The 42,297-nt window shown below is 69.0% G+C and carries 35 protein-coding genes and 7 pseudogenes; 23 read left to right on the forward strand and 19 right to left on the reverse strand.

Annotation, left to right across the window (positions count from 1 at the left end; all coding sequences use genetic code 11):
* Together ACWD01_RS32760 and ACWD01_RS32765 are read right to left on the reverse strand one after the other, a co-directional pair.
* The coding region (locus tag ACWD01_RS32760) for a DUF2637 domain-containing protein (RefSeq protein WP_451167043.1) at positions 1 to 139 on the reverse strand (139 nt) is incomplete at its 3' end.
* A 62-nt stretch (positions 140 to 201) separates the two neighbouring features.
* Positions 202 to 2,085: a helix-turn-helix domain-containing protein gene (locus tag ACWD01_RS32765; RefSeq protein ID WP_451166986.1), complete on the reverse strand. Its 1,884-nt coding sequence runs from the start codon at positions 2,083 to 2,085 to the stop codon at positions 202 to 204.
* A gap of 524 nt (positions 2,086 to 2,609) precedes the next feature.
* Between ACWD01_RS32765 and ACWD01_RS32770 the strand changes: the two genes are divergently transcribed.
* From ACWD01_RS32770 to ACWD01_RS32780, 3 genes are all read left to right on the forward strand, one after another.
* Entirely contained in the window at positions 2,610 to 3,038 is a 429-nt protein-coding gene (locus ACWD01_RS32770) for a helix-turn-helix transcriptional regulator (RefSeq protein WP_451166988.1), read from the forward strand.
* Positions 3,039 to 3,253: 215 nt separating this feature from the next.
* Positions 3,254 to 3,619, forward strand: coding sequence for a hypothetical protein (locus ACWD01_RS32775; protein ID WP_451166989.1), 366 nt, complete (start codon positions 3,254 to 3,256; stop codon positions 3,617 to 3,619).
* Positions 3,612 to 4,826 carry an MAB_1171c family putative transporter gene (locus ACWD01_RS32780; protein ID WP_451166991.1) on the forward strand — a complete coding sequence of 405 codons (1,215 nt, stop codon included), beginning with the start codon at positions 3,612 to 3,614 and terminating at the stop codon, positions 4,824 to 4,826. The genes ACWD01_RS32775 and ACWD01_RS32780 overlap by 8 nt, the downstream gene beginning before the upstream one ends.
* Positions 4,827 to 4,993: 167 nt before the next feature.
* Here ACWD01_RS32780 and ACWD01_RS32785 read toward each other — a convergent pair whose 3' ends face one another.
* The 9 genes from ACWD01_RS32785 to ACWD01_RS32825 form a co-directional block, all read right to left on the reverse strand.
* A complete protein-coding gene (locus ACWD01_RS32785) occupies positions 4,994 to 5,437 on the reverse strand; it encodes an NUDIX hydrolase (protein ID WP_451166992.1) in 444 nt (147 codons plus the stop codon).
* Positions 5,434 to 6,090, reverse strand: coding sequence for a dTMP kinase (gene tmk, locus ACWD01_RS32790; RefSeq protein ID WP_451166994.1), 657 nt, complete (start codon positions 6,088 to 6,090; stop codon positions 5,434 to 5,436). The genes ACWD01_RS32785 and tmk overlap by 4 nt, the downstream gene beginning before the upstream one ends.
* The gene (locus tag ACWD01_RS32795) at positions 6,087 to 7,628 is read right to left on the reverse strand and encodes a B12-binding domain-containing radical SAM protein (RefSeq protein WP_451166996.1); all 1,542 of its coding nucleotides are present in this window, start codon (positions 7,626 to 7,628) and stop codon (positions 6,087 to 6,089) included. Before ACWD01_RS32795 ends, tmk begins: the two co-directional genes overlap by 4 nt.
* A gap of 12 nt (positions 7,629 to 7,640) precedes the next feature.
* Positions 7,641 to 8,444, reverse strand: a complete 804-nt coding sequence (locus ACWD01_RS32800) for a hypothetical protein (protein WP_451166998.1) — start codon at positions 8,442 to 8,444, stop codon at positions 7,641 to 7,643.
* 34 nt (positions 8,445 to 8,478) lie between these two features.
* Positions 8,479 to 9,756, reverse strand: coding sequence for a hypothetical protein (locus ACWD01_RS32805; protein ID WP_451167000.1), 1,278 nt, complete (start codon positions 9,754 to 9,756; stop codon positions 8,479 to 8,481).
* Positions 9,757 to 9,865: 109 nt separating this feature from the next.
* Positions 9,866 to 10,510 (reverse strand): hypothetical protein, encoded by a 645-nt coding sequence (locus ACWD01_RS32810; RefSeq protein WP_451167001.1) that lies wholly within the window; start codon positions 10,508 to 10,510, stop codon positions 9,866 to 9,868.
* Entirely contained in the window at positions 10,507 to 10,707 is a 201-nt protein-coding gene (locus tag ACWD01_RS32815) for a DUF5999 family protein (RefSeq protein WP_451167003.1), read from the reverse strand. Before ACWD01_RS32815 ends, ACWD01_RS32810 begins: the two co-directional genes overlap by 4 nt.
* A gap of 131 nt (positions 10,708 to 10,838) precedes the next feature.
* Positions 10,839 to 11,252, reverse strand: a complete 414-nt coding sequence (locus tag ACWD01_RS32820; RefSeq protein WP_451167005.1) for a hypothetical protein — start codon at positions 11,250 to 11,252, stop codon at positions 10,839 to 10,841.
* Positions 11,249 to 11,581 carry a hypothetical protein gene (locus ACWD01_RS32825; protein ID WP_451167007.1) on the reverse strand — a complete coding sequence of 111 codons (333 nt, stop codon included), beginning with the start codon at positions 11,579 to 11,581 and terminating at the stop codon, positions 11,249 to 11,251. Before ACWD01_RS32825 ends, ACWD01_RS32820 begins: the two co-directional genes overlap by 4 nt.
* 404 nt (positions 11,582 to 11,985) lie before the next feature.
* Between ACWD01_RS32825 and ACWD01_RS32830 the strand changes: the two genes are divergently transcribed.
* Entirely contained in the window at positions 11,986 to 13,308 is a 1,323-nt protein-coding gene (locus ACWD01_RS32830) for a DNA-binding protein (protein ID WP_451167008.1), read from the forward strand.
* On the opposite strand, the gene ACWD01_RS32835 is transcribed toward ACWD01_RS32830, so the two are convergent.
* Entirely contained in the window at positions 13,309 to 14,322 is a 1,014-nt protein-coding gene (locus ACWD01_RS32835; protein ID WP_451167009.1) for an NAD-dependent epimerase/dehydratase family protein, read from the reverse strand.
* A gap of 562 nt (positions 14,323 to 14,884) precedes the next feature.
* Here ACWD01_RS32835 and ACWD01_RS32840 point away from each other — a divergent pair.
* The gene (locus ACWD01_RS32840) at positions 14,885 to 17,536 is read left to right on the forward strand and encodes a Helicase associated domain protein (protein ID WP_451167010.1); all 2,652 of its coding nucleotides are present in this window, start codon (positions 14,885 to 14,887) and stop codon (positions 17,534 to 17,536) included.
* A 355-nt stretch (positions 17,537 to 17,891) separates the two neighbouring features.
* On the opposite strand, the gene ACWD01_RS32845 is transcribed toward ACWD01_RS32840, so the two are convergent.
* Entirely contained in the window at positions 17,892 to 18,443 is a 552-nt protein-coding gene (locus tag ACWD01_RS32845; protein WP_451167012.1) for a hypothetical protein, read from the reverse strand.
* A gap of 1,837 nt (positions 18,444 to 20,280) precedes the next feature.
* On the opposite strand from ACWD01_RS32845, the gene ACWD01_RS32850 reads away from it, so the two are divergent.
* From ACWD01_RS32850 to ACWD01_RS32865, 4 genes and pseudogenes are all read left to right on the forward strand, one after another.
* Positions 20,281 to 20,568 carry a trypco2 family protein gene (locus tag ACWD01_RS32850; protein WP_451167013.1) on the forward strand — a complete coding sequence of 96 codons (288 nt, stop codon included), beginning with the start codon at positions 20,281 to 20,283 and terminating at the stop codon, positions 20,566 to 20,568.
* 40 nt (positions 20,569 to 20,608) lie between these two features.
* Positions 20,609 to 23,848 (forward strand): AAA family ATPase, encoded by a 3,240-nt coding sequence (locus ACWD01_RS32855; protein WP_451167015.1) that lies wholly within the window; start codon positions 20,609 to 20,611, stop codon positions 23,846 to 23,848.
* Between the two features lie 243 nt (positions 23,849 to 24,091).
* A pseudogene (locus tag ACWD01_RS32860) lies at positions 24,092 to 24,677 on the forward strand (transposase family protein); the annotation flags it as partial.
* Positions 24,678 to 25,715: 1,038 nt separating this feature from the next.
* The gene (locus tag ACWD01_RS32865; protein ID WP_451167017.1) at positions 25,716 to 26,036 is read left to right on the forward strand and encodes a peptidoglycan-binding domain-containing protein; all 321 of its coding nucleotides are present in this window, start codon (positions 25,716 to 25,718) and stop codon (positions 26,034 to 26,036) included.
* Positions 26,037 to 26,264: 228 nt separating this feature from the next.
* Here ACWD01_RS32865 and ACWD01_RS32870 read toward each other — a convergent pair whose 3' ends face one another.
* A complete protein-coding gene (locus tag ACWD01_RS32870) occupies positions 26,265 to 26,603 on the reverse strand; it encodes a hypothetical protein (protein ID WP_451167019.1) in 339 nt (112 codons plus the stop codon).
* A gap of 172 nt (positions 26,604 to 26,775) precedes the next feature.
* Entirely contained in the window at positions 26,776 to 27,468 is a 693-nt protein-coding gene (locus ACWD01_RS32875; protein WP_451167021.1) for an SDR family oxidoreductase, read from the reverse strand.
* Between the two features lie 116 nt (positions 27,469 to 27,584).
* Here ACWD01_RS32875 and ACWD01_RS32880 point away from each other — a divergent pair, with 116 nt between their 5' ends.
* On the forward strand, positions 27,585 to 28,160 hold the full coding sequence (locus tag ACWD01_RS32880; RefSeq protein WP_451167023.1) for a TetR/AcrR family transcriptional regulator: 576 nt from the start codon (positions 27,585 to 27,587) through the stop codon (positions 28,158 to 28,160).
* 126 nt (positions 28,161 to 28,286) lie between these two features.
* Here the strand turns inward: ACWD01_RS32880 and ACWD01_RS32885 are convergent, their stop codons facing one another.
* Positions 28,287 to 28,544, reverse strand: coding sequence for a hypothetical protein (locus ACWD01_RS32885; protein WP_451167025.1), 258 nt, complete (start codon positions 28,542 to 28,544; stop codon positions 28,287 to 28,289).
* 328 nt (positions 28,545 to 28,872) lie between these two features.
* On the opposite strand from ACWD01_RS32885, the pseudogene ACWD01_RS32890 reads away from it, so the two are divergent.
* Positions 28,873 to 29,418 (forward strand): annotated as a pseudogene (locus ACWD01_RS32890) (transposase); the annotation flags it as partial.
* Here ACWD01_RS32890 and ACWD01_RS32895 read toward each other — a convergent pair.
* A pseudogene (locus ACWD01_RS32895) lies at positions 29,397 to 30,008 on the reverse strand (transposase); the annotation flags it as partial. The pseudogenes ACWD01_RS32890 and ACWD01_RS32895 overlap by 22 nt on opposite strands.
* Positions 30,009 to 30,270: 262 nt before the next feature.
* On the opposite strand from ACWD01_RS32895, the gene ACWD01_RS32900 reads away from it, so the two are divergent.
* Complete coding sequence (locus ACWD01_RS32900; RefSeq protein ID WP_451167027.1) at positions 30,271 to 32,775, forward strand: SpoIIE family protein phosphatase; 2,505 nt, start codon at positions 30,271 to 30,273, stop codon at positions 32,773 to 32,775.
* A gap of 2 nt (positions 32,776 to 32,777) precedes the next feature.
* Here ACWD01_RS32900 and ACWD01_RS32905 read toward each other — a convergent pair.
* A pseudogene (locus ACWD01_RS32905) lies at positions 32,778 to 33,056 on the reverse strand (IS481 family transposase); the annotation flags it as partial.
* 387 nt (positions 33,057 to 33,443) lie between these two features.
* On the opposite strand from ACWD01_RS32905, the gene ACWD01_RS32910 reads away from it, so the two are divergent.
* The 8 genes and pseudogenes from ACWD01_RS32910 to ACWD01_RS32945 all read left to right on the forward strand — a co-directional run.
* On the forward strand, positions 33,444 to 33,953 hold the full coding sequence (locus ACWD01_RS32910) for a SigE family RNA polymerase sigma factor (RefSeq protein WP_451167028.1): 510 nt from the start codon (positions 33,444 to 33,446) through the stop codon (positions 33,951 to 33,953).
* Positions 33,946 to 34,596 carry a hypothetical protein gene (locus ACWD01_RS32915; protein WP_451167029.1) on the forward strand — a complete coding sequence of 217 codons (651 nt, stop codon included), beginning with the start codon at positions 33,946 to 33,948 and terminating at the stop codon, positions 34,594 to 34,596. Before ACWD01_RS32910 ends, ACWD01_RS32915 begins: the two co-directional genes overlap by 8 nt.
* A gap of 99 nt (positions 34,597 to 34,695) precedes the next feature.
* Positions 34,696 to 34,986: a transposase gene (locus tag ACWD01_RS32920; RefSeq protein ID WP_451167031.1), complete on the forward strand. Its 291-nt coding sequence runs from the start codon at positions 34,696 to 34,698 to the stop codon at positions 34,984 to 34,986.
* An 18-nt stretch (positions 34,987 to 35,004) separates the two neighbouring features.
* The gene (locus ACWD01_RS32925) at positions 35,005 to 35,247 is read left to right on the forward strand and encodes a hypothetical protein (RefSeq protein WP_451167033.1); all 243 of its coding nucleotides are present in this window, start codon (positions 35,005 to 35,007) and stop codon (positions 35,245 to 35,247) included.
* Positions 35,244 to 35,714 (forward strand): DDE-type integrase/transposase/recombinase, encoded by a 471-nt coding sequence (locus ACWD01_RS32930; RefSeq protein WP_451167035.1) that lies wholly within the window; start codon positions 35,244 to 35,246, stop codon positions 35,712 to 35,714. The genes ACWD01_RS32925 and ACWD01_RS32930 overlap by 4 nt, the downstream gene beginning before the upstream one ends.
* Before the next feature lie 107 nt (positions 35,715 to 35,821).
* On the forward strand, positions 35,822 to 36,241 hold the full coding sequence (locus ACWD01_RS32935) for a hypothetical protein (RefSeq protein ID WP_451167037.1): 420 nt from the start codon (positions 35,822 to 35,824) through the stop codon (positions 36,239 to 36,241).
* Between the two features lie 11 nt (positions 36,242 to 36,252).
* On the forward strand, positions 36,253 to 36,744 hold the full coding sequence (locus ACWD01_RS32940) for a GNAT family N-acetyltransferase (RefSeq protein ID WP_451167039.1): 492 nt from the start codon (positions 36,253 to 36,255) through the stop codon (positions 36,742 to 36,744).
* Positions 36,745 to 36,901: 157 nt separating this feature from the next.
* Positions 36,902 to 37,511, forward strand: a pseudogene (locus ACWD01_RS32945) (transposase); the annotation flags it as partial.
* Positions 37,512 to 37,859: 348 nt separating this feature from the next.
* Here the strand turns inward: ACWD01_RS32945 and ACWD01_RS32950 are convergent.
* Complete coding sequence (locus tag ACWD01_RS32950) at positions 37,860 to 38,321, reverse strand: DUF6415 family natural product biosynthesis protein (RefSeq protein ID WP_451167041.1); 462 nt, start codon at positions 38,319 to 38,321, stop codon at positions 37,860 to 37,862.
* Positions 38,322 to 38,647: 326 nt separating this feature from the next.
* On the opposite strand from ACWD01_RS32950, the pseudogene ACWD01_RS32955 reads away from it, so the two are divergent.
* From ACWD01_RS32955 to ACWD01_RS32965, 3 genes and pseudogenes are all read left to right on the forward strand, one after another.
* Positions 38,648 to 38,713 (forward strand): annotated as a pseudogene (locus ACWD01_RS32955) (hypothetical protein); the annotation flags it as partial.
* 1,324 nt (positions 38,714 to 40,037) lie between these two features.
* Positions 40,038 to 41,233, forward strand: a pseudogene (locus tag ACWD01_RS32960) (dihydrofolate reductase family protein).
* A gap of 370 nt (positions 41,234 to 41,603) precedes the next feature.
* A complete protein-coding gene (locus tag ACWD01_RS32965; RefSeq protein ID WP_451167045.1) occupies positions 41,604 to 42,110 on the forward strand; it encodes a hypothetical protein in 507 nt (168 codons plus the stop codon).
* The last annotated feature ends 187 nt before the right edge of the window (positions 42,111 to 42,297 follow it).

Consider the following 42,297-nt stretch of genomic DNA (forward strand, 5'->3'; position numbering starts at 1 on the left):
CGGAGAAGGCGCCGAAGCCCTTCTGCTCGGCGAGCTCGCGCACGGCGGAGTACGACCCCGCGAAGCCGATCGCGGCGATGACCAGCGCGCCCGCGGTGACTGCGCAGATCAGCACCCTATGCGCTCTGGTGAGCCTCACCGATTCTGCTCCCCGGCCGTCGCCCGCTCTGGTCTGGTCTCGCTGCGCCGCGGTGGTGGCACCTACGCGACAGCCGGACGCAACGGCGAGGGAAAGGGTGTCTTTGAACGGATGGACACCGCGACGAACAGGTCGCGGAGGCCGCTGGGGCTGGACGGGTCCCTGCCAGTGGCTTGGGCCACCCTCTTCAAGTGGCTGCGGACAGTGACTTCGGCGATCCCCAACGCTTGAGCTGCCTTGTCGACATGTCCCTGCCGGTCCAGCCACGTCGTCAACGTGGCTTCCAGGTCGAGTCGGTCGACTCGGAGGGGTGTCAGGAGGTCGTCGGCCCAGGCACGTACGCGCGGGCGTTGGAAGAGATCCTCCGTTGTCGGCGTATCCGGTGTGTCATCGTGCTTGACCTGCGTCGCCGACGGTTGGGCTGCGAGTTCGAGTGCGAGTCCTATGAGCACGCGCTGTTCGATGCGGTCGAAGTCCATCCGCAGAAGTTCCCCTGCCCGATGAAGGCGGTAGGCCACCGTGTTGCGATGGACGTCGAGCAGCCTCGCTGCTGTGGTCCGTGGATGGCTGAGCGCGACTGCGAGGGTGCGCTCCAGTTGTTCTCTTTGGCCTGGTGGCAGCACATGCAGGGGCTGGAGGAGGCTGCATGCCCAGGTTCGGGCCGGTATGGGATCAAGGAGATCCATGACGCTGGAGTGGCTCGGAGTCAGGACGGCGGCGTTCCCGGTGTATTTACTCAACTGGAGTGCCGTCAGAGCCTCCTGGTGTGCTGCCTGCAGGGCTGCAAGAGGACGGCGGCGGCTGCCACCCATGCGGTGGGAGCGGATGCTGTTCACCAAGTGCTGAAGTTCGCGTGTCAGACTCTCGTCGCCTTCGCCGTCCTTCAGCACCGGTTCGACGATGACGATGTGGTGCGGCTGGTCGGGGCACGGGACAACCAGTGAGCCGCGTGTCGCCGTGGGCATGCTGTGGCGCAGGGTCGCCTCACGCTGCTGCTGCGAGCCGCAATCGATTACCAGGACGCGGGCCTCGTCAGCCGCAGCGAGCGCTGGAGCGATGGCCTTCAGTATGTTCTTGGCCTTGTCCGACTCCCCGTGGGTCAGTAACTGATAGGTGATGACCTTCGCCTGGCGGACCGAACGATGCACTGTTCCAAATTCCGTCTGTGCCTGGTCGACCAGTCCCAGCATGTGTGCAGCGTGTTGGATCAGCCGGGAATCGGCAGGGTCGAAGGGACGTTCAGATGTGACCTCGAGGACAGCATCACCGTCCCTGGTGGGGGCAAGGGAAACCCTGCGTCGATGAAGGGGGGATTTGCCTTCCTGGGTGTGCGAGGGAAGTGCCGTTGAATCGCGTGGTTGCACTCTCGTCGCCGACGCGAGTACGCCGCGCTGCGGCTCCCTGACGACGGCCTGGACGTCCAGCGCGGCTGCGAGCCACTCGGTGATTCTCTGCAGGGCGGCCGGATCCGACCACTGCACGGGCAGGCGCCTCATGAGACCGGCCAACCGGTCGACCTGCCGCTCGGCGTCCTCGACACGGCTTCGTGCAAGATGTTCGTTCAGGTGCGTCCAGGCCGCCAGCTGGGCGGTGGTGGTGAGCAGCGGAAGCCTCAGGGCCCCGGCGGCGGCGAGCGTGGTCGAAGGAAACGCCGGCAAGGGTCCGCGATCGGGCACAGCAACGACGACGCCGGATGGACGGTGGTTTGCCAGAGTGGCGATGAGGCGGCCCATGGCCCGGGCGGTACTGCCGATTTCCCTGAAGTCGAGATCACAGACAAGGAATAAAGTGCCCGGGGGGCACGTCAGGCGTGGAGGTCCCGTGAGGTCCTGGGCATCGAGCACGACCAGCCCGCTCACCTTGATGTCTGCGAGCCCGACGCCGTCGGCCACGGGCTTCAGTTGCAGTTCGCGATACTCGTTGATCAGGTTTCCGAGAGTCAGCACGTTGCTCCCCCTCACCCTGCTCGGGGATGCCACCCCGCAGGCTTCAGACGGCGTGTCCCACCACGGGTCTGCGTGGCTTTGCGCTCGCAATGAGTGATCCTGGGCAAGCACCTCGCACACTGTCAACTATTCTTTACCACACCATCGCACTCTGGCGTGAACCCGACACCCTCGGCCTGATCCATGCATGAAGGCGGAAACACGCCATCCGGGATGTACGCCGGGTCAACTTTCCTTGACCACTGGGGGGTTATGCGCAACCATCTGGCGCGAGCGGAGTCGGCGGCCGTCACGAGCCGACGTCACCACGACAACAACCGCCGGGAGAGCGTGCCAGCATGACAGACGGGCCTCGCGCACCCACCCTCCCTGCCAGGGTGGCTGAGCGGCTTAACCTGCTCTTCGAGGTGATTCAGCCTCGAGCCCTTGGGCGCTCCTGGACGAGTCAAGAGGTTGCGGACCGCTGCGGTGTCAGCACCGAGTACGTGGAAGCGCTCCGTACCGGTCGCCTTCCGCCCGACGACGTGGACCCTCAAGTCGACGGCGGCCCGCTCTTCGCCGAGCGTCTGGACCATCTCTTCCGCACACGCATCTCCCCGGTCACGGGCAAGCTGATGACCCAGAGCGAGGTCGCCGCCGCCCTGAGGGGGACGTCGAAGCAGCACGTGGGCAATCTGCGCTCAGGAAGAAATAACCCCTCCATCGTCCTGGCTCAGCAGGTCGCCGAAGTGTTCGGAGTCGAGATCAGCTACTTCAGTGCTCCTCCTCTTGCAGCTGTGGCAGCGTGTTTCGGTCATACCAAGGACTTCCTCACCGGAGCTGACGACGATCCATGCGTCGTTCAGGCACTCTCCAATCTGCGGCTGCTGCGCGCCATGGCGGACAAGCGCCTGCGCCACGTCGTCGGCCGACTCGTGGACGAGTACGAAGCCTCCTCGAGAGACACCTCATGAACCATCGAGCAGCCGACGAGGTCCAGCCCCTGCTGTACCACTGGCTCCTACCCGAAGGGGAACGCATGCCCGCCCCATTAGCCTGGTCGGTGTGGCGGATGAGACGGCAGTGGACTCGTCGTATCCGCAAAGAGCTGGCGCTGTCCTCCTCCCCAACACTGCAGGAAGCCATCGATGCCGTAGCGGCTCGGCGGGGCCGACCGGTGAAGCTGATCGTGGAACCACTCCCCATACGGGTGTCGGGATACTGCGCACAGGGCGAGGAGGCCGACTACATCCACGTCGATGCCTTCGCCGGCCCGCTCCTGCAGTATCAGGTCGTGTGCCACGAACTGATCCATCTCTTCCGAGGCCACACGCCAGAGGCACACGGGGCCCTGGACGACGAGACAGCCGAAGCCCTCTTCGGCACCATCAGTCCGGACGTGGTGCGCCTGGTGCTGGGCAGGGACAGGTACGACGAGGACGCGGAACTCGAAGCTGAGATCATCGGCACCGTCCTGCTGCAGTGTCTCGACCTGTCCCAGTCGGGCAACGAGGCCCTCACGGCATCACTGGAGGCGGGGCGAACCGGTGTCTGAGACGCCTTTCAACATCGTCTATCTCACCGTCAGCATCTCTGCCTACCTCATCTTCGGCATCCGAGCAGCACGCCTGCGCAGCCGCATCTCGCCACCCGCCCTCATCTCCACCGCCAGCCTCTTCCTGGGCGCCACGGCCTTTCTGTTGGGCGCGCCGGCCGTCTACCGGTGGATCGGCGAGGTCAGCGGCATGAACAACCTGGCCACCCTCCTCGTCTACAGCAGCGTCCTCCTTTACGGCGGTACCGCGCAGACCATGGCATTGATGTGGTCTCCCCCGTCGGCTTCACCGGCCGGCTCCCCGGCGCCGCCCGCGGGTCGGCAGTTCCTGATCGCCGGCGGACTTGTCGCCACCCTGGCCCTGCTGTTCGCCTGGGCCGACCCACAGGGAGAGCCGACACCGTTGACCTTCGACGTCGAGCACGCCGATCAGCCTGCGCTGCTGATCTTCCTGATCGTCTACCAGGTCGGTTGGCTCTACGCCTGCCTCTTCGTCTTCCGGATCTGCCGGGCCCGTCTGTTCCAGGTGAGCGCCGAACAGCCGGTACTGAGGCGTGGGCTTCATTGGGTGATGACCGGTCTCCTGACCTGCAGCACATACGGGATCTGCAAACTCGTGGCCATCACCACTGTCGCGGTGGGCTCGCACCGTCTGGACGTGCTGAGCAATGTCATCGGCCCGATGGCCTCCGCGGCCGGTGCCTGCCTCATCGTCTACGGGTTCTTCTATCCCGTGGTGACCCAGTGGCTGGCCGACCGCCGTGACTATCGGCGACTGGCTCCTCTATGGGAGGCGACCGTGCCCCGGCATGTTCCCCATCGCGCGCTGGCCTCATCAAGCCCACTCTCCGGACGCCTCGCCGTCAGCAGCGCCAGCTTCCTCCTTGCCCGCCGCATCATCGAAATCACCGACGCCCAGCGCTCCCTGCAACCCTTCATACCCCAAGAGCCGGCGCAAGCCGTCCGCGCGCAGGCTGCCCAGCACCAGCTCACCGGTGAACGCCTGCGGGCCGCCGAGGAAGCGGCCGGCCTTCTCGCCGCGCTCAAACACCCGGCAGACACACCGCGGCCCCCGCAGACCAGACCCGTCACGGAGCGCCGGCTGGCCAGCGACACCGACGCACAGCGAGAGCGCGCGCACCTGCTGCAAGTCGCCGACAGCCTCAGGCATCCCGCCGTACTCACAGCAATCCAGCCACAGCGCTGAGCCGACCTCGTGCTCTCCAAACTGGGCGGCCGCTGTTCATTCCGCCACCCGGCGGCGCACAGGTAGCGGACTCTGCGCGTGCTCATCCATGGAGCACGACGCCGGCTCCGGCATGGGAGCGGCCCTGCTCCGCCTGTGCGCCACGGGGCGTACGGGCGGAGGAGGTACTACTGCCAGCCGTGCTCAGTAAGAGGGCGGCTCTCTTTCAGGTAGCCGAGTAGGCCGGCCTGGGGGTACTCGATGACGTCGTCGGGCAGCTCGTGCGTGCTGAACCACTCGAGAGCCTGGCACTTCTCTGGTTCCTTGTTGACGGGGTCGCCTTCCCACTCGGTAGCTTCGAAGAAGAACCCGATCCGTTCCACGGCCTTGTCCTGCCGGTGGTGTACGACCTGGACGAGCCGCAGGTGAGCCGGGTCGACCGTGAGGCCGGTCTCCTCTGCCAGTTCGCGGGCGGCGCCGTGGGTCAGGGCTTCGCCCCGGTCGAGTTTGCCGGAGGGCATGTGCCATCGGCCGTACCCGTAGGGGCCGCCGCGCTGGGAGAAGAGGATCTTGTCGCCGTCACGGACGATGACATGGGTGTCGATGACGGGCTGTGCCGGTTGTCCGCTCATGATTCCTGTGGGGTCGCGGGGCTGGGTGAGGCGATCGACGCTATCGGCCGTGGAGGGATGGCGTCGGCGATTCCGCGCACTACGTCCGATGGGGTGGCGTCGCTGGTGTCGAGGTACAGCACTTTGACGTCGCAGCGCTCCAGGTGGGCCGCGGTCTGGGCGTACAGCTCGACTTCCCTGGCCGGGGCGGTGGGGTCGAGGTGAAAGCGGTGCGTGATGCCGCGGGTGTGGAGCCGCTCCGCGATGAGGCCGGGGTGGGCAGTGAGGATCACGGCCAGGTCCGGCATCACGGCGTCCTGGTTGATGTCGAGGAGAAACTGCAGCGGTACCCCGTCGAGTTGCTGGAGAACCAGTGTCGAGGGCAGGTAGCGGTCGCTGATGAGGAGTTCGCCGGCGCGGAGCGCGGGGGCTATCACCTGGTCGATGTGTTCGTAGCGGGCGGCTGCGACGAGGCACGCCAGGGCCCGGCCGTGGATGTGGTTCGCGTGTTCCCGGGTGAACCGGCCGAGCTCGCTCCGGGTCGGTTCGACGGTGAGCCGGACGGGAACACCGCGGTCTTCGAGCTCGCGGTGCAGGGCTTGGACGGTGGTGGACTTTCCGATCCCGCTGGGTCCGTCGACGGAGACGAACCACCCTGTGCGACCGGAGCTCATGCTGCGACCTCCCTTCCCTGGTTCCGCTCGTGCTGCTCGCGGGTGAGGGTGCCCAGCGTGGACCGCACGCGGTCGAGGGGCACCTCGCCGAACTGGATGCCTACGGAGAAGTTGAATTCGTCGCGCTGCCGCATGGACTCGTGGGCGCCGGCCTGCGTGAGATCGACGTCGCCGTAGGCCAGTAGGTCGTCTGGGCTGTACCCGGCTTCTGTGAGGGTCTGCCACACGGGGGTGCCTGGGTAGGGGCGGAACTCGAAGACGCTGGCGCGCACGTCGCCGGGGTGCCGGTCGGCGATGGACCACAGGTTCCGGATGTGGCGCACGGTGGCGTCCAGGTCCTCCTGTGTCTCGCCGGGGAAGCCGAGGATGAAGTAGCCCTTCACGCCGATGCCGTGGGTGACGAGGCGGCGGGCGACGTGCTCGGTCATCTTGGCGTCGATGCGCTTGTCCATGTCCTTGAGGATGCGGTCGCTGCCGGACTCGATCCCGAGGGCGACCTCGCGCAGCCCGTTGGCGACGAGGCCCTCGAGCTCGGTGTCCGTGAGCCGGTTGAGGACGTTGATGCGTCCGGTGGCGTCCCACACGTATCGCTCGCCGATGCGGTGCCGGGTGAAGGCCTCCATCTGTTCCTTGATGACGCGGGAGGCGCCGAGAAAGAGGTCGTCGACGAAGCGGAAGGCGGTCACCCCGTACTCGTCGTGGAGCTCGTCGAGTTCGCCGATGATGTTCTCCGGGTCGCGCACCCGGATTTTGACGTCGGGGTTGGCGCTGACCGCGGCGCCGCAGAAGGTGCAGTTGTAGGGGCAGCCGCGGCTGCCGACGATGTTCGCCTCCGTGTGCCCCGCACGGGCGGCGCCCTGCAGCCGGTCGGTACCGCGGCTCACGGCCAGGCGCCGGTCAGTTTCGGTGGGGACGGCCCGATAGGGGTCCTGGGGCAGGAACGCGCGGTTGACGTACGGCAGTGCGTTGATGTCCGGGCCCAGCATCTCCGCGCTCGTGCGAGGGGCCGGGGTGCCGGCCGCACGGGTGCCGAGCAGCCGGTCGCGCCACAGTACGCCGGGCAGCTCACGCCGGCGCTGCTCATCTTCCAGGAGCGCGGCGACCCGCAGCTCCCCTTCGCCGAGGACGAGGGCCCGCAGGTTGGCCATGCGCGGGTCGGCCAGAATCCGGTCCGGCATGGCCTTGGCGTGGTGCCCGCCGACCATCAGGGCGATGTCCGGGTCGAGCTTGGACGCGATGCGTGCGGACATCTCGTAGGTGGGGGCCAGGAGGTTCATCGCGGCCCAGCGCGGGCGGGCTTCGTTGACGATTTTCGCCGTCTCCTCGATCCCGAGGCCGTGGGCTTCGGCGTCGAGGACGCCGACGTTGAATCCGCCGATGCGCTGTGCGTACGTGGCGATGTAGGCCATGCCCAGTACGGGAAGCGTGTAGTCGTTGGTGCGCTGCCGCTGGTCGTAGTCGCGCAGGGGTGCGTTCACGAACAGTGCGTCGATCGTGCGGGCGGGGTCGGCGCCCGTGATCAGGGGTAACTGCCGCATGGATCCTCCAGGTCATGGGGCATGGGAGCCCCAGGTGAGGGTGGAGAGGGTCAGGGTGTGCAGGGTGGTGCGGTCGGTGCCGGTCCAGCCGGTCCACAGCGGTCCGAAGGTCTTGTCCTTCTTGCCGGGCCAGGGATAGGCCGGGGCGATCTGTGAGGCCCAGGTGCGCACGGCGAGGTCGTCGTGCGGGTAGATGCTGAAGTCGCCGGTGTAGTCGGCCGCGGCTGCGGCCGCGGTCCACGGGCCGATGCGGGGGATGGTGGTGAGCGCGGCGGCCAGGTCGCCGGCGTTCATGGCCTGCCAGTGGATGGAGTGCCGCTCGTAGGCCGTGGCAGCGGCCTGCAGGGCCGTGCGGTGGAAGTTGGCACCGACCGCGGCGAAGGCGTCGTCCGCGAGGTCCAGCACCGTTGTGGGGTCCGGGGCGGCGGCCAGCGTCTGTTCGCCGATGTCGACGCTGGTGCCGTACGTGCGGCACCAGGTGCTGTACAGGCGGCGGGCCTGGTCGGCACGCACCACCTGCCGGAGGATCGCCGTGGTGATGGCGTCCCACAGCCATGGGTTGGCCATACGCCGCGATGCGCCCAGTGCGTGGAGTCCGGTGCGCAGGGCGGCAGGGATGGTCTCCGGGAGCGCGGCCGGGTCGGTGGTCACGATCGTCGGCTTGTGGTCCTCACTGCCTTCGGTGCAGCGGAGCTCGAGTTCGTTCGGCCCCCACGACGCCACCCACAGGCCGGTGCCGCTCCACACCGCGCGTACGGGTCGGCCGTCGGGTGTCTGCTCCCAGGCGGGGTGGTCGGTCGTCAGAACTGCCTTCATGGTGCTCTCTTCCCTCGAGGCGGATGGATGGCCCTTAGCTTGCCGTGCCATGACCGCCGGTTGGGACGAGTCGGGTGGACGGGGACCTTTCGATGAGACCGAGGCATGCGAGCTGGTCGCGCATGGCCCGGTACTCGTCGAGCGACGCGGGCCTTGAGTGCTGTGGAGGTGCTCCAGGGGTGGCGGCCGCCGGCCAGGTGCTGGGGGTGGGCGTCAACTCCTCGGCTGCGTAGGACCGTTCCTTGAGCCGGGGGCCGCGGACGAAGAGGGTGGTGGTGCCGGGCAGCATGAGCGCTTGATGCACGGCTGTGTGCTCGAGGGCGTAGGCGGAGCCGGGCCGCTCGATGGCGACGATGGCCGGCAGGAGGTCGTCGCCGGTGAAGGGGCCGGTTCCGCTGTCGGTTCTGCGGCGCACGACGTGCAGGTAGCCGCCGGTCAGGATGCGGGTGGCGAAGTTGTAGCCGTGATCGTGCGGTACTTCTTGGTTGACACGCCGCGGGTTCATGTTGAGCCGGATCTCGAAGCCCCCGTCGGGTGCCCGGTAGAGACATAGGCGGTCCAGAAGCAGCGTGACGCGGCTGCCGCTGAGGCGAGCGGAGTGGTGCTCGATATCGGTGACCAGGCGGGTCAGAAGGTTCTTGTCGTCGGCCAGATGCTCGAGCAGCGCGGTGCCGCGCTGGAACATCCCGCTGAGGCGGGGGGTGTCCATGGACGGCCACCTGTCCAGCCATCCGGCCGACGCCGGCCGGCTCGAGCGGTTCACTGCGGTGAAGCGGCTGAGCCGGGTTCGGACGGCCGCCACGGCGAACTGGTACCCCTCGCTCGTCAGAGCCCGGCCAATCGGGGCCGGCAGGCCGTCCGTCACGACGAGTTGCACGGCGCTGGTATCGCTTTGCAGGCAGCAGAGCGCGCCGGGATGGACAGCAAGGGCAGACTCCGGCTCGAACCTGCGCACGTACTGGGGGCCCAGTTCGGGGCGTTGTGGAGCAGTCATCTCCAGGCCCAGGGCCCCGGCCAGGGTCAGCACCACCGCGGCGTGCGGCGCTCGCCAGGGCGAAGACTCGGAGACCAAGGGCAGACGGACGTAGGCGGTCCTGTCGCAGACAGTGGGGTGCGGCACCAGCAGGTACATGTGTCCGTCGCTCAAGAAGGAGCCGCCGGCGTTCCCGAGCCCCAGTTCGCCCAGGACAGCCGTGGCCAGTGACGTCGACCAGCCGGTGATGTCGGCACCGGCGATGGCCGGTACGTCGCGCGGGTCCGACCCCTGCTTCAGGAGCGCGGGGACGAACGCGGGAATCTCCAATGCGTTCACGGGGCGGTTTCTCCAAGAGTCGTGGCTTGGACCGGGTTCCGGCCGGAGCGACAGTCCTGCCGGGGATCGCGCGCCGTCTGGGCGCCGGAACCCGGAGTCGAGGAGGCTGTCAGGGCAAGGAGTCGAGATCGTTCAGGTCGACGACGGTGTAGTCGCGGATCTCCCGCACGAGTTGGGAGGCGAGGAACCAGGGCAGCATGGGCGAGGTGAACGGGAGCGGTTCGTCATCGCCGGGGAGGGCTTGAAGGCCGCCGGCGCTCCACTGGTACGGGGTGCCGATGACGCCGTACAGCGGCGCGCGTTGCACCAGCAGGACGGTGTGGCCCCTGCGGAGGTTCGGGCACTGCTCGACCGCTGCTTGCGCGTGCGTGGGACAGACCGGCGGGTGCGCCGTCAGGATCGGCTTGTTCGGCTGGGTGAGCCGGGCGGTGTCCAGGAACAGGTGGGCGTCGCCGACTTTGGTAGGGCCGATGCACACCTGGCACAGGAGTTTCATCATCGTCTCGCGCTGCCGTGTGGGGTGGACCATGCGCCACGACGGGCGGCCCTGCGGCAGACGGTCGGGGCCGAGGTTCTGGGAGCAGCGGCCCCACAGTTCACCACGCGGGCCCCGGTCCTCGACCGTCTCGTTCCAGTAGCCGAGGCGGGAGCGGCCGTCGCCGCCGAAGGACGCGCGGAGCGCGGCCAACAGCTCGCCGTCCTCTCCCTCACGGGCGGTGATGTACGGGACAAGCCTGTTCGCCGTCTCTCTCACGCTGCGGCTCCCTTCACGAGGGCCGCTCGGAAGGGGCGCACTGCTTGGCCGTCGGGAAGGAGTTCACCGGTGTCGTCAAACAGCAGGACTCCGTTGCACAGCAGGCTCCAGCCCTGTTCCGGTCGGGCCGCTACGAGACGGGCCGCGTCTCTGTCGGTGGACTCCGCGGTCGGGCAATGGGGTCGGTGATCACACATGGTCGTTTCCTCGCGAGAGTTGGGGCCCTGCACCCGCGCCGGGTCGCTCACGGGGGGAAGCGGCGGGGGGTGCAGGGCGGCTTGAGGGCCGTGCCGGACGCCGGGGGAGGCACGGCGTCGGGCAGGGCCGGTCAGCGGCCCTGATCGACGGTCAGGGAGAGAGCCGAGCCGGCATGGGGCGCGCCTCCGGGGGCCAGGATGTCGAGCAGGTCCAGCGTGACGAGGGCCAGGACACGCAGGTGCCTACGGGCGTCGTTCGGGTGCCCCGGCTGGTTGCGGTCCCGCAGCTCCACCGCCCGCGCGATCAACGGCTGATGGCCGTAGGCGCGCCGAGCGGCGGGCAGGACATCGGCGAGAGCAAGGCGCAGCCGGACGGCGAGCTCCGCGGTCCGGGTGGCGTCGAGTTCCGCGTGCGGGCCGAGCACGTCCTCGAGGTCCTCGTACACAGACTCGTCGACGAGCGATCCCCGCAGCGCCGCCAGGACCCGCTCCAGGGTCGCGGTCCCCGTGTCGCAGCCCGGCAGGGCAAAGGCGGGGGCGCTCACGTCGACTCCGGAGCCGGAGTCATCAGGGCGCGGACCGTCTTGCCGTCGGTGCCTGCGGGGAGGAACCACGCCAGCGAGGCTCCGAGTCGAGCCGCTTGCCACAGGCCATGGCCCGGCGTCTGACCGGCGACCGCCGCGGCGAAGTCCGGGAACTCGGGCAGCGGGTCGGACACGTCGATGAGGAGTTCGCTGGCGTCGGTGATCGTGAGCCGCAGGGCGATGGCTGGGCCGTTGTGGCACGGCCCGGGGTTCGCGTGGGCGACGGCGTTGGCGGTGAGCTCACTCGCCGCCGCGACCGCGACCTCGATGTTGCCCGGCCAGTGGTGCATGGTCAGTTGGGTGCGCGTATGTAACCGGGCGAGGCGAGGGGCTGTGGGCACGGCATCGAGCCGCCGAGTCCACTCGTGCCTGACGGCCCCGCCGGCGGGCCCGGGTGCCGCTGGAGGGGTAGCGGTTCTCGGATGCACGACTCACTCCTGACGTCGGAATGTGTTCGGATCACCACACTGGGCAGTGGCGGGCGATCAGATTCCACCCGCGCAGGATGGCTTCGCCATGGCTTCACGCATGGCTTCTGACTCGCTTTCGGGTGACGGAAGTGGCCTGCGGGTAGCGTGTAAGTAGCTTCTCTGTCGAACCAGTTGCACCGCCGGCCGTGAGCGGTATCCCCTCGAACGGCAGGGATTCGCCGGCCTTCTGACCGGGACCGAGCAATTTGAGACCTGGAGCCGTTGTGGGCCGTCCTAAGACGCTGCTGAAGGTGATGATCGACCAGCAGATGCTGACCTGGTCGAGTTTCGAGCCTCGATTCAGGGCTGCCGCAGAGCGGGTCCTAGGAGACCGGGCGCGTAATGTCACCCTCGGCGAGTCGCAGTACCGCCGGTGGACGAGCGGCCATCTCAAGACGCTCCCCAACCCCGACGCCTGCCAGGTTCTCGAGGCGATGTTCGGCCGCAAGGCCGAAAGCCTCTTCGGCCCTCCTGACGACGAGTCGGCGAGTCCCGACGTACCCGCGCACGACCTGGAAGCAGAGATCGCAATGACCGCACATGAAGCGCAGGCAGACGCCGGCGGGGCGGCCGCCGCCTCCCTGTCCGACGTGACCGTCGACCAGCTCCGTGACGACGTGCACGACCTGTCCCGCTCCTACAACACCAAGTCGCCCCAGGGCGTGTGGCAGGAGGCCAAGCTGCTCCGGGAGAAGGCCGAGCACGGTCGCGAGCGCACCGCCGTCCCCGCCCAGCAGCACGTGCTGCTCATCGTCGCCGGGCAGGCGTCAGCACTGCTGGCACAAGCAGCCTTCGACCTGGGCCACCTGGACGGCGCCAAGCGTCTGGCCCGCACCGCCGCCCTGTACGGGGAGACGGCCCGCTTCGAACCGCTCCGGGCCTTTGCCGCAGGAAGCCTGGCCTGCATCGCGTACTACTCCGGCGAGCCGTCCCAGGCCGTCACACACGCCCGCCGGGCACTCACCTACGGCGGACTCGGCGACATCGCCACCCGCCGGCTGCACGCCATCGAGGCCCGAGCGTTCGGTCACCTCGGCGACGTGCCTGGCGCTCAGCGGGCCATGGCCATGGCGCAGGACATCGACACCGGCGCCCGGGACGAACTCCACGACGACGTCGGCGGCGAGTTCGGGTTCAGCCACGAGCGCCTGGCCATGTCCAACGCGTCCACGGCGCTCCTCGTCGGTGACGGCCACGGTGCGGAGCAGTCAGCACGCCGCGCGCTCGAGCTGGTGTCGTCCAGGCCGACCCGGCAACGCTCCACCGTCGTGCTCGGAAAGGCCGCCGCCGATCTGGCGATGGCCCGGCTGCTGTCCGAAGACATCGACGGCGCGGCCGACGCCCTGCAGACCGTGTTCTCCGTGCCCGGCGACCGCCGCGTGACCGGTCTGGTCTCCCGTGCGGTAGCCGTGCGCCGATTCCTCACCCGCCCAAGCCTGAACAGCGCGCAGCGCGCGGTCGAACTCGGCGAACAGCTCGAGGCCTTCACTCGTCTTGCCCCGCAGCGCCGGCTCGTCGCCTATGGGCCGCTCGCACTTGAATCCTGATCACAGCGAGGCGAGGATCTTCGCCTCCTTCTCCGGAGCGATCCCGTGTTCCGCCCATCGGGGGTGGTCCACGGGACGCCCGTCGTTCTGGAGCCAGCTCCAGGTGTCGCGGATCGTTTCCGACAGCGGCCGACACCGGAGTCCGGCAGCCACTGCCCGCGAGGCGTCTACGGACCAGACACCCGCGTGGGTCCGCCACAGCGGCAGCTCGGTCCACTGCTTCACGCCCTGGTCGACGAGTACGCCGGGTTCTGTCCACACCGGCCGCCCGGCGCCGCCGGTGACGTCGATGCACGTCGTAACGAAGTCCTCGAAGGTCATACCCTCCGGGTGGGCGACGTTGAAGGCGGGGCTGGCACTGCCGACGGCCTGGTCGAGCGCGAATGTGGCGACGTCGCGGACGTCCACAGGCTGGATACGCCGCATCGCGGGAGCGGGTGCAAGGAAGGGGCCGCCCTTGTGTGCACGGTGGAGCCACCACGGCAGGCGCCCCACGTACTCACCGGGCCCCAGGATGACGCCAGGCCGCAGAAACACGGCCCGCAAGCCGAATGCCTCTGCTACGGCACGTTCGCCGCCGGCCTTCTGGAAGCCGTACTTCGTGGGGCTGCCGTCATCTCCCGTGAAACCGAAGGTCTCATCCGCGTCGGCGGGGCAGTCGAGCAGGGCGGAATCGTCGGCCAACGGCTGATGCGGCCATCCGGCGTACACCGACACCGTGGAGATGTGCACCCACCGGGCCACGTGGTCCCTCAGCAGGGAGGCCGTCAGCAGCACCTCCCGGGGCGGCAGGTCAGAGCTCGAGGTGTCGATGACCGCATCCCACGGGCCATGGGATGCCAGCCTCTCCACGTCCTCCACGACCGTGCGGTCACCATGCACCGGCACCACACCGGGCACGTCCTTCCCTGACCGGCCCCGGTTGAAGGTCGTCACCGCCCAACCGCGCGAAAGCGCCCCTTCCACAATGCTCTTACCCAGGAACCACGTACCGCCCAGCACCAGAAGCCTCATGACGCAGATCCTCCCAACGTTGATCGCGGCGCGAAAGAGGCTCTCAGACTCCGACCCTCGGGCACGACTTGGGTCGTGATCCCGACACCCCGCCACAGAACGATTCAAGGGGCCTGATGAACCACGTGTCGCCTCACACCGCCACGCGCGCGACGGTTGTACGGGCGAGGACACGACGACGCTTGTGGCGCTGCCGGCGTGGTGCTCGTGCCAGTTGCAACATGGACCACCACGGCGGCCACAAGGAAGCGAAATCAGGACACCTCGGCGGCCCGCGCCCGCCTTTTCGCCGGTCTCGCCAAGCACCTGACCGCCCTACGCAGGGCGGCGCGAACTCTCCCAGCGTGACCTCTCGGCGTCGGCCGTCGACCGGAGGGCCAGTCGTCGGTTGCCGTGCATGAACCTCGTAGCCCCGGGGGTGAGGATGTGGCGTTGCGGATCTGGCCCGGGCGAGGTCTGCCCGTCGATACAGACCCATTCTGATGTCTGGTGCCCAATTCCGGTCGGTGAGTGTCCGTCGAGTTCACTAGCGTGGAAATTGCCGTCAGGGGAGGAAAGCGTCGTGATCCGGCTCCGTGAACACCAGGTAGAAGCGAAGCGCGCGATTATCAAGGCGGCCGCATTGTCTGCGCGCATCCAGGCTCCGGCTCGTGGTGTGCGGGCAACGGTCGTCTCGGCGACGGGTTCGGGCAAGACGTACACCGCTGCGGCGGCCGCGCTCGACCTGTACCGGCACGGCCGTGTGCTGGTGATGGTGCCGACGCTCGAACTCCTGGTGCAGACGGCCGAGTCGTGGCGGAAGGTCGGGCACAGCGGACCGATGGTCGCCGTCTGCTCGATCGAGAAGGACGAGGTCCTCGACGCACTCGGCGTGCGGACGACGACGAACCCGATCCAGCTCACTCTGTGGGCAGGGTCCGGTCCCGTGGTGGTGCTGGCGACGTACGCGTCCCTGGTCGACCGGGACGATCCGAACGATCCGACCGGCGTGCGCAAAGTGCCCGGGCCGCTGGAGACTGCGCTCGCCGGCGGGGAAGCGTTGTACGGGCAGAAACTGGCTCCCTTCGACGCCGCGATCATCGACGAGGCCCACGGCACCGCCGGTGACCTGGGCAGGCCGTGGGCGGCGGTCCACGACCAACAGCGGATCCCGGTCCGCTTCCGGCTGTATCTGACCGCGACGCCGAGGATCCTGGCGCCGCCGCGGCCGCTGCGCGGCCGGGACGGGACGGAGCTGGCGATCGCGACGATGGCCTCCGACCCGGACGGCGTCTACGGCGAACGGATCTACGACCTCGGGCTCGGGGAGGCCGTGGAGCGGGACATTCTCGCGCCGTTCGTCATCGACGTGCTGGAGATCGAGGACCCGGACTTCTACGTCGGCCTGTCGGAGGACGCGATGCGCGGCCGTCGGCTCGCGCTGCTGCAGGCCGCGCTGCTGGAGCACGCGGCGAAGTACAACCTCCGCACCACGCTCACCTTCCACCAGCAGGTGGAGGAAGCCCGCGCGTTCGCGGAGAACATGGCCGACACCGCCGCCGACCTCTACGACACCGAGGTGTCCGAGCACGCCATCACCGAGGCCGACGCACGACCCGCCTCCCCCATCGGTGCCCAGCCGTCCGACCTGGAGGACCTGGAGCGGTACCGGCACGTCCCACCGGACCGGGTATGGGCCGACTGGCTGTGCGGCGACCACCCCATCGCCCACCGCCGCACCGTGCTGCGCCAGTTCGCGAACGGCATCGACGACCGCGGCCGGCGGGTGCACCGCGCGTTCCTCGCGAGCGTTCGGATCCTCGGTGAGGGCGTCGACATCGTCGGCGAACGGGGTGTGGAGGCCGTCTGCATCATCGGCGCCCGTGGGTCGATGGTGCAGATCGTGCAGAACATCGGCCGCGGCCTGCGCCCCAACCCCGACGGGAGCGCGAAGGTCTGCCGCATCGTCGTGCCGATCTTTCTCGCCCCCGGCGAGGACCCCACCGACATGGTCGCCAGCGCGAGCTACCAGCCCCTGGTGGACGTCCTCCAGGGCCTGCGTTCGCACGACGAATCGATCGTCGAACAACTGGCCTCCACTGCCCTGACACGTGAGCGGAGCGGGGAGAAGAAGCGCCACGTCCCTGCCGAAGGCGCGGGTGAAGGCGAGGAGGAGCCGGCGGAGCGGAGCGTGATGATGAACTTCGCCTCCCCCCGCGACCCGTCCACGATCGCGGCGTTCGTCCGCAGCCGGGTCATCCGCCCCGACTCCACCATCTGGCTGGAGGGCTGGCAGGCCCTGCGCCGCTGGCGTGCCGAGAACGAGATCACCGGCCGCTACGCCGTCCCCTACGACACCACCGTCCCCCACACCCGCACCACCGCCCCCGACGACACCACCGAGAGTGAAGGCACAGCGGGGGGAGCGGTGTTTCCGCTGGGCCGGTGGGTGCACGAGCAGCGCCGCGCCTATCGGCAGGGCACGCTCGACGAGCACCGGCGCGAGCGTCTGGACGAGCTGGGCATGGTCTGGGAGCCGGGCGACGAGGCCTGGGAAGCGAAGATCGCACTGTTCCGCTCCTACCACCGCGCCCACGGCCACCTCGCCCCCAAGCAGGACACCCTGTGGCAGGACGAGAACGGCACCGAGCAGCCCATCGGGCGGCACCTGGTCAACCTCCGCCGCCCCCAAGGGCTCGGCAAGAACCAGGAGCGGGCCGAACAAAGGGCCGCCCAGCTGAAGGAGATCGACCCGGACTGGAACGCGCCCTGGCCGCTGGACTGGCAGCGGAACTGGGCGATCCTGCGCCAACTCGCCGCCGACGAACCAGGCGGCCGGCTGCCGGACATCACCCCCGGCGTCACCGTCGACGGCGAAGACCCCGGCCGCTGGATCCGCCAGCAGACCCAGGACTGGCACCGCCTCAGCAACGAACAGCAGCAGCGCCTCACCACCCTCGGCATCCGCCCGGCCGACCGCCCCTCCCCCGCACCAGCGGCCGCCGCAGGCCCGCTGCCCGCCGCGTTCCGCCGCGGACTCGCAGCCCTCGCCCAGTACATCGACACCCACGGCACCCACACCGTCAAACGCACCCACACCGAAACCGTCGTCATCGACGGCCAGGAACACCAGATCAAACTCGGCGTATGGATCACGAACACCAAATCGAGACGCGACAAACTGACCGACAGTCAGCGAGCCGCACTCGCCGAACTCGGCATCGAGTGGGCATGACGACGGCCTTCAGCGGGCGTTGAACCATCGAGGCACACCCATACATGCACGAGCCGCGGAACGTCATGGCAGATTTCTGGGGTCTCCTGTCTGTCGGCAGGTTCAGGCCCTGAGCTTCTTCTCCCCGGGCGAGCCCGATGCGCTTGAAATCGGGCGTGGCTTGCCGGTCTCCAGACGGAAGGAAGAAGAAGGAGGAGGAGGAGTGGGTGCGTCGGGTGGCGGGGAAGCTACGGCGCGGAGCGGGAGGAGACGCCGTGCACCGCGGCGTCCAGGCATAGCTGGCACGCTGGTGGCCGGGGCGCTGAAGGGGGCAGCGCCCCGGCCTGTCCGGTGGCCGGTCTGTCGCTTGAGTCGATCAGCGGACGGTGCGAGTTCCGCGCAGTTCCCACTTCCTGGTCGGGATGCCGTCGTTGGCAATGTCGAAGGAGGCGGTCGCGTCGGCTGTCCAGTTCGTCGCGCGGGTCTTCACGAAGGCGATGCCATAGCCGCTGGCGCCCGAGGAGTAGGTCTTGGAGCCCTTCTCCCGGTCGTTGATCATGCTGGTCAGGTAATTCCGCTCGCAGATGCCGTAGGCGCAGTTGCTGATGCGCGTGCGGCCGTGTTCGGCGCGGACCAGGACATCGATATGGTTGAAGCGGGTGCCGCCGATGAAGCTGCTGGTGCCGTTCCAGGTCACCTTGCTCAGCCAGGCCTTGTAGTAGCGGTAGCCGCCGAACACGCCGGTGCGCTGGATACACAGGGTGGCCGAGACCCGGACGTCCGGTTTCCCGGGGAGGTTGAAGGACTTGCTCGTCGTGGAGCACTGCTTGGCCGTGGCGGCGTGTGCCGGTGCCGCGGTCGACATGAGGGTGCCGGTGACGGCGGCTGCCGCCATGAGCGCGGTCACGGTGGTGCGACGTGCAGACATGAGTGGGCATCCTTGAGAGACGAGTGCCGCCTGCTCGGGCGTCGGGGCATGCCAGAGGGCATGTCGACGCACCACGGCGGCAAGACGGAGGTTCGACGTGCCGCTGTGGGCCCTGCTGGTGGGCTCAGCGGTGCACGAAAGATCGCGTCATCAATGGCGTGACGCGTGAAGGCTGCGGGCGCGTGCTGACAGATGCTGCTGGTGGGGAGCTTGGCCGGCTTCTGTCAGCACCGCCTCGCGCAAAGGGGTACTACCCCTGAGCGGTCGGCGACCCGGCTGTGCCTGTGCCGACGGCGAGCCGGCCGGGGGTTGTTGACCTCCGGCGGCTGAACGTGGATGGGCTGCCTGCACCGCAATGAGCGACAGGTGTCGGCCTGGCGTTTCTACTGCTCGCTGAGGCCGCCGCCAGGTGGCTGATGACAGGTGTCACAGTGCTCCTCTGCTCGGTGTCCAGAGGGCGTTGGCTCAGGTCGACCTGCCTCGGCATCGTGCCGCCGGAGCTTTCCCTGTTGAAGGGTCGTGGTCTATTCTGAGCGCCGCCGACGTGTTCGAGCACGCCTGCGAGCCCCACGGATCTGACGGATCTGCTGGTGGTGACTCCGCACGAGTCAGTGGTGCCGGCGCTATAACAGTCCGGCACCAGCGCTTTGTGGCTGCATTCGGTGAAGAGCTCCACCTTTCAGGGTTATTGATCTGGTGTCAGCGGCTTTGCTTCGAACCGCGATGGCCACCGTAGACGCCGTGCAGGGCCCGGACCACTACGCCCGTGCACAGTTCCAGATGCCGCCCATATCGCATTGCACACCCCCGGTAAACGGAACACATGAACCCAACATCCCCAGCCGGACCACCGCATGCCGTACTGCCACGGCCCTCTCGTGTGATGGTGGTGGTTCTTCGCCTCCCGGCCGGGAACAGCGGCCTCGGAATGGCCACCGATTCCTCGTACAGGCACCGGCAGGCCCGGAATCCAGCGCATGTGACGGCCGCTGAGGTGACATCCTTTCACTGCTCCTCGCTCCGCGCTTGGTCGAGGACTTCGGCTGCCGCGGGCGCGGGTGCCCGGAGGCCGACACCGCGGTCTTCGCAGACAGGCCGCACAAGGCCTCCGCCGTGAACTGCGCACCCGCCTGTGAGGGGGTACTCGCGTGCCCACGAGTGTCACCTCCACGGCTGCCGTGGCCGGTTGGGGCTTGTCTGCCGAGGCGGTTCCGGACATGTTCGTCAGAGGTGGGCGGCGGTCACGGAGGCCCTGCGCCTGGCTGTACGTCTCGCCGTCGGGAAGCTCAGCCGCCGAATGCCGCGTAGCTTGCAGTGGTAAGCCCTGAGAAGATGATCAACCGCCGTGGCTTGAGGCAGGTGAACGCGCTGTGTATGTCCAGGCCGGCGGCGATCGCGTAAGGGGCTGCCATTGGGACGAGCAGGGCCACCGGCAGCATATCTCCGTGGTGACCACGAGCGCCGCAACAGCGCGCCAGGTGCGTATGTCGTGGGCTGTGAGGTTGCCGGCGTGGCGGAGGACCACGCTGGGGATGGTGTGCTGCCGCGGGCAGGGAGCTGGTCGCGGATCTGGCTGTAGGTGTGGACCCATTGGGCCAGGTAGAGGCGCGAGCGGAGTTTCTGCCAGGCGGAGTTTCGCCGCGTGCTGTCGCTCGTTCCAACCGGTCAGCTTCTCGAGGAGACCTGCAGCACGCCGCGGAAGGAGACGGGTGAGCCGAGGCGGGGAGTTATTTCCGGTAGGGGCTTCCTGCTTCCTGTGGTTGTGGGATCGTCGTCCCGAACATGCCGGGGACAAAGCCGTCTTGGGGGATCAGTGGGCGATGGTGGCGGAGAATGGATGGATCTGGCCGACGCGATCACGCTGTTGCGCGACCAGGTAGCCGAGGCGCAGCGGCGGTTCTCGGCCGAGGGCGACAGGGGGGTCTTCTTCTCCTTGGGAGAGATCACGCTGGAGCTCGGACTCGAGTTGACCAGCAGCCGGAATCTGGACGGGGGGCTGCGTTTCGCGGTCGTCAGCATGGGCGGCAAGGCGGAGCGGGCGAGCAAGGCCACTCACCAGGTCACGGTGCGGCTGGAGCCGCACGGTTCGGATCTCGGGCCGGTCAAGGTCTCCGATGAGGAGTAGACCGGTGCGGTAGCGGTCTGGGACAGCGGTAGGGGGCTGGGTGGAGTTTGACCGGCGGGTGCAGATCAGGGTCCACCGGCGGAACGGCACGGCATTCGGTTCCGGTTATCTGGTCGCGCCTCGGCTGGTGCTGACGGCTGGCCATGTCGTCGAGACGGCCATGGGGCGGGGCCCGACGCGGGTGTCTGTCTGCCGACCCGATGCGGGGAAGGACCAGTTCCCGGCGGCCGTCCGGTGGTGGCGCGTCGATGACGAAGTCGACGCGGCGCTGGTCGAGGTCGACGCAGTGCCTGAACCGGGTGGTGACGGCCTGTGCTGGGAGCCGCCCGAGTCGCTGGTTGACGTGCGTACCCGGCCTCCGCAGCGGTGGGGCCGGATCATCGGCACCCGGCCCCACCCGGTCACCATCGCCGGGTTCCCCCGCATGGAGAAGGACCCACGCACCCGCGACCGCTTCGACGGCCAGATCAGCGGGGAGATCATGCCGGGGACCGGCTCGCTCGCCGGACGCTACGAGGTCTTCAGTAAGGACGCGACCATCCCGGTGACCGAGGGACATGGCACTGGCTGGTCCGGGATGTCCGGTGCCGCCCTGCTGGCCGAGAGCCGCCAAAGTGGCCTGCTGTGCGGGGTGGTCCGCGAGGACCGTCAGGCCGTGGGCGGCACCCGGCTGACAGCCACCCCGACGTCGGCGCTGCTGGCGGACAAACGCTTTTCGGCGCTGGTCGCCGAGCACGGCGGGTGGCAACTCCTGCTGGAGGCCGCCGAACCGGTGGATCTGCTCGAACCGGCGGCCCGGGAGCGGGACCTGCGGTCGCCGGCCATGCTGCTGCGCGCTGACGCCGAGGCCGTGACGTTCCGCGGGCGGGAGGACGAGCTGCGCACGCTGCGGGACTGGTGCCAACGCGACGCCGAGGGCTTCTCGGTGCGGGTGATTACCGGGCCCGGCGGGCAGGGCAAGTCCCGCCTCGCCCGCCGGCTGAGCGACATCCTGCGCGAGGAGGGCTGGGTCACCGGGCACCTCCGGGCGGAACTGCATGACAGCGACCTCGCCCTGCCCGAGCTCAGGTCCCTGGAGACCGCGCTCCCCTTCCTGCTGGTCGTCGACTACGCGGATGCCCGGCCGAGCCTGGTACGCCGCGTCATCGACCAGCTCCGGAGCTGTCGCCACCGCACCCGGCTCCTGCTCCTCGCCCGCGCCGGCGGCACCTGGAAGACCGACGGCTTCACCGCCTCCCACGCCGACGAGATCCTCGCCAGGGCCCCGACGACCGAACTGGCGTCACTGGCACCCGAGGACGGCCCGCCCGGGACCCGTACCGCCCTGTTCACCGACGCCCTGGGCGACCTGGCCGATCTGTTGGAGGGTCTGCCGGGCCTGCCCGGTCGCCCGCCCGCGGGGTGGCCGATGCTCGCCAACTCCCTGCGCGCCCCGCAGGATCTGGGCGAGCCTGCGTACGAGTCCGTCCTCACCGTGCAGATGACCGCCCTCACCACCCTGCTGCAGAACGGCTCGGCGCCGGTCGAAACCGCGCCCGAGGAACCCGCCGAGGCCACCCTCCTGCGACACGAGCAACGGTACTGGGTGCGGGCCGCCGATCGACTCGGGCCGCTCGATCCGACAACCCTGCACCGGGCCGTCGCCGTCGCTGCTCTGTGTGGGGCGGCGGACCAGGCCGAGGCCCTCGCGGCCGTCGGCGTGCTCCCCGAGATCCCGCCCGCTCGGGCGGCGGACGTGGCGGCGTGGCTGCGCACCCTCTACCCGCCCGGTCCCGACCGGTTCTGGGGCGCGCTCCAGCCGGACCGCGTCGGTGAGTACCACGCCTCCCGTGCCCTCCTCGACCTCGATCCGCCACTCCCGCTGGCCGCCCTGTTGGCGTGTTCCTCCACCGACCAGCAGGTGCAACTGGTCACCGTGCTCGTGCGGGCCGCCGTCGCGCACCACCAGGCGGGCCGCACGGCCCGGACGGCCGGCGTCCAGCAGGCGCTGCTGAACGCCCTGGAAGCCACCGCCCCCGGTATCGAGGTGCTCCACCAGCTCCAGATCGTCGTGCCCTACGGGAACAACGGCCTGGACGGCCTCGCCCTGCGGCTCGCCGAAGACCACGTGGCCGCCACCCGCCAGCAGGCCGAGGACGGTTCGACGTCCGCACAGGCCGCCCTCGGGGTCGCCCTGAGCGGCCTCAGTGCCGCACTCAGCCGCACAGGCCGCCACGAGGAAGCCCTGCACACCGCGCAGGAGAGACTGCAAATCTGGCAGGACCTGGACAGAACCCACCCCACCCGTGACGTCCAGTACGCCCACGCGCTCGGCGGGCTGAGCTCGTATCTGCGCGCCGTCGGGCGCGACGAGGAGGCGCTGCGCTCCCTCGAACAGGGCGTGGACCTGATGGAGCGGCTGGCGAGGGCGGACCCGGATATTCGGGACGACCTCGCTCTCCAGCTACAGCTCCTCACCGACTTCCTCCGCAACCTGGGCCACCACGACAAGGCCACGCGCGCACTGCGCCGGTCCGTGGAGCTCACCCGACAGCTGGCCAGGACCGATCCCGCCTACGAATTCGAGCTCGCCCTCCGGAGCTCCAACCTCGGAACGCTCCTGGCCCAGTCGGGCCACCACAACGAAGCCCTGCAGGTCATGGCGGACTCGGTGGACGCCCACCGCCGACTGGCCCATCGCGACCCGCGCAACCGCGAGCCGATGCTGATCAACGCGCTCACGAACCTCAGCAACGCCCAGAAGATCGTGGGGCGCTCCACCGAGGCACGCCACACCATGCAACAGGCGATCGCCATCGGGGAGCACCGGCGACGGATCGGGCTCGGCAACAGCGAGACGGACACCGGCATCGTCCTCCATACGCTCCAGCTCAGCCGCTGGCAGGTCGAGGCCGGATCCGCGTCGACGTTCCTGGCCGCTCTGCGACGTGCACTGGACATCTGGCACCAACTCGACGAGGCGTCACCCGAGTACGAGCCCGTCATCGCCGAACTCCTCTCCCGAACGGTGAACCAGCTGACCGCCTACGGCCTCTGGGAGACGGCACTGGAACCCGCGATGACGGCACTGGACATCTGGAGCCGACTGGTCTGCCGGAACCCCGAGGCCCACCTGCCCGGCTTCGTCCTGGCGCTCGGCGCTAGAGATCAGGTGGCATCCAACGTCGAGGAGACATCGGTCCAGGCAGATCCCCTACTCGCGGCACTCGACCGCCACCTGGCGGAGCTGCTACCGGTCGCCTTCGAGGCGGCGCAAAGCGCCCTGCTCCACCACGGGTAACGCCGACCCGCCACGAAGTGACTTCGACGACGGCAGAATCCGGTCCCCGCCGGGCTGTCCAGCCATGTCCGATTCTCGCTGACCTACCCGTCGGCGTCAGGAACGCCCAGCAACACTCCCTCGACTGCGCACCGCAGCAGGCGAAGGCCGGTACGGGGGTCTGTGTAGCGAACGGCCCTGTCTCACATTCGGTGGTGACGGAGCGTACTGGTTCGTCGTTGACGTGACGTGCGGAATGTCAACATGCTTGTAGATGTGGTGTCTTCGGGTCTGTCCCCGCTGGTCATCGCGGATGTGGTCGACGAAGGTGAGCGGATCGTGGTGCGGGCACGGACTCCGGGGGACACTGCGGTCTGCCCGGTGTGCGGGGGCCCCCTCGGAACGCGTGCACGGCTATCACTGGCGGACAGTCGCGGACCTGCCGGTCGATGAACGACGGGTGGTGGTCCGTGTGCGAGTGCGGCGTCTGGTGTGTCCCACGCGTGGCTGCCGCCACACCTTCCGCGAACAGGTGCCCGGCGTCCTGGACCGGTACCAGCGACGCACCGCTCGTCTGACCAGGCAGGTAAAGGCCGTGGTCAAGGAGTTAGCGGGCCGGGCGGGGGCACGTCTGCTGGCGATACTCACCGTGGGCCTGTCGCGTCACACTGCCCTGCGCACCCTGCTGCGCATCCCGCTGCCCACCCGGCGGGTGCCCCGCGTGATCGGCGCCGACGACTTCGCCCTGCGCCGGCGTCACCGCTATGCCACCGTGATCATCGATGCCGAGACCCATGAGCGGATCGACGTGCTGCCCAGCCGCACGGCCGACACCCTGGAGGCGCACCTTCATGCTGCCGAGATCGCAGACCAGAAGGATGCGGGTGATCAGCCCGTCCTTGGTGACCCACACGTCGGCGGTCGCCGGAAGCCTGTCGCCGATCTTCACCATCGGCTCTTCCACCTTCTCGCGACGCTTCTTCACCATCCGCAGCAGCAAAGGCTTGTGGTTCAGCTTCCCGGTGTAATGCCGAGCCGGAACTCCGTTCACCTTCTCCTCGCCGCACCCGTCACCGCCCTTTGGGAAAGGCCACCGATGACCACCGAGCACACCAACCCCGTCCCTGACCCTCTCGATCCCGCTGTCCACCGCCGACGCCCAGGCCCTGGGCGACGACGTCGGGCAGCTCGCCATGCTTCTCGGCACCGTCGTGCGCGGCCTCTCGCAGTGGCGGGACGAGCACCGACGACCTGGCGACGACCATCCTGATGTCCAGCGGCCCGCTCAACGGCCTGGAGGGCATCCGGGACGCCGCAGTGCGCCAGCACGCCGCACAGGGCGGCTCGTACGGCGCGCTGGCAAGCTCCATGGGCGTCACGGGCCACCGCGCAGTACCGCCGCGACGCCCTGGTGAAGAAGGACCCGAGCGAGATGGAGAAGTGGGCCACCGGCCGCTGAATCCGGTGCGGCGGCGCCTTGGTACCGGTTTGCGATCCGGAGCTGAGCGTCTTCCAGATCAGGAGTCGAAACGGCGACTCAGCGAGATGGGCGTCGTTGCCGAAGCGTGGAGAACGCCCAGCAACTCGACTTCGCCAGCCTTGTGGTGACGGGGCATAACGCGGACTTCCAGCCGCCGACGGAGCCCTGCGCCCTCGGGGCCGCGAGCCGGATCCCCGCGCCGCCCATACCCCAAGTAGGGCCGGCGGTCAGCCTGAAAGGTTATGGGTACTGGTTCGGCTCCGGATCGCTACGGTCGATCCGCGTGCCGATTCGGGTGCGCGTCGGTCCTTAGTAATCTGGAGCTGAAGGCTTATGGGCATGCGAAGGAAGCTGGCAGCGGGCGCGGTATCGCTGAGTGCAGCTCTGGCGTTCACGGGAACGGCACCGATGGCGACCGCGACGGCGGCCGGCCAGTGCCCGTACTCTGGCAGTCACCCGGAGCTGGAGTACGACGACGGTCGGAATTACTCCGCCGCTGTCAAGCACGCCCAGTGCCTGTGGAACGTCAACAACGCCAAAGCGGGCGGCGGGTCACGGCTCGCGGAGGACGGCCTCTTCGGATGGGGGACCAGGTCGTTCATCTGGCGGATCCAGTACGCCTGCGGGATTGACACCGACTACATCATCGGCCCGCAGACGTGGAAGTGCCTGCACCTCGACCAGAGCCCGAACCCCAAGAGCGTCCCGGGCGTGTGGCCCGTGGGGTAATCGCCAACCATGCCCTGGCAGCAGACCGACGGCTGGTCGCTGCAGGCGCCGTCGGTCGTCGAGCAGCTGCTCGGGCCACGCCGGCCCTCGGGCTGGGTTCTGCAGCAGTTGGGCAGCCCTCGCGGTGCCGCCCGGAGCGTCGTACAGAGACGGCTCCCATGGCCTACGAATGGAGTCCCAGCCGCAAGCGTTGAATCGCGTCGCCCCTCCCACAAACGCCCTCACTTCTCAAACAGCCCTGGCGGGACAAAACGCTCTTTTAGGCCCTTTCAGGGGCGCAAGCGCCGATTGGAAGGTGACTTCGGCGACGCCGTCGATCTTCCGGTCCGCGGGGATCGAGGTCTGCACCCCGTCGGTTGCCGGCCACCGGCCCGGGTTGTGCTCGGCGAGGTGGATCTGTCGGTACTCCTCCAGGCCCGGGGTGGCGGAGATGATCCCTGAGTGCGGTTCCTTCCAGTGGTTCATGCCGGTCTGGCGGGGCTGGTCGGTGCGTACCCACAGCAGGATCGAGGAAGTGAGGTGCTTCTTCTTCACGCCCAGCTGAGCGGCGGACGGTGAGGTGCGCAAGTGCTGCCTTCTCCTTCTGGTCGCCGAACGGGCAGTTGTGGTGTTCGCCAGAGGTCAACGGGCGAGGAACTCGACCGCGAGGGGGTCGAGCTGCTGGTGGAGGTCGTGTAACGCATGAGAGGTCCTTGCACGAGGGGTGGGAAGGGGGCGCGCCGCGGTGGCAGGGTGAGCGTCAGCTTGCGTTCGGCTGGGGTGCCGCGGACAGGCTCTGCTTGACGTACCGGCTGGTCTCGTCGGCGAGGATCTCGGGCAGGCCGGCCTCGATGCCGTACAGGGCCTGGGCCGCGACGTCGGCGGCGGCGACCTTCTGTTCGGCGGGGACACCGGCGGCCATGTCGGTGTCCATGTAGCCGACGTGCAGCGCCGAGACGGTGATCCCGCGCGGTGCCAGCTCCTCACGGGTCGCGTCGCTCAGCGCCCAGGCGGCGGCCTTGGAGGCCGCGTAGGAGCCGAGGCCTGCCGGGTGGAACCAGGACAGGGCGGACAGGACGTTGAGTACGGCGCCGCCGCCGTTGCCCTCGATGACGGGGGCGAAGGCGCGGGTCGCGGCGAGCGGGCCGAAGAAGTTGGTCTCCATCTCCCGGCGCACCTCATCGGTGTCGCCTCCGATCAGCATCGCGCCGGTGGAGATGCCCGCGTTGTTGATCAGCAGTGTCGCGTCGGACGCCACGCGGGCGGCCTCCCGTATCGACGCCTCGTCCGTGACGTCCAGCCGCAACGGGATGACGCCCGGCACGTCGACCGTCTCGGGGCGTCGGGCCGCCGCGTACACCTTCGCGCCGCGCTCTACGAGCTGGGCGGCCAGGTGCCGCCCGAGGCCCCGGTTGGCGCCGGTGACGACCGCGACCGTGTTCTTCAGTTCCATGCCTGCTCCTGGTCTTCGGCGGGCGCCGTCGAGTCGCACGCCACTTTTAGATTACGACCACAATCTAAACATGGGGATACGATAGATGCCAGTCGACATCCAAATGGGAGGTGGCCATGGGCCGCGTATCACAGACGCAGGCGCAGGAGAACCGCAGGCGGGTGGTGGAGACCGCCTCCCGGCTGTTCCGGGAGCAGGGCACCCACGTGAGCGTTGCCGATCTCATGAAGGCGGCCGGTCTGACCCACGGCGCCTTCTACAAGCAGTTCGCCTCCAAGGAGGCGCTCGTCGACGAGGCGACCGCCCATGCCTTCGCCGAGCTTGCCCGGCGCCATACGGCCGGGCTTGAGCGGTACGACGGGCAGCCGGATACCTCTCAGCGAGCCCTGATCGACGCTTACCTCTCCGTCCAGCACCGTGACGACCCGGCGGGCGGCTGCCCGGTCGCAGCCCTCGCCGTCGACGTCGCACGCGGGGGCGAGGGCCGCGAGGCCCGCCGCACCTACACCGAGGGGGTGGCCGACTTTGCCGCGTTCCTCGCCCCGGCCGGGGCCGCCGGCGAGGGCGAGGACGGCATCGCCCGGCTGTGTACCTTGTTCGGTGCGCTGGTGCTGTCCCGGGCCACCGCGGGTTCCCCACTCTCCGAGGAGATCCTCACCGCCGCGCACGCGGCCCTGACGGAAGGCGACTGACCGGGGGCCGGGGCCCCGGGCACCGCGCGGCGTGTGCGCGCCGGTCGCACCCACCGTCGAACATCGCGGGCACCCGCGAGGGGCCGTGATCGCCCTCGGTCGGCCGTAGCGCTGCCGGCCGGAGCGTCACCGGCGCAAGCGCGGCAGTACGACCGCCAGCTGGTCTCGGATGTCACGCAGGATCGCGTCGACGCTCGCGGTCGCGTTCACGCTCGCCGCCATCGCGAGGAACAGTACGGCGGACACGACGCGCGCCAGCGTCGCGGCATCGCTCTCGCTGAGCCGCCCGGCGCGGCCCAGGGCGGCGGCGACGGCCTCCTTGGTGCGCGCGGTGATGGCCAGGGCCTGGTGGTGGCGGGGCTCGGTGGGGTCACCGAAGACCATCTCGCGCAGAGCCGCACGCCCGGGTCGTAACGAGCGGGCGGCTCGCCGGCCCACCGCGCGGTCGCATACCCCCGACGCGACGATGTACGCATACCGAGTGCGCCATCACTGGGATAGACGCAGCCACCTTTCGGTGGCGGTACCGGAGCGCTTAGGGCGTGCAGATCTTTAACTCGTCTTCTTGACCTTGGTTTGGGTGGGGTCGGAGGCGAGGAACGTAGCGACGTCGGCTGGTGTAGGGACTGTAAATCGTTCGGTGTAACTCCCGATCATGGAGGATGCATCGATGACCAGTGAGAACGTGTCCGAGTCCGAGGCCGTTGAGCCCATGAAGGCTGCGTCGGTGAAGGCCGTGGACGACCAGTTGATCGACGAGCTGGTGGGCCGTGCCCAGGCCGAGGGTCTGCAGCTGACCGGCGAGGGCGGGCTGCTGCAGCAGCTGACGAAGCGGCTGCTGGAGTCCGCCCTGGAGGGCGAGATCACAGACCATCTCGGCTATGACAAGCACGATCCGGCGGGGAAGGACGGTGGCAACTCCCGCAATGGCACACGCTCCAAGACGGTGCTGACCGACGTCGGCCCGGTGGAGATAACGGTGCCTCGCGACCGGGACGGCTCCTTCGAGCCGAAGATCGTCAAGAAGCGGCAGAAGCGCCTGACCGGTGTCGACGAGATGGTCATCTCGCTGGCCGCCAAGGGCCTGACCACCGGAGAGGTCCAGGCCCACCTGGCCGAGGTCTATGGCGCTGACGTTTCCCGCCAGACCATCTCCACCATTACCGACAAGGTGCTGGAGGGCATGGCCGAATGGCAGAGCCGACCCCTCGACCCGGTCTATCCGGTCGTCTTCGTGGACGCCATCAACGTATTCGTGATCTTGACGTTGACGGCGTCGACGAACAGGACCGGGTAGACGCTGTCCAGCGGGCGGTTGGACCATTCCGCCATGCCGTCCATCACCTTGTCGGTGATCGTGGAGATGGTGGCCTTGGACACGCTCGCCCCGTACACCTCAGCCAGGTGCGCGGAGATCTCTCCGTGGGTGAGCCCCTTCGCGGACAACGACAGCACCATCTCGTCCACGCCGGACAGCCTGCGCTGGCGCTTCTTGACGATGACCGGCTCGAACGTGCCCGCCACGTCCCGGGGCACCTTGACCTCTACCGGGCCGACATCGGTCAGCACCGTCTTCGCCCTGGTGCCGTTGCGGGAGTTGCCGCTGCCCCGGCCCTCGACGTCGTGCTTCTCGTATCCGAGGTGATCGGTGATCTCGCCCTCCAGGGCGGACTCCAGCACCCGCTTGGTCAGCTGCTGCAGCAGCCCGCCCTCCCCGGTCAGCTGCAGACCCTCGCTGCGGGCCCGGTCCACCAGCATCGCGACCAACTGCTCGTCACTCGTCGGCACCGACGCAGCCGCCGGCTCGACATCCGCGTCCGCTATCTGCTCGATTGTGGTGTCGCTCATCAGGCGTCTCCTTGATCATCGGATCCGCCGATCATTGAACACTCCCGCGCCGCCCAGGAGCCGTCCGCGCGGGCGCGGACGGTGACCGAGCGGCTGCGGCGCTGGCCGAGCAGGAGCCGGCGGCGATGTCTGGGGCGCTGGAGAGAGAAAGACGTCTCTGATGCCCACCACAGTCGGCGGAAGGCGCTCCGATCTGTGATCGGCGCATCTCGCTGGGTTGCCGTACTGGGCCGGTCGGGCGAGATCCGCGCACACTGGGACCATGCGCGGGACGATCGCCGCTGAGACGGCGGAGCGCGAGGATCTGCTTGCTGCGGCCGTCGTCAAAGCCGTCGCAGGAACCGGCGCGCACGCCGGGAGCGTCTTTCTCCGCTCCGGCGACCGCCGCTCGATCGTGCTCGCCGCGACGTGCGGGGTGCCGCCCTCCCTGCTGGGCGGCTGGCGCCTCATTCCGGTGAGCAGCCCCATCCCGGTCGCCGTGGCGTACAGCTCCGGGCGCACGGTGCACCTGGCCGACGCCGACGAGACGATGCGCCGGTTTCCTCAGCTCGCGTTGGCTCTGCCGCATTCCTTCGGCTCATGCTCCGTGCCGGTGGGCGCAGCGGGGGAGACCTTCGGGGCGCTCGCGGTCGTCTGGGGGGCGTCTCAGGGTGGCGAAGGGCTGTCCAAGGCCCAGCGCCGCCAGGTACGCACCATCGCCAACCGGCTCGGAGCTTCCCTCGACGCCCTCCGGGCCCGTACCGGCGATCCCGTCGAGTGCGACCCGCAGACGGTTCCCGTCGAGTTCCCGGCTCCCTCGGAATCGGCTGTGCGGGTCGGGTTGTTCGACTGGGACCTCGTCGCCGGCACCTTCACCGTGGACGACGAGCTCTGCGCGATCTTCGGTATCGACCCGCGCGCTTTCGACGGACAGGCCACAACGCTTGCTTCCCGCCTGCACCCCGGTGACCTCGCTGCCTTCCGGGCCGCGGCCCGCGGCGCAGCCGACGAGGGCCGGATCAACGGACGGCGGCTGCGCATACGAGAGCGAACGGGCCGTGGCGAGGCGTACCGGACCGTCGAGCTGTGGGGCCGCGTACCGGAGCCTGACGGCAGGCAGGCGCGCACCCATCTGGTCGGCGGGGTCGTCGACGCGCGGGCCGGCAGCGCGGCCGTTGCCGCGGTCGAGCGGCTCCGGGACGGGCTCTTCTCCCTCGCTCCCGACGGACGGATCAGCCACGCCAACCACAGGCTTGAACAGCTGCTGGGCGTGCGCGGCGACGAGCTGCTCGGCCAGTGCCTCTGGGACGTGCTGCCGTGGCTGTCCGACCCCGATTTCGAGTACCGGCACCGGTCCGCGATGATCTCGCAGACGCCGGTCTCCTTCCTTGCGTGCCGCCCGCCCGACCGGTGGCTCGCCTTCTACCTCCATCCGGAGGCGGACGGGGTGACCGGCCGGGTGGTCCCCGTGGAGCGTCCTGCCCCGGGTGCGAGGGCAGGGGCTGCCCCGGCCGCGACAACAGCACCTGCCCCATCGGCCGTGTCGGCACCCGCGGCCGCATCGGCGCGTCTCGGCGTCATGTATCACGTCCTCCAGCTGGGCAGTGCGCTGACCGAGGCAGTCACCGTCCGCGAAGTCTGCGACGTCGTCGCCGACCAGCTTCTTCCGGCCTTCGGCGGCCAGCAGCTGGCGATCTACGTGGTCCGCGAGGGAACGATGCATTTGCTGTTCCACACCGGCCACCACGAGAACTTCCCCGACTTGCCGGAGGGCGTACCTCTGCACGCCCGTCTTCCCGGTACGGAGGCTCTGACCTCCGGGGCCCCGCTCTTCATCGAGTCGCGGCAGGACCTCTCCCAGGGATACCCGGACATACCCACGGGCGAGGTGAGCTCCTGGGCGTATCTGCCGCTGATCGCCTCCAGTCGCCCCGTGGGCACCTGTGTTCTCGGCTTCGACGAGACCCATCCGTTCACCGCGAAGGACCGCGGCGTCCTCACTGCACTTGCCGGGCTGATCGCCCAGGCCCTGGAACGAGCGCGGCTCTACGACTCGGAATTCGCCCTCGCCCGCGGTCTGCAGCAGGCCCTCCTGCCACACCGGCTGCCGGCAGTCCCAGGCGCCCGCAGCACCGCGCGCTATCTGCCCGGCACCAGCGGAATGGACATCGGCGGCGACTGGTACGACGTCATCCTCACCGGTGACGGAGTGTCTTTCGTCATCGGAGACGTGGAGGGGCACAGCATCGCTGCCGCGGCAACAATGGCTCAACTGCGCAGTGCAGTACGGGCCTTCGCGGCGGTGGGTCTGACGCCCGGTGAGGTGGTGGCGGGCGCCAACCGGACCCTCATCGATCTCGATGCCGGGCTGCTGGCCAGCTGCTGCTACATCCGTTTCGACCCGCGCAGCCACCAGGCATACGCCGTCAGTGCCGGCCACCTCCCGCCTCTGCTCCGCCGCCCCGACGGGACGACCGACGTCCTCGACCTGGACGTCGGCCCTCTCCTCGGTGTGGATCGCACGAGCACCTATCCGGGAACCCGGCTCGGCCTCCCACCGGGCTCCGTACTCGCCCTCTACACGGACGGCTTGGTCGAGGAGCGTGGCACCGACATCGACGTGAGAATCGACCGACTGCGGGCATCCCTGGCCCACGCCCGCGCGGATTCACTGGACGAACTCGCTGACCGGCTCCTGCACGACGCCCGGCGCTCCCCGTACCGCGCCGACGACATCGCCCTGCTGCTCACCGAGTACGGTCCGGTCCTGGCGCCGGATGACGCATGAGCCAGGGCTGCAGTCCACTCGGCGTTGCTGGTGTACGGCCGCAGGGAGGCCCATTCTTCGAGCGGGGTGCGGTCGAAGCGCTCGACTTCGCCGTTGGTCCGGGGGCGGCAGGGCCGGACGCGTTTCTGGGCGATGGCGGCCGCGGTGAGGGTCTGGGTGAACAGCTTGGACTTGTAGCAGGCACCGTTGTCGGTCAGCACCCGCTCGACGGTGATGCCATGGCCGGTGGCCCGCTGCCGGTAGCCGATCGCTGTGCGCTGGCGCTCGTCGGTCAGGATCTCCAACCGTCGACGACCACTCCCGCCTTGCCTGATCACGGCAGGGCAGCGAGGCGACTGGCTGTGTCAGTTTCTCTCTGGGTTCTGGATCACTTTCCGTGAGGACGATCACCGGGGCAGAACCCCGGTGATCGTCCTCACGGAAAGTGATCCAGAACCAGCATCCCGTCGTCGAGAACACGCCCAGGATCCCAAAGAGGGCCTTCAGCTCGGGTGTAGGTAGTCGGCCACTCATCCGGTCCGGCATCTCGGGCGTCGAGGCTGGTTGAGGAGTCTCGAGCCACGGTCTGTCGGTTCGTGCATCACGTGGACTGCATTTGGGTTGTAACACTGCGGGCTGCCCGAGCGTGCTTATGGCAGGAAGCGATACAGGACAGGAACAGAGGCAGGATGTCGAGCGAAGCAGAGTTCGACGCCTTCTACGCTGCCACGGTCAAACGGCTGGTCGCCACAGTCTACGCGATGACCGGGGACCTAGCCGAGGCCGAGGACGCGGTACAGGAGGCGTATCCGCGGGCCTGGCAGAGATGGGGCCGACTCACAAACGAAGGGGACCCGCTGCCGTGGGTGCGCACCGTGGCGTCCCGGCTGGCCATCAGCACCTGGCGGCGTACCCGCAACCGGCTGCGTGCCCAGCTGCGGCACGGTCCTGCACCGGACCTGCCCGGGCTGTCTGCGGATCGCGTCGCCCTGGTGGCAGCGCTGCGCAAGCTGAGCGCGGACCAACGGAGGGCGGTGGTGCTGCACCATCTCCTCGACCTGCCGGTGGAAGACGTGGCGCGCGAGACAGGCTCCTCTAGCGGCGCGGTACGGACCAGGCTCAGCAGAGCTCGCAAACTGCTCGGCGCGCAGCTCGCGAACATTGACACATACGACGAGGGGGTTGTCGCGCATGACTGACGTGGAGGAACTGCTGGTCGGTATCCCAGTGAAGCTTGCGCCCGCACAGGCCGTACGCGCTCGGGGCGAGCGCCGCCGTGCACAGCAGCGGGTCGGCTTGGTCACAGCGGCGTTGATCGCCCTGACAGCGGCTGGTATCGGCTCGTGGACGGATCTGACGCCCGCTGGCCCGCACGGTTCCGACGTGGCTTCGGAAGGGGAGAACCCGTTCATGTCCCACGGCACGGTGCGGAACTTCAAGCACTCCGACCTTCCGATGCACAAAGTTCTGAACTGGAAAGTCGATGACAAGGACTCCGATGACGAAACATCCCAGGCCGCACTGCCGCAGGCCGGGTTGAACGGAGTATGCAACGGTTCGCCTGGCAACATCGAAGGGCCCCAGCAGCAGTTCACCAGCGCCTTCACCGGCAAGGGCGACGCCAAGGCACGGTACCGCGTCTCTCAATACGCGAACACCGATCAGGCCCTCGACGCCATCCGCGGGCTCGGGCAGACACTGCGCGACTGCGGCTTGAAGGAACACAAGGACGGGAGCTACAGCGGCATGCCGAACGGCAACGGCCCCCGGCTCGAAGTCAGCGTGCGGCACTGGAAAGCCTGGGTCGGAGTGGTCGAGGCGCAGTACAGCACGACACCCTGACCCTGTCAGGGAACGGCGCCCGCCTCGCGCCCGGGGAACGGCCACCATGAGGTTCCCCTCGTAGCGTGGAGTCCGTGACAGCAGGGGATGTTGGTTGTCATGGCGGAGAGGCGTCGCAAGTTCACGGCGGAGTTTCGTGAGGGGGCGGTACGGATCGTGACGGAGACCGGGAAGCCGGTCCCCGAGGTCGCGGAGGACCTGGGGATCAACGAGACGACCCTGGCGAGCTGGGTCTCGCGGGCGAAGCGGGCGGATGCGGCCACGCCGGAGGACAAGGAAGCGCTGGTCGCCCGGCTGACGGCGGAGAACGCGGCGTTGAAGAAGGAGAACAAGGAGCTGGGGATGGAGCGCGATGTCCTCAAACGCTGCATGGTCCTGTGGGTGAAGTAGCTGCGGCACCCGGCCGCCGTGGCCGGGGTGATCAGCGACAACAGGACCGAGCACGTCATCCCGCACACCGTCTCGTGCCGCACCCTGGGCGTGAGCGAGTCATGGTTCTACAAGTGGCGCGATCGCCAACCCGCCGGGCGTGAACTGCGCAGGCAGCGGCTGGCCGACGAGATCGAGGAGATCTTCACCGAGTCCGGTGGCACCTACGGGTCACAAAGATCTTCATCCTGCTGGTCCGTAAGGGCTGGCGTATCTCGGTGAACACCGTCGCGAAACTGATGGTCGAACTCGGCCTCGTCGCCTGGGTGGTCAGACGCCGAAGCGGGCTGACCAGGCCGGGGAAGCGGCCGGCTGCACCGGACTTCGTCAAACGGGACTTCACTGCCGAGGAACCTGATGTGGTCTGGGCAGGCGATATGACGGAGATCGTCACCGAGGAGGGCAAGCTCTACCCCGCCACGGTCATCGACCTGTTCTCCCGGCGCCTGCTCGGCTACGCGATGGGCGCCCACCACGACGCGGACCTGGTCGTCGCCGCGCTGAACATGGCAGCGGCCACCCGCGGCGGTGACGTCCGCGGCGTGATCTTCCATAGCGATCGCGGCAGCGAGGGTGGATTCAATCGGTCGTCGCAACACCTCGATCACGGAGGTGTCCGATGGGACGGTCGGCAGGGGGCGGATTCTGGCGGTCGTCGCAACACCGCTGGTGAACGACTACAACCCTGAGCCTAGCGAGTACGGCCACAGCGCCTTCAGCGACGGACCGACCTCGGGCCGCCGGGCGCGCGGATCGCAGCAGATCAGTGCGTCCGAGCAGCCGTAGGCTGTGCGCCATGTCGAACCTGTTCTTTCGCCGTCGCTGGGACGAGTCACGAGGCGACGAGTTCGACAGCTTGGGTCACTCCGTCTGGTACTTCGAGGTTGGTGACGACGGTTGGCCTGCACGGCAGGTGGAGGCGTACGACACTGGTCCGGTCCTCCGCTACGGGCCTGGGCATGAGGAGGACCGGTACGGAGGGCTGGGTCAAACAAGCCTGGACGACCTGGACGACGACTGGGGCCGTTACAAGACCGACCGAGGCGGGTTCGAGCGCGCCTGGCAGTCGGCCGGCGGCTGGGCGCAAGGGCGGCTCAGCAACGTGCCGCGCACTACGCGGCAGTTCAGCGCTCGTGATCTGCGCCGGTCGTCCCGCTCCCGCCGCGTGCCACGGTGGCGACGTAAACGAGTTGCGCCGGCTGTGGGTGGACCGTGAGGATTGTGCGCATGCCGCCCGTGAAGATCGAGATTCGGCCATACGCCAACGATGACTGGGACGCGATCGCGCGGATTCACGATGCCGCGCGCCTTGACGAGTTGCGCAACTCCGCCGGTGTCGAGGCGTTTCTGACGCTCGCGCAGACCGCTGAGAACGAAGGTCTGTTCGACGGCCAGTTGTGGGTGGCGGAGGCCGACGGGAGAGTAGCCGGTTTCGTCGCGCTCGACGACGACGAGGTCACCTGGCTGTACGTCGACCCGCAGCGCTACCGGCAGGGGATCGGCAGGGCACTGCTGCGCCACGCCGTTGCCGCCGCCGGACCGAGGGTTGAGGTCACCGTGCTCGACGGCAACCCGGCCGCCGAGGCGCTCTACGCCGCCGAGGGATTCGTCGTCACGGAGACCCGGACCGGCCCGCTGGTCGGCAATGAGGCGTTCACCGCCACCGGCCACATCATGCACCACGACACCGCGACGGCACCCACCAGCATCGCTGGCTGATTGAGGTCTTCGCACGGTCCAACCCTGCCGCCGGGACAAGAGCCCTACTCCTAGCCTGCGCGTTTCACTTGGGCTTGTGTCCGGATCATGAGCGGTAACGCGAAAGTGCCTTCTGAGCTGGGACGATGAGCCTTGTCGAGGGGTTCTTTCGGTCCAGGTGGAAGGTACTCTCTGCGTGCAGGGTTTCGGTTCTCGTCCCCGGCTTCATGTCTCCGCCGACGGTTCGGGGTGGTCGGAGATGCCGGGGCGCGGTTGCTGGCTGATCTTGCCGATGCCACCGGGCTGACAAGCGTGTACTCCAACGCCCTCAGGCCGCTTCGGCCACGCGGCACTGGTCATGACCCGGGGCGAATCGCGACCGATCTCGCGGTAATGCTGGCCGATGGTGGCGAGGCCATCACGGATCTGCCGTACTGCGGGACCAGACCGAGGTATTCGGCCCGGTCGCCTCGGCACCGACGGCCTGGCGCCTGCTGGACGCCGTCGACGAACACATACTGGACCGCCTGCGGTCGGCCCGAGCTCGGGCACGGGAAGTGGCCTGGCTGCAGGCATCCGAGACCCGCTCCGGCATACCAGCGACGAAAGCCGGCGGACGGGAAGTGCCCGGCCTGGTCCTGGACGTCGACGCCACGCTGATCACCTGCCACTCCCAGAAAGAGCAGGCCGCACCCACCTATAAAGGCGGCTTCGGCTTCCATCCTCTGGTGTGTTTCCTGGCCAACACCGGGGAGGGCATGTCCGGGCGGCTGCGGCCGGGGAACGCCGACGGGTGAATTCCGCCCGCTGCCGGTGCGCGAGCGCAAGATCCCCAAGCCCGGCGGGAGCGGGAAGATGCACAAGCTCGGCATCCCGACCGTCTCCGTCGCCCCGCGTGCGCGGGCCGCCTGGATCGCCCGACGGGCGCGGACCAGGCCGCTGCCCTCCTGCGGTGTGGTGCTGGGCCTCGGTGCCATGGGGTGTTTCCTCCTTTTGTGGGTTGCACGGCCGGTATCTCCGTGGCCGTGCCGGAGCGCCCTGTGTGCGGGCGCTGGGTGGATGGGTCCCGCACGGCGTGGATGGTGCGGGGCCCGGGCCGTGCCGGCCGGCGGGAGGTGCCGGCCGGTACGGGGGTTTCAGGGTGCGGTGGTGGCCGCAGGCGGGTGGGCGGTCTCGGCGCGGTCGAGCGCCCGGTGCAGTGCCCTGACGAGCAGGGCCAGGGACTGGACGTGTGCCAGGTGCCGTCCGGGTCTGCGCCGGGCGCCCAGGCGGCGCACCGCCTCGCCGCAGGTGTGCCGTCCGAGGTGCGCGGCCGGGTCGGCCGGCGGGAGCTGGGCGCAGGCGGCCGTGACCTTCGCGGTCAGGAGGCGCGCATAGGTGGCGAGTTGCAGGGCGATCTGGTCGAGGTCGGCCGACGGCGGAACGGCGTCGTCCCCCTGCCGCCGAATCAGGACGGTTTCGACGAGCTGCTCGTGGACCTGCCGGTCGAGCGAGGCCGCGGAGGCGAGGAGGACTTGGGGGCCGTGGAGGAAGCCGTCGTGCGGGTTCCTGTCCGGGCCGGCCCGGGTGGCGGGGTGATCGGGGGTGGATGGGTTCACCGGTTCGGGCACGATGGCGCCTCCAAGTCGGTTGGCTGTGGCGGGTGTTCCGTTACGGTGTGATGGGCTCGCATCACCCATAGAAGTCGTCGACGGGTAAGGCTTCCAGGTACCGCATGGGGCCTCGCGCACTGGCCCGGCCGGCCCCATCGCGGCCATGGCAGGAGCGCTGGGACCGGCGGAGTATCGGGGCCGGGTTCACGAGGAAAGGGGGGCGGGGTATGGGGCAGCGGCCGAATCAGCTGACGCCCGGAGCCGGCCCGTGGCACCGGTGAGGGCACGAACTCCGGGAGATCCGCATCTCCCGCCGGCTGTCCCAGCAGGGCCTGGCCACGCTCGCGTTGATCGACCGTTCCCACCTCGCGCGCTTGGAGCGCGCCGAGCGGCCGGTCCCCCGCCAGATCGCTGTGGTCGTCGATGAGGTCCTCGACGCCTGCGGGGCACTGGTCCGGCTGTGGGAGTGGGCCGAGAGACAGGAACCTCGCTCCTGCGCCAGCAACGGTGCCGGGCCGGTGAGGCCGGGGCATCGTCTGTCCAGAGCCCGGGCACGGGGCCATGGGGCCGGCACTGCCGCTGATGGGGCCAGCCCTGCAGTGGACGTCGCCTCCGGCATGGTCGGGCAGGCAGGCTCGGATCCTGACGACGCGGACACGGTCGTCGTGCCCTGCCGCGTCCACGGAAGGATCCTCTTCGTGCCCGTGCCCCGCCGCGTCGTCCTCGCCTCTCCGCTCGCCGGACTCGCCGTGACGGCACTCCCCGCCCCGGCCGCCGCGAGCAGCTTCTCGAGCGACATGGGCTCCCCCGTCGAGCACTACGCGCAGCTGCGCCGGCTGCTCATCCAGACCGACAACCTGATCGGCCCGCGGCACGCCCTGCCCGCCCTCCGGCAGCACCTCGTCCAGCTCACGCTGCGCCGCCGCACCGCCCGCGGACCGGACGCCGTGCGCCTCCTCGCGCTCGAGACCCGCTACGAGGAACTCGCCGGATGGCTGGCCCAGGACATCGGCGACGAGCGCACCGCCCACGGCCACACCGCCCGGGCCCTGGACGCCTCCCACATCACCGGCGACAGCGACCTGACCGCGTACATCCTCGGCCGCAAAGCCCAGCTCGCCGTCGACACCGGCCACCCCACGGACGCCCTCGGGCTCGCGGCCGCCGCCCGGCGCACCGCCCGACCGGGAAGCCGGCTCGAGGTCATCGCCGTCATGCACCAGGCCCACGCGCATGCCGTCCTCCAGGACGCCCCGCAGGCCCTGCGCGAGTACGACACCGCCCTCGCCCTCCTCGGCCGCACGAACGACGACGGGGTGTGGGGTTCCTGGCTCGACGAGGCCTACATCCACACCGCCCGCGCCCGCTCTCTCGCGGCGCTCGGCCGCTACGAGGAGGCCGCGACAGGGTTCGACACCGCGATCGCCGCCCTCCCCGCCGCATACCGGCGCGACCGCGGCGTCTACCTCGCCCGCGCAGCCCGCGCCCACGCCGGCACCGGGAACACCCTGCTCGCCGCCCGCATCGGGGTGCAGGCCGTCGGGATCGCGGCCGAGACCGGATCGGCCCGCATCATCGGCCAGCTCGACCGCCTCGACCACGCCCTGGCCCCCGCCGCCCGTGAACCAGGCGTCCCGGAGTCCGCGAGGCGCTCGACCGGATCGTCCTCCACCCCGCCTGAACCCCATCCACCCCATTCCGATCGTCCTGTTGGAGCCGCCCGTGTCCCGCCCCCACGTCCTGCTGTCCGCCGCCGTGTCCCTCGACGGGTACCTCGACACCCGCCCGGGCGAAGACCGGCTCATCCTGTCCAACCCCGAGGACTTCGACCGCGTCGACTCCGTCCGGGCGAGCGTCGACGCGATCCTCGTCGGTGCCGGCACCCTGCGCGCCGACAATCCCCGTCTGCTGGTCAACTCCGACCGGCGGCGCGCCGACCGGGTGGCGGCGGGGCTGCCGGAGTATCCGCTGAAGGTCACCATCACCGGCACCGGCGATCTCGATCCCGAGTGGAAGTTCTGGCACCACGGCGGCAGGAAGCTCGTCCTGGCCGTCGGCAGCAAAGCGGCGGACAAGGCGGGAAAGGCGCTCGGGGACCTGGCCACCGTCCAGGGCGTACCGCAGGACGCCACCTGGGAGGTCGCTCTCGATGTCCTCGGCGACGTCTACCAAGTGCGCCGGCTGATGGTCGAAGGCGGCGGCACGATCCACACCCAGCTTCTCGAGCGGCATCTCGCCGACGAGCTGCAGCTCGTCATCGCCCCGCTCCTCGTCGGCCAGAGCGACGCCGTGCGGATGCTCGGCCCGGCCCACTACATGGGCGGGCCTGCCGCCCGCCTCCAGCTCCTGGAAACCCGCCGGATCGGCGACGTGGTACTCCTCAGGTACGCCCCCAAGGACATCAGCACGGAGCCCCGATGAACCACTCCCCCACCCCGGGCGGCTGCGGCCGGCCCGGCCCAGGCCGTGAACCCACCACCGCGGACCGGGCCTGGCTCGCCGTCGCCTGCGAACTCGCCACCCAATGCCCCCCGTCCGACACCGCGTTCAGCGTCGGCGCGGTCATCGTCACCGCAGACGGCACCGAACTCGCCCGCGGCCACTCCCGCGAAAACGACCCGCACGACCACGCCGAGGAAACCGCCCTCGCCAAACTCCCCACAGGCGACCCCCGCCTCGCCGGCGCCACCCTCTACAGCTCCCTCGAACCCTGTGCACAGCGTGCCTCCCGCCCCACACCCTGCGCACAGCTCATCCGCGACACAGGCATCCGCCGCGTCGTCACCGCCTGGCGCGAACCCGACACCTTCGTCCCCGACGCGCAGGGCACCGAACTCCTCGAACACGCAGGCGCCACCGTCATCGAACTACCCGAATACACCGACGCCGCAAAAGCACCCAACCGGCACCTGCTGTAAGGGCTTGCCAGAAAATCGCTCGTTCGAGCGATCGCGGTCGGCGCTTCGTTCGAGGTCAGATCGTAAGGAGCAAGCTCAGAAGCCGTAGCCCAACCGAGCTTGACCGCTTGCTTTCTGCTGGGTCAGGAAGGGTTTCTGTTGGAGTAGAGGAGGCATGCGTCTTCTTGCTTCCGCTTTCGTGGTCGAAGGGTTTGCGGTGGCGCGTCGGTGTACGACAACGCCGGCCTTCAAGACCACAACCAGGTCTTAGAGGCCGTTCTCTTTCCGAACCTCGTGTGATGTCTTCGCTGGTCAGGCATGAAGTAGCTGCTGCCGCGGGAGCCTCGGCTTGTTGCCGGGCGAGAGGTTGTGGAGGTGGCGAATGCCGTCGATGCGGGCGGTTCTGGAAACGCGGCAGAAGGCCGCAGCTGTGCAGGTGAAGCAACTCGAAGATGAGCTGGAACGCGTGCGTGCCGCTCTTGCGGACGCGGAAGAGGTGCACCGGCGCCGGGTGATCGGCCTCGAGCAGTACTTGGAGGCGCTGGCCGAGGAGGAGGCACCCGTCCACGTGACCGGCGAGGTGTCGCGGAGGAAGCCGGTCGGACCGCGCCGGGCGGTGCCTCACCGGGGACACGCGACCGACGTGCAGGAGCTGTCGCCGGACTACCAGGCGTTGATGGCCGCGGCGGCCGATGCGGGAGGCGACGGGCTCGGTGCCCGGCGGGCAGCGGTGGTACTGGGCTGGGACAGTGCGTCCGCCTCCCGCGTTGAAGGAGCCAGGGCACGGCTGAAGCGGTTGGTGGAACGAGGCTGGCTGGTAGAGAAGAAGCCAGGCAGGTTCACGCTGCCGCTGTCGGAGCAGGAATCTGGTGCCGGGCGGCCAGGCGGCGGCTCATGAGCATGGCCATCGACCACAGAATGACGGCTTCGCTCGTGTCGGTGCGCCGTTCGTAGTCCCGGACCAGGCGCCGGCTGCGGAGGCACCAGGCGGTTGGGTCGGCCGCGCGGTGAGGTGCTCGCCGTGGGGCGAGTCCTGTTCCGCGCGGCCTCCCGCCGAACCGGACATGACGGTTTCCCGGTCATCC

The sequence above is a fragment of the Streptomyces sp. NPDC002835 genome, assembly GCF_053591995.1.

Coding starts and splice junctions, on each gene's coding strand:
- ACWD01_RS32785 (WP_451166992.1), bottom strand. CDS start 5,437: ATGAGCGGACAACCGGCACAGCCCGTCATCGACACCCATGTCATCGTC.
- tmk (WP_451166994.1), bottom strand. CDS start 6,090: ATGAGCTCCGGTCGCACAGGGTGGTTCGTCTCCGTCGACGGACCCAGC.
- ACWD01_RS32795 (WP_451166996.1), bottom strand. CDS start 7,628: ATGCGGCAGTTACCCCTGATCACGGGCGCCGACCCCGCCCGCACGATC.
- ACWD01_RS32800 (WP_451166998.1), bottom strand. CDS start 8,444: ATGAAGGCAGTTCTGACGACCGACCACCCCGCCTGGGAGCAGACACCC.
- ACWD01_RS32815 (WP_451167003.1), bottom strand. CDS start 10,707: ATGTGTGATCACCGACCCCATTGCCCGACCGCGGAGTCCACCGACAGA.
- ACWD01_RS32825 (WP_451167007.1), bottom strand. CDS start 11,581: ATGCACCACTGGCCGGGCAACATCGAGGTCGCGGTCGCGGCGGCGAGT.
- ACWD01_RS32835 (WP_451167009.1), bottom strand. CDS start 14,322: ATGAGGCTTCTGGTGCTGGGCGGTACGTGGTTCCTGGGTAAGAGCATT.
- ACWD01_RS32845 (WP_451167012.1), bottom strand. CDS start 18,443: ATGTCTGCACGTCGCACCACCGTGACCGCGCTCATGGCGGCAGCCGCC.
- ACWD01_RS32850 (WP_451167013.1), top strand. CDS start 20,281: ATGGATCTGGCCGACGCGATCACGCTGTTGCGCGACCAGGTAGCCGAG.
- ACWD01_RS32865 (WP_451167017.1), top strand. CDS start 25,716: ATGGCGACCGCGACGGCGGCCGGCCAGTGCCCGTACTCTGGCAGTCAC.
- ACWD01_RS32875 (WP_451167021.1), bottom strand. CDS start 27,468: ATGGAACTGAAGAACACGGTCGCGGTCGTCACCGGCGCCAACCGGGGC.
- ACWD01_RS32880 (WP_451167023.1), top strand. CDS start 27,585: ATGGGCCGCGTATCACAGACGCAGGCGCAGGAGAACCGCAGGCGGGTG.
- ACWD01_RS32885 (WP_451167025.1), bottom strand. CDS start 28,544: ATGGTCTTCGGTGACCCCACCGAGCCCCGCCACCACCAGGCCCTGGCC.
- ACWD01_RS32900 (WP_451167027.1), top strand. CDS start 30,271: ATGCGCGGGACGATCGCCGCTGAGACGGCGGAGCGCGAGGATCTGCTT.
- ACWD01_RS32910 (WP_451167028.1), top strand. CDS start 33,444: ATGTCGAGCGAAGCAGAGTTCGACGCCTTCTACGCTGCCACGGTCAAA.
- ACWD01_RS32915 (WP_451167029.1), top strand. CDS start 33,946: ATGACTGACGTGGAGGAACTGCTGGTCGGTATCCCAGTGAAGCTTGCG.
- ACWD01_RS32920 (WP_451167031.1), top strand. CDS start 34,696: ATGGCGGAGAGGCGTCGCAAGTTCACGGCGGAGTTTCGTGAGGGGGCG.
- ACWD01_RS32935 (WP_451167037.1), top strand. CDS start 35,822: ATGTCGAACCTGTTCTTTCGCCGTCGCTGGGACGAGTCACGAGGCGAC.
- ACWD01_RS32940 (WP_451167039.1), top strand. CDS start 36,253: ATGCCGCCCGTGAAGATCGAGATTCGGCCATACGCCAACGATGACTGG.
- ACWD01_RS32965 (WP_451167045.1), top strand. CDS start 41,604: ATGCGGGCGGTTCTGGAAACGCGGCAGAAGGCCGCAGCTGTGCAGGTG.